Raw genomic sequence first — 55930 nt, forward strand, 5'->3', positions numbered from 1 at the left:
TGGTCATGCCGGGTCCGGCCCGTCGCCGTTCTTCATGCATTTCGATCATGCGGAGATCGAAGAAGGCCCCATGGGTTACATGGTCGAGGACCGGCATCTGCGGCGGGCGCTTCTCGGCGCTCTGGATGACGCACCGCTGGTGACGCGGATCAATGGCCGGACCGTGGTGGCGCAATCGACCGGGCCGGCTTCGGCCGGCGTCACGCTCTATGACGGGGTCGAGGTGACGGGCCGGCTCCTGATCGGATCGGATGGGCGCAAGAGCGGCACCGCAGCCCGCGCGGGCATCAAACGGACCGGATGGGACTATGGCCAGACGGCGCTTGTCTGCGCCATAGAACACGAAAAACCGCATGGCGGAATCGCGCATCAGTTCTTCATGCCGCCGGGTCCGCTGGCGATCCTGCCCCTGACCGGCAACCGCAGTTCCATCGTGTGGAGCGAGCGAACCGCCAACGCGCTTCGGATTCACGCGCTGGATGACGCCGGATACATCGCCGAACTGCGCCCGCGCTTCGGCGCCTTTCTTGGCGACATTGCGCTGGCGGGCCGGCGGTTCACCTATCCGCTGAACCTGACCGTCGCGAACAGCTTCATCGCGGACCGCCTTGCGCTGGTCGGAGACGCCGCCCATGGCATGCACCCGATTGCCGGGCAGGGGCTGAACGCCGGATTGCGCGACGTGGCGGCGCTCGCCGAAACGGTCGCGCTGGCAAGCCGGCGCGGCGAGGACTTCGGGTCGCGGCAGGTTCTGGAGCGATACCAGCAATGGCGGCGGTTCGACACCACCGCTCTTGTTCTCGCGACGGATGCGTTCAACAGACTGTTTTCAAATGACAACCCCGTTCTCCGGCTGGGGCGGGACCTGGGCATGGGTCTGGTCAATTCCCTGCCCGGCCTGCGCCGCGGCTTTATCCGCGAGGCAGCGGGGCTGACCGGAGACCTGCCCCGGCTCATGCTCGGGAAACGGATCTGATCGGGCGCGGCGTCAGTCCAGAACCCGGGCTTCGTCCACCAGCATGATGGGAATACCGTTGCGGATCGGAAACGCGAGATTGGCGGATTTCGACACCAGTTCCTGCCGGTCCGCGTCATAGTCCAGGGTCGCATGGGTCTGCGGACAGACCAGCGCCTCGAGCATGCGCCGGTCGAATTCGGGATGGCTTTCGGTCATTGCAGGATTTCCTCGTTGGTTCCGCCGCGCAGCGAGAATTCTATCAGCGTCACCAGGGTTTCGCGCCGCGTGCTCAGCGACGGCGCTTCGAGCAACGCCTGCTTGTCCTCGGGTTCGAAATCCAGGAGCATCGACAGGGAGTTGATCAACAGTTCGTCGTCGGCATCCTTGATGCTTTCCCAATCCGTGGACAGGTCGCGGGCGCAAAAGAAGCGGTCCAGCTGATTCAGAAACGCCGGGCGGTCAAATCCAGGGTCGGTTTCCGTGCGCCCGAGATCGCGCGAGAACCCCTCCCAGCTGATTTCGCAGCGGCGATAGGGCGCGAACCCGTCATTTTCCTTCAGGATCCGGAACCGCGACACACCGGCCAGGGTAATCATGTATCGGCCGTCTTCGGTTTCCGAGAACTGGGTAACACGACCGGCGCAGCCGATCCGGTGCAGCGCCCCCTCCTTTCCGGCCAGGGGATTGGGCTGCACCATCCCGATCAGTCGCTGAGAAGTCTTCAGCGCATCTTCCAGCATCTGCAGGTAACGCGGTTCGAACAGGTGCAGCGGCAGTCTCGACCGGGGCAGCAGCAGCGCGCCGGGCAGCGGAAAGACGGCAAGCGTGTCGGGAAGATCGGCCGGTTTGATCATGACCTTCAGTGTAGCCCCGAAACGCCGTTAGGCAAATATCATCGAACTCAGCTTTCGCCGCCCGTTCAGGACCACCGGGTCATTGGGTTTCAACGCATCGAAAATCGTGAACAGTTGCGTCTTGGCCGCGCCGTCGTTCCATTCCCGGTCCCGGCGGAACATATCCAGCAACTGATCGACGGCCTCCTGCACCTGCCCGGCGGCATGAAGCGCCAGCGCCAGATCGAACCTGGCCTGCAGATTGTCGGGGTCGGCCTCGACGGCGGCGGTCAGATCTGCAACCGGACCCGCGTTTTTCGCCTGCCGGGCGAGTTCCAACTGCGCATGGGCCGCCTCCAGTTCGGCGCTCTGGGAGATTTCGGCGGGCGCGCCGTTCAGGATCGCTTCGGCCTGATCCAGGTCTTCCATGGCAATATGGGCGCGCACCAGTCCACCATAGGCACCGGCGTGGTTGGGGTCTTCGGCCAGGATGGCGGCAAAGGTCTGTGCCGCATCCACAGCAGCGCCTTCGGCAAGCATCTCTTCGGCGGCTTCGACGGCATCGTTCAGCGTGTCGGTCGGGGATTCCCCGCCACCGGCCGCGATCACCCGGTCCACGAACGCCTTGATCTCGGACGCTGGCAACGCGCCCTGGAACCCGTCGACCGGCTGACCCTTGAAGAAGGCATAGACCGTCGGAATGGATTGAATCTGCAACTGCCCGGCAATGCGCTGAGCCTCGTCGACATTGACCTTGACCATCTTCACCGCCCCCTTGGCGGCGGTCACGGCCTGTTCCAGCATCGGGCCAAGCGTTTTGCAGGGACCGCACCACGGCGCCCAGAAGTCGACGATAACCGGCGTGGTCTGCGACGCTTCGACCACGTCGGTCATGAACGTGGCTTCTGTCGTGTCCTTGATCAGGTCTGCGGGGGCGGGCGTGCCGGTCGACAGTTCAATCATCTGAGTCTCTCCTTCGAGCTTGGCCCTCTATATGAAAGCTGTTGCCCCGGAAACCAAGGGGGCAGTTGGCCGAAGCCGGATCAAAGGCGCCGCCGGGGCGGGTCACAGGTCAAAGGTGGCGAAGACCGGCGCATGGTCGCTGGGCTTGTCCCACCCGCGCGCGTCGCGCAGCACACGGCTGGAATGGGCCGCGCCGGAAATATCGGGCGTCGCCCAGACATGATCGAGCCGGCGGCCCTTGTCGGCTGCCGACCAGTCCTTGGCCCTGTAGGACCACCAGCTGAAAAGCGGCCCCTCCGGGATATCCTGCCGGGTTATGTCGATCCAGCCGCCCGCGTCCTGTGTCTCGGCGAGGTGTTCGACTTCAACCGGTGTATGGCTGACGATCTTGAGAAGCTGCTTGTGGTTCCAGACGTCGTCCTCGCGCGGGGCGATGTTGAGATCGCCGACGAGGATGGACTTGCGCGGCCTGTCCCCATGGAACCAGTCGCGCATCCCGGTCAGGTAGTCGAGCTTCTGGCCGAACTTTTCGTTCACGTCCCGATCCGGCACGTCTCCGCCCGCAGGGACGTAGAAATTGTGGATCGTCACGCCGTTCTCAAGCTGCCCGGCAATGTGGCGGGCATGTCCCAGATCGGCGAAATCCTCGGACCCGACCTCGGAAATCGGCAGGCGCGACAGAATGGCGACGCCGTTATATCCCTTCTGCCCGCGCGCGAGCATGTGGGTGTATCCAAGGGCCGCGAATCCTTCGGTCGGAATCTTTTCGACCGGCGACTTGCATTCCTGAAGGCAAAGCACATCCGGCGCATGGTCCTGCAACAGCTTCAGCACGATGGGTTCGCGCAAGCGGACGGAATTGATGTTCCAGGTGGCGATGGAAAAGGTCATGGGAACGCTCCGGCAGATGGTCGCCAGACCCTACAGGCAGCGGCGGGCGGCCTCAACCCGCACTGCGCCATCACGTCCAATCAAGGCAAGGCCGCCGGAACTGACCGGCTGGGATCTTCCACGCCGGACGCGGCGACAGGATCGGCAAAAAAAGACCGGGCGCTTGGCCCGGTCCAGTCCAACAGGGAGGTGTATGTCATAACCCGGACATACACGGGTTGCCTTGTTTCTAATCATGCCAACAAAATGTTGCTTTGATCTGAATCAAGTGGCTCAACCGTAGGGTGTGCGACATGACAAGTAAAGCGGTCTCGTCATGCAACCAGCCGATAGCCTCCGGATTCGGTGACCAGCAGGCGCGCGTTCGACGGATCGGGTTCGATTTTCTGCCGCAGCCGGTAAATATGCGTTTCAAGCGTATGGGTCGTCACCCCGGCGTTATATCCCCAGACCTCGTGCAGCAGGACATCGCGCGCCACGACGCCATCGGCGGAGCGAAAGAGAAACTTCAGGATGTTGGTTTCCTTTTCCGTCAGGCGAATCTTGCGGTCGTCTTCGGTGATGAGCATCTTCATCGCCGGCTTGAAGGTATACGGCCCCAGGGCGAACACGGCATCTTCGGACTGTTCGTGCTGGCGGAACTGGGCACGGATACGCGCCAGCAGCACCGGGAACTTGAACGGCTTCGCTACGTAGTCATTGGCCCCTGCATCGAGTCCCAGAATCGTATCCGCGTCGCTGTCGTGCCCGGTCAGCATCACGATCGGAGCCTTGATTCCCTGCTTGCGCATCAGCCGGCACAACTCGCGCCCGTCGGTATCCGGCAGCCCCACATCGAGGATGACGAGATCGTACAGCGCCTCTTTCGCGCGTTCCATTGCGCGCTGTCCGTCGCTCGCCTCGAACACGTCGAAATCCTCGGTCATCACCAACTGTTCGCTCAGCGCCTCACGCAGATCGTCGTCATCATCCACCAGCAGAATTTTCTTCATTTGCGCCATTGGACATCCTCCTGTGCTGTCCTTCACAGATGTGCCGGGACGTGGGTCCGGGCAAGTCATGCGGTCCGGTTTCACGCTGTCGTGTCCAATTCGGGGGAAATGTTTCACATTCCGGGAAACTGCGCTTAGGTAGGGGTCGGAAAACCGAACGGACCCGCGCCATGAGCCTCCTGCCCGATACGAACGAACTGCTTGCGCGGGCGCGCGGCGACCTGCGGATGGGACTCCCGGTGATCCTGAAGAAGAATGACCGTGCGATACTCGTGGTCGCCGCGGAAACGCTGACCAAGGGCCGGTTGGACGATCTGCGCGCCCTTGCCGACCGGCCCATCGTGACGATCAGCGCCCGGCGCTCCGAAACGCTCAAGGCGCGCGCCTATGACGGCGATCTCGCGCGCATCGTGATGCCCAGGGATGCCGAAACGGCCTGGGTGCGGGCGGTCTCCGACCCGGCGGACGACCTGCGGATGCCGATGAAAGGCCCGCTGGTCTCGGAACGGGAAGGCCCCGCCGACCTGCACCGCACCGCGCTGGCGCTGGTGAAGACGGCCAGGCTGCTGCCGGCAACGGTCGCGGTTCCGCTGCCGGACGCCATGGCGTTCGCCCGGCGCCATGCCCTGACCGTGATCGACGGCGCCGAAGCGGATCTCCATCTTGCCGCCGCGAGCCCGCTGCATCCCGTGGTCAGCGCCCGCCTGCCGATGGAGGTGTCGGAGGCCGGACGCCTGCATGTGTTCCGGCCCGAAGACGGCGGCGAAGAACATTATGCCATCGAAATCGGGCGTCCGGACCGGACCGAACCTGTTCTCGCGCGCCTGCATTCTGCCTGTTTCACCGGCGATCTGATGGGCAGCCTGAAATGCGATTGCGGCCCGCAATTGCGGGCGGCGCTGGCGCAGATGGGGGCCGAGGGCGCGGGAATCCTCCTGTATCTCAACCAGGAAGGCCGGGGCATTGGCCTTGCCAACAAGATGCGCGCCTATTCCTTGCAGGATCAGGGGTTTGATACGGTTGAGGCCAATCACCGGCTTGGGTTCGAAGACGATGAACGGGACTTCCGGATCGGCGCCAGTATTCTGAATTCGCTTGGATTTTCGAAGGTCCGGTTGCTGACGAACAACCCCGCGAAGATCGCGATGATGGAAAGGAACGGGATCGCCGTGACCGAGCGCGTGCCGCTCCAGGTCGGGGAAACCTCGCATAACATGGCCTACCTGGCGACCAAGGCCGCAAAGTCCGGACATCTTCTGTGACGTCATCGCACATGGTCCTGCTGCCGCGCGGCCTGTGGTTCCGGGGCCGCTTCTGGCCCTGTTCGATCGGACGGGCCGGCGTGGCGAACCGCAAGCGCGAAGGCGACCGGGCGACGCCGGCAGGGTTTCACCGGATCACGGGGCTGCTGTTCCGCCCGGATCGCATCCCTTGCCCCGCGCCCTGGGCACGGCCGATCGGGCCGCGCGACCTTTGGTCCGATGACCCGGAGGATCCCGACTACAACAGACAGGTGCGCGCGCCGCACGGTTTCAGCCACGAACGGCTGCGCCGGGGCGATCCGCTATATGACCTGATCCTGCTGACCGACTGGAATGCAGCGGCTCCGACGCCCGGACGCGGTTCTGCCATCTTCATCCACCAATGGCGCCGTCCCGGCTTTCCCACCGAAGGCTGCATCGCGCTGTCGCGACCGGACCTGCATCGCATCGCCCGCCGCGCGCCGCCGGGCACGCCGCTGATCGTGCCGCCTGCCCCGCAGCAGTCCTGAACGCCCGCAGGTTCCGGGCGTCAATCGCCGCCGGGGGCGGTCCGCTCTCCGAAGATCGCCGACCCGATCCGGACATGGGTCGCGCCATGGGCAATTGCGGTTTCGAAATCGCCGCTCATGCCCATGGACAGGCCCGACAATTCGTTGCGCGCCGCGATGCGGGCCAGCAGCGCGAAATGCAGAGCCGGCTCCTCTTCCACCGGAGGAATGCACATCAATCCGCGGATCGGCAGGTCCAGCCCACGGCACTCGGCCACGAAGGCATCGGCGTCATCCGGCAGAACACCCGCTTTCTGCGGTTCCTCGCCGGTATTGACCTGGATGAACAGGTCCGGGCAGTCGCCGCGTTCCTGCGCCAGCCGCGCGAGGGTTGCCGCCAGTTTCGGCCGGGCCACCGTGTGAATCGCATTGCACAATTCGACCGCCTGGCGCGCCTTGTTGGTCTGCAAGGGACCGATCAGATGCAGGTCGATCCCGTCGAACCTGTCTCGGAACGCAGGCCATTTCCCGGCAGCTTCCTGCACCCGGTTTTCGCCGAAACACCGGTGCCCTTCATTCAAGACCGACTCGATCCGGTCATTGGGCTGAACCTTGGACACGGCGATCAGCACCGTCGATCCCTGCGGGCGTCCCGCGGCGGTTTCGGCGGCGGCGATACGGGATTTGATATCTTCCAGCGGCATCGGTTCCCCTCTCTGATCCTGGGGCAGAGAAACACCACCACGGGACAAAAGAAAAGGGCGGGCCCGAAAGCCCGCCCGAATTTCAGGTCAGATGACTGTCAGCTTAGAAGCTGAAGTACACGCCGGCCTGGAACTGCTTCTGGTCCTGACGGTGTGCCGCGGCCAGTTTGTTTTCGCTGTCGACATAACCGGCAACGAAGGTCGCGCCGCCACCCAGGTCATACTGGTAGTTGATGCCCCAGGAGGTGCCATCGGAACCCAGATCGGTCGGGGTGCCGCCAATGTCGATGGTCTTGTTCGACGACGCATCGGTGACCCAGACCAGGATGTTGCTGGCTGCGCCGATGTCCATGTTGCCTTCCAGCGACCAGGCTTTGGTCAGCGTGCTTTCACCATAGGCGATCTTCGCGCCGAACTGGCCGAAGTCGCCACCGGCTGCCAGGAAGTACAGGTCGTTCAGGTCATCGCCACCGATGACGATGCCGTCGCTGGAGTCCTGGTAGGCACCGGTCACATAGTAGTCACCGAAGCTGTAGGTCGCCATCAGGCCCAGGCGGGTTTCGCCGGGAACGGAGATACCGTTGACATCGTCAAAGCTGGCAACGTCATCGTTGTCTTCGCTGTAGGAGATGTGACCGGTGAAGCCGCCAACGGTGTAGAGTGCCTCGACGCCGTTCACGCCCTGACCGTCGGAGTCATATGCGTCCCAGCCCACGTTCTTCAGCACGAGGCTGTTGAAGCCCATGCCGTCGATGCCGGTGCCGGCGGAACGGGTGCCGGTGGTGTACAGACCCGGTGCGTTTTCAACCGCGCCGATGATGTTGCCGACGTTGACGATCAGGCCGCCGTAGGTCACGCCGAAACGCGCGCCGTTGAAGCCGTTGTCGTTCGGGCGGGTAACGACCGGAACGTCATTGCCCACGCCATCCGGGCGGGTGATGATTGCGCCGGTCGCGTCACGCAGCACCACGACGCCGCCGTTGCTCTGGGGGGCGTTGTCGCGGCTTTCCGCCTGCATCCGAACACGTGCGTTGAAGCCGACGCCACCGTCGGTTTCGGCCGACATGTCCACCTGCAGACGCAGACGCGACGTGATGGTCATATCAGACACACCGTTGTAGTTGTCGTCGTTGGCATCGGTGGAGTTCAGGTCGTTGTAGTCCAGGCCGAAACGGCCATAGCCGCTCAGGCGAACGTCTGCTGCTGCCATGCTACCCAGAGCAATCAGCGCAGTCGTTGCGAAGAGAACCTTTTTCATAGTTTTTCCCTCGGTTTTCAAATCATACGCCCAAACCGGGGAATCCGGCGTGGGTATGACAGGGGTTTCGCTCTTTCGGGTCGCTTTTGGCAAGCGTTCGCAGCGAGTTCGGTTCAAAGTCGTCAGGTATGGTGCAGCTTTGCCACAGTAACCGCGACGTTAACCGGAAGTGCCGCGCAACCGCGGCGGGTGCCGCGGAACCCGGCCCGTCCGGCCCGCCGGTTCCTGCGCGGTTTGCAGAGGAAAGCCTTGCTCCGCCTTGTTTGCTTGGGTAGGAACCTGTGCAACACTGGTTCGGGATTTGAAAATGAAGCTCCAGACGGCGCACAGGGTGACATGGGTGGTTTCGATCTGCCTGGCTTTGACCGCGTGCGGAAACCGACAGGCACCGCGGGAAAGCCCGCCCCTGTCCAGTTTCGAAAGCAACAACCGCGATACCGCCGGATTTGCGAAAGATACGGACCCGTCTTCGATCTGGGATGTCTTCGGTCCCAGCGAAACGGATCAGATCGTCAACGTGAACCGGTATCTGTGGGCGGCGTCGCTCGATGTGCTCAGCTTCCTTCCGGTCACGTCTGTCGATCCGTTCACCGGCGTGATCATCACCGGATACGGCACTCCGCCCGGCGGCGGCCGGTCCTATCGCGCAACGGTCCACATCAGCGACCCCGCTCTTGACGCGCGGTCGCTCAATCTCGCGCTTCAGACGCAGGGCGGACCGGTGAGCGCCGCGACCACCCGCGCGGTCGAGGACGCGATTCTGTCTCGGGCCCGGCAATTGCGGGTTCAGGACAGCAGGATCTAGCGCGCCGCCGCCATACACCCTATCAAGACGCCGGGTTTTTCCCGGCGTTTTCAGTCAAAGGACCGCTTCTATGTCGCGCTATTCGGCCGCAGAAATCGAACAGAAATGGCAGCAGGCCTGGGACAAGGCCGGGATCTTCACGGCGACCCGCACGGCGGACAAGCCCAAGTATTATGTGCTTGAAATGTTTCCCTATCCGTCCGGCCGCATCCACATGGGCCATGTGCGCAACTACACGATGGGCGACGTGATCGCGCGCTACAAGATCGCGACGGGGCACAACGTTCTGCACCCGATGGGCTGGGATGCGTTTGGCATGCCCGCCGAGAACGCCGCCATGGCCATCGGCGGCCATCCCAAGACCTGGACCTACGACAACATCGCCGACATGCGCGCGCAGATGAAACCGCTGGGCCTGTCGATCGACTGGTCGCGCGAATTCGCCACCTGCGATCCGGAATATTACGGCCAGCAACAGGCACTGTTCCTCGATTTCCTCGACGCGGGCCTCGTCTACCGCAAGAACGCCGTGGTCAACTGGGATCCGGTCGACATGACGGTTCTGGCCAACGAACAGGTGATCGACGGCAAGGGCTGGCGCTCGGGCGCAGACGTGGAACGGCGCGAGCTGACCCAGTGGTTCTTCAGGATCTCCGACATGGCCGAAGAGCTGCTCGAGGCGCTGGACCGGCTCGACAACTGGCCTGCCAAGGTGCGGCTGATGCAGGAGAACTGGATCGGCAAGTCGCGCGGGCTGGAATTCTCCTTCGACCGCACCGATGGCGGCGATCCGATCACCGTCTACACCACCCGCCCCGACACGCTGATGGGGGCGTCCTTCGTCGGCATCTCGCCGGATCACCCGATTGCCCGGCAACTGGAGGCCGAGAACCCGGAAATCGCCGAATTCGTGGCCCGGTGCCGCAAGGGCGGCACCACCGAAGAGGCGCTGGAAAAGGCCGAAAAACTGGGTCTCGACACCGGCATCACCGTCGTCCACCCGCTGAACCCGGACTGGAAACTGCCGGTCTGGATCGCCAATTTCATCCTGATGGATTACGGCACCGGCGCGATCTTCGCCTGCCCGGCGCATGACCAGCGCGACCTCGATTTCTGCCGCAAATACGACCTGCCGGTGATCGACACCTTCCTGTCGCTGGACGACCCCAGGCCGGTCGAAACCGAGGCCTTCGTGCCGCCGAAAACCGAAAAGGTGAAATGGATCGACCATTTCGCCGGGCTGGATGTCGCCACCGGGCAGGAAGCGGTCGATGCCACCATCGACCTTGCAGAGAAACAGGGCTGGGGCAGGGGCGTCACCAAGTTCCGCCTGCGCGACTGGGGCCTGTCGCGGCAACGCTACTGGGGCTGCCCGATCCCGGTGGTGCATTGCGAAAGCTGCGGCGTGGTGCCCGAGCGCAAGGAAAACCTGCCGGTCCGCCTGCCCGACGACGTGAGCTTCGACGTGCCCGGCAATCCGCTCGACCGGCACCCGACCTGGCGCGACTGCGCCTGCCCGGCCTGCGGCAAACCCGCCCGGCGCGAAACCGACACGATGGACACCTTCGTCGATTCGTCCTGGTATTTCGCCCGCTTCACCGCGCCCCGCGCCGAAACGCCCACCGACCTCGCCGAGGCCGAGTACTGGATGAATGTCGACCAGTATATCGGCGGCATCGAACACGCGATCCTGCACCTGCTCTACTCGCGCTTCTTCGCCCGCGCCATGCACATCACCGGCCACCTGCCCGAAAAGGCGATCGAACCCTTCGACGCGCTGTTCACGCAAGGCATGGTGACGCATGAAGCGTACTCTACTATGGATGGCGAAGAACTGACGCCGGAAGAGCGCGACCGAATCGGCCTACTGAACCTGCCACAAATCTCTGCTAGAAAAACAGAACCGCTATATCCTGAGCAAGTAGAGCGACGGGAAGATGGCTGGTTTGTGAGAGGGACCAATAAGCGAGCTCTAAATTGGCCCGCAACCAAAATGTCGAAATCCAAGAAGAACGTGGTCGACCCGGTCAGCATCATCGCGGCTTTCGGTGCAGACACCGCGCGCTGGTTCGTGCTCTCGGACAGCCCGCCCGAGCGCGACGTGGAATGGACCGCCGCCGGGGCCGAGGCGGCGCACAAGCATCTCAGCCGCGTCCACCGCCTCGCCGCCGAAATCGCCGCCTCCGATACCCCGGACCAGCAAGGTGACACCGACCTGCTGCGCGAGATGCACAAGACCATCCGCGACGTGACGCTGGGGGTCGAATCCTTCGGCTTCAACGCCGCCATCGCCCGGCTCTACGCCTTCACCAACACGCTGACGAAATCCGGCGCCGGCACCGCAGCGAAAACCAAGGCCATCAAGACCCTGGCACAGCTCATGTCCCCGATGACTCCGCATCTTTCCGAGGAGATCTGGACGCTGACCGGCGGCGAGGACCTGATCGCCACCAGCCCCTGGCCCATCGCGGAGGAGTCGATGCTGGTCGATGACACCGTCACCCTGCCGATCCAGATCAACGGCAAGCGCCGCGCCGAAATCACCGTCGCCCGCGATCTCGACAAGGACGCGGTGGAACGGGCCGCGCTGGCCGCGGACGCGGTGCAAAAGGCGCTGGATGGCGCCGCCCCCAAGAAGGTGATCGTGGTGCCGGGCCGCATCGTCAATGTCGTTGTTTGACCGCCGAACCCTGCTGCTGTTGCCGCTCGCGCTGGCCGCATGCGGGTTTGAGCCGGCCTACGGTCCGGGCGGGACCGCCGGCGCGTTGCGGGGCAAGGTGCGGGTGGACGCCCCCGAAGGCGTGAACACCTATCTCCTGGTGCGCCGGCTCGAAGAACAGCTTGGCCGCGCCACCGCGCCAACCTATCGGCTGTCCATGGTTCTTTCGACCGGCATCCAGGGGCAGGCCATCACAGCCGAGGGCGCGATCACATTCTTCAGCCTGGTCGGATCGGTCCAGTATGCGCTGCGGGATATCGCGACCGATGAGGTCGTGACCTCCGGGTCCGTGGACAATTTCACCGGCTATTCCGCCACCGGAACGACGGCGGAAACCCTGGCCGCGCAACGGGATGCGCTGGAACGGCTGATGGTCATCCTGGCCGACCAGATCGCGCGCGAACTCTACGTCAGCCCCGACATTCCGGCATGAAACTGACCGGCAGGGACGCAAACGCCTATTTCGCCAAACCGGACCCGGACCGGACAGGGTTGCTGATCTACGGCGCGGATGCGATGCGAGTCGCCATCAAGCGCCAGCAGGTGCTCAAGGCGCTTCTCGGCCCCACGGCGGAAGAGGAAATGCGGCTGACCCGGCTGCCCGGAGCCGATCTGCGCAAGGACCCGGCCCTTGTTCTGGACGGGATCAAGGCGGTTGGATTCTTTCCGGGCATCCGGGCCGTGTTCGTCGAAGATGCCGGGGAAGCCGCCCTGCCGGCGCTGGAAAACGCCCTGTCCCAGTGGCAGCAGGGGGACGCGCAGATCATCGTGACCGCAGGGGCGCTGAAACCCGCGTCAAAGCTGCGCAAGCTGTTCGAGACCCACCGCAACACCTATGCCGCCGGCCTCTACGACGATCCGCCGGACAGGGCCGAGATCGAACGGATGCTCGCCCAATCGGGCATCGCGGCCATCTCCAGCGACGGCATGGCGGCGCTGACCGACCTCGCCAACCGGCTGGGTCCGGGCGATTTCGCGCAAACCGTCGAGAAACTGGGCCTTTACAAGCTGGGCGACGGCACAGATCTCGGCGTTTCCGACATCGCCGCCTGCATGCCGCAATCGACCGAAGCCGGACTGGATGACGTGATGAACGCGGTCGCGGAGTCGCGCGAGTCCGAGATCGGACCGCTCATTCGCAGACTGCGGGCGCAAGGGACCAATGCGGTTACGCTCTGCATCGGGGCGATGCGCCACTTTCGGACGCTCTACGCCGTTGCATCCGCACCCGGCGGGCCGGCCGAAGGCATCGGCCGGCTGCGGCCCCCGGTGTTCGGCAAGCGCCGCGACCAGCTTGTCCGGCAGGCCCAGACCTGGGGGCCGGACAAGCTGCAAAGGGCGCTGACGCTTCTTACCGATACGGACTTGCAGTTGCGGTCCGCAGGCCAGACCGCCCCGTCGCTCGCCTTGGTCGAACGGGCGCTGATCCGTCTGGCGATGCTCGGAAAACCGCGCTGAACCGCTCTTGACGCGCGGCGCCGAATGATCACGGTTGCGGCGACACACACCGACGGAGGAACCGCATGTACAAAGTCTATGGAAGCGTCACCAGCCGGGCGTTCCGCGTCCTCTGGATGCTTGAGGAAATCGGCGAACCCTATGACTACATAAAAGCCGGGCCGCGCAGCGAGGCCGTGACCGCGCTGAACCCCTCGGGCAAGATCCCGGTTCTGACGGACGGCAACGTGGTGATCACCGATTCCACCGCCATCCTGACCTATCTTGCCGACAAGCACCGGAAACTGACCTTTCCGGCCGGAACGATTGAACGCGCCCATCAGGACGCCCTGACCCACGCGATTCTGGACGAACTGGATGCGGTTCTCTGGACCGCCGCGCGGCACGGGTTCGTCCTGCCGGAGGAACATCGCGTCCCGGACGTGAAACCCAGCCTGAAATGGGAATTCGCCCGCAACCTGGACAGGCTCGCGGATCGGATGGCGGGACCGTTCCTGCAAGGCGAGCAGATGACGATCGCGGACATCATCGCCACCCATTGCCTGAACTGGGCGATCGGCGCGAAGTTTCCGGTCGAGAACGAAAAGATGAATGCCTACGCCAAGGCGATGCGCAGTCGCGACGCGTTCAAGCGGGTGCGCGGCCTCGACGACGCCTAACGGGTCTGTGCATAGGCCGCGGCAGCGCGCCCGGCCCGTTTTCCGGTGGCGAGACAGGCGGTCAGCAGATAGCCGCCTGTCGGAGCTTCCCAGTCCAGCATCTCACCGGCGCAGAACACGCCCGGAAACGCGCGCAGCATCAGATCGTCGGTCAGGGCGGCGCGACGAACGCCCCCCGCCGTCGAGATCGCCTCGTCCATCGGGCGCAACCCGGCATGACGGATGGGCAATGCTTTCACAAGCGCCGCCAGCGCAACCGCATCGGTCGGGAGTGGCCGACCGAATTCCTGCAAAAGCGCGGTGTGCACCGGCCCAAGGTTCAGCGCCCGGCGCAGATGATTGGACCAGCTGGACTTGCCGCGGGGCCGCGCCAGACGCCGCGCGATCTCCGCAACCGGAAGGTCGGGCATGAGGTCGATCATCGGCACCGCCCCCTGCCGCACCGCCCGGCTGATCGCATAGATCCCACCGCCCTCCAGGCCACGGCGCGAGATCACCGCCTCGCCGCGGGACCGCAAGGACCCTGCCGAAAGCGCGACGCCTTTCAGGGGTTCGCCGAGAACGGCGGTCATGTGATCGGACCAGGCAATGTCGAGTGCCGCGTTTGCCGGCTGAAACGGGGCAATGTCGATGCCACGGGCCGCAAGCAGCCCGCTCCACGCGCCGTCCGATCCCAGCCGCGCCCAACTGGCCCCGCCCAGCGCCAGGACCGTCACATCGGCGGACAAGGATCGCTGCCCGTCCGGCGTGTCGAAAAGCAGTTCGCCCTGGCTGTCCCAGCCTGTCCAGCGCCAGCGGCTGCGGCGCGTCACCCCGAATCCGTCCAGCCGGGCCAGCCAGGCCCGCAACAGGGGCGACGCCTTCATGGCCACGGGAAAGACCCGGCCGGTGCTGCCGGTGAAAAGATTCTGCCCCAATCCACGCGCCCAGTCCTGAACCGCCTCGGCGGAGAATTCCGCCAGCATCGGCGCAAGCCAGGGCGCCGCGTCTTCGTAGGCGGCGAGAAAGCGCTCCTGCGGTTCCGCCTTGGTCAGGTTCAGCCCGGATTTCCCGGCCATCAGGAACTTGCGCCCGAACGACGGCTTTGCATCGGCCAGAAGAACGGAACAGCCCGCCCGACCCAGTTCTTCCGCCGCCATCAGCCCGGCGGGACCACCGCCAATGACGACCGCCCGGCTCATGCGACCGACCCCTTCGTCAGCTCCCGCAAACCGTTTTCCGGTTGAATTTTCAGATCAAACTGCATCACTCTTGCCCGCAAGACCGCATGACATTCTTGAATGGAACCCTTGCCCCAGCGGTTTTCGAGGATCAAGCGCCATGTCCGACCCCGGCCCATACCCGCTGTGCCCGCTTTGCCAAAGGCCGATCCCGCCGGGCGTTCCGCAAAGCCGGCACCACCTTGTGCCCAGGCTCAAGGGCGGAAAAGGCGGGCCGACCGTGTTGCTGCACCACATCTGCCACAAGGAAATCCATGCCAGCCTGTCCGAAGCGGAACTGGCCCGGAGCTACGACAGCATCGACGCGCTGCGCGCGCATCCAAGACTGGAAAAATTCGTCGCCTGGGTGCGAAAACGCCCGCCCGATTTCCAATCCAGGGTCCCCGGCACGCGGCGCAACGGATGATCAGCCCAACGGTTTGCCGCACAGGGCCGCGATCCCGCGCGCCACGTCGGGCGCCGCCGCCTGCGAATCCAGCGTCAGTTCCAGCGCCGTCTCCATCAGGTTCTCAGGCGGCACGATCCGGTCGACCAGTCCGAACCGGAATGCCTCCTCCGCCATCACCTTCTGGCCCCCCATCAATATCAGCTTGGTGCGCGCCGGACCAATCAGCGCGACCATGCGCGCCGGATCGGACGGTTGCGGCATAAAGCCGAGCTTCATCACCGGATAGAAGAATTTGGCCGACGGCACCGCCAGACGCAGATCGCAGGCCAGCGCCATCCCCATCGCGCCACCGGCGAGCGTTCCGTTCAGCGCCGCGACGGTCAGGCACGGCAGGCAGGCAATTGCGCCGGACAGCCGTTCCCAGACCGGCGAGGTCGCCAAACCGGCGCGGGCTTCGTCAAGGTCGGCGCCGGCGCTGAAGACCTTGCCCGCACCGGTGAGGATCAGGGCGCGTGCCTCCGTGGCCTCCTCGGCAATGGACACGAGATCGTCCAGCATCGCCGCGGTGAGAGAATTGGCCTTGTCCGGGCGGTTGATCGTGACCGTCCAGAGTCCTTCGTTCCGGGCCAGGTCGATCATGCCAGTCCGATCCTTCTGCGGATGGAGTCGTCGCGCAGGGAGATCTCGGTTCCGACGCAGTCATCCGCATCCGGAGAACACATCCACAGCAGGGCGCGCGCGGGCCAATCCGCCGGGATGTGGTCTTCCCAGGCCAACTGGCTGACCGGGTTGATGCCGCTGGACTTGATTTCGCGCTGCATCTGCGTTGCGACAGTGCCCGGCGACAGGCCGATGGCCCGTATACCTCTTGCGCGGGTTTCCTCGTGCAGGCAGGCCGTCAGCATCGCGGCCCCCGCCTTGGAGGCGCAATAATGGCTCCACGCTTCGATGGGATGATGCGCCGCCCCGGAACTGACGGTCAGGATGCTGCCGCCACCTGCCGCGATCATCACCGGCAACGCGGCCCGCATGCCGTGAAACACACCTTTCAGGTTCACGTCGATGGCCGCGCTCCAGCCTGCCGGATCGGCCCTGGCAAGATGCGCGATCGGTTCGATCACACCGGCATTGTTGATCAGCACATTCAGCCCACCAAATCTTTCGACGCAGTTGCGCACGGCGGCCTCGATCTGCGCGAAATCGCGAACGTCGCAGGCCATGCCGAAAGCGGCGGAGCCGAGATCGTCCGCAATCGCCGCGACCTTGTCTGCACTGCGGGCCAACAAGCCGACATTCGCGCCCGCCAGCGCGAAGACGCGCGCGGCTTCCGCGCCGATGCCGCGGCTCGCGCCGGTAATCAGAACCGTTCTGCCCGTCATATCCATGAAACCCGCTCCTTCACTTTGCTGTGCTCGCCCTTGGTACTGTTCCGATTTGAACGGGTCCAGCCCTTGACGCCCGAACCCCAAAAGCCGACCATGTGCGGCACGATTTTAAGGAAGGGTTCGTCATGTCTGTCTATTCTGCGCGCGGTCTTGCCGCCGCAATCGCCTACGTCGCCGCCAGTCAGGTTGCCCACGCCGACCTGACCGGCCAGGACGTCTGGTCCGACTGGAAGGCCTATATGTCTTCGGCCGGTTATACCATTTCCGGCGAAGAACGGACATCGGGCAATGTGCTGACAATCGACAACATGTCGGTGTCGATGCCGATGCCGGAAGAAAATGGCAGCTTCACCGTTACGATTGATGGCCTGACCTTCTCGGAAAACCCGGACGGGACGGTCACGGTCGGCATGCCGAACAAGGTGCCGATGACGTTCCGAAGCGCGTTGGAAGGCGAAGATCCGGTCGACGGCATTCTGACCTTTACGCAGACCGACCACAGAATGATGGCCTCGGGAACCCCCGACGATCTTCTGTATACCTACACCGCTGCCGCCGCCGACCTGAGAATGACGGCGCTGACCGTGGATGGCGCGCCTGTTTCCGAAACTGCGGGGCGGGTATCCGTCACGCTGAAAAACGTCGCCAGCAGCACGCGCATGCAGGTGCAGGACAAGCGCCGCTATACCCAAAGCATGAGCGCGGATAGCCTGAGCTATGATTTCGCCTTCGACGATCCGGAATCCGAAGACAAAGGTGCTCTGGCCGGTGCCCTGACCGGAGTCGGGTTCGAAGGGCGCGGGGCGATCCCTCTGGCCATGGACCCCACTGATTTCAACAAGATGCTGACTGACGGATTCGAGGTCGACGGTGTCTTCGCCTACGATTCGGGCCAGTCCGCCATAAACGGGGTGGGCGACGGCCAGAGCATTGCTTTCACCAGCGCCTCCCAGGGCGGCAAGGTCGCGGTCAGGATGGATGCGGCGCAGATCGCATACGATCTCAATCAGGAACAAACCTCGCTGTCCCTTGCCGGCAGTGAACTGCCGTTCCCGATTTCCATGCAGTCCGCTCTCTCCGCCTTCAAGATCGCCATTCCGGTTGCATCGTCGGACGCCGCGCAGGACTTTTCGGTCGGCCTGACCCTATCGGATTTCACCATGTCCGAAATGCTCTGGTCGATTTTCGACCCGGCGGCGCAACTGCCCCGCGACCCCGCCACGTTGGCCATCGACCTGACCGGCAAGGCACGGGTTCTGTTCGATTTCCTCGATCCGGCGGTCGCCGCGTCCCTGGAGCAGAGCGACGAAGCGCCGGTCGAACTGAATGCCCTGTCGATCAACAAGCTTCTGGTGTCTCTGGTCGGGGCAAGCCTGTCCGGGTCAGGGAATTTCACCTTCGACAACTCCGACCTGACGACCTTTGACGGCATCCCGAGGCCCGCCGGACAACTCGACTTGCAACTTGTTGGCGGCAACGGGCTTCTGGACAAGCTGATCGCCATGGGATTCGTCGGAGAGCAGGAAGCGATGGGGGCCCGGATGATGATGGGAATGCTCGCCGTTCCCGGTGAAACGCCCGATACCCTGAATTCGAAACTGGAGATCACCGAGCAGGGTCATGTCCTGGCCAATGGGCAGCGTATTAAGTAATCGTTGGTTCCGGTCCGTCGCCCTGCCGGAAGAGGCCTGCCGCGCGGTTTCAGTCGTGCGCCGTCTCTTGCAGCGCACGGCGGCCGGGCTTACCTGAGCGTCAGATTTCATCCGGATGATCAAAGGCCGAACCATGTCAGAAACACTTGAATCCCTGGGCGATGCGCTTCTGACTGCCGCCCGCAAGGCTGGCGCGGACGCCGCCGACGCCATGGTTCTACAGGGCACATCGGTGTCGATCGACGTGCGATCCGGTGTGCTGGAGCAGGCGGAGCGGGCGGAAGGCACCGATCTCGGATTGCGCGTGTTCATCGGCAGGAAACAGGCGATCGTATCTGCCTCCGACAGCAGCGCGGCCACCATCGCGGCGATGGCGGAGCGGGCGGTGGCCATGGCGCGCGAAGCGCCCGAAGATCCGTTCGTCGGCCTGGCCGATCCCGACCAGCTCGCCACTTCCTGGGATCTGGCCGCCCTCGAACTGGCCGACGCCACGCCGGAGCCGACACCCGCCGACCTGCAAGACGACGCGCTACGCGCCGAAGCCGCGGGACTTGCCGTGGCGGGGGTGTCGCAGGTGCAATCCGCCAGTGCCTCCTACGGGGCGCACAGGGTTCACCTGTCCGCCACCAACGGGTTTTCGGGCGGCTATGCACGCACCAGCCGGTCGGTGTCCTGCGTGGCGATTGCCGGAACCGGCACCGGGATGGAAAGAGATTACGACGGGGATTCGCGCACGTTCCAGGCTGATTTGCGATCCGCCGACGATATCGGCCGCATCGCCGGGGAACGGGCGGTCGAACGGCTGAATGCGCGCAAACCGTCGACCGGCACCTTTCCGGTCCTGTTCGATGAACGGATATCCGCGTCTCTCATCGGCCACCTGCTTGCAGCGAGCAACGGCAGCGCCATTGCCCGAGGTTCATCGTGGTTGCAGGACGCATTGGGACAAGAGGTTCTGCCCACGTCGCTGTCCCTGATTGAAGATCCGCACCGCCCGCGGGCATCCGGGTCGCGCCCGTTCGACGGCGAGGGGCTGCCCACGCAACGCCGCGCACTGGTGGAAAACGGCGTTCTGACCGGATGGACACTCGACCTGTCGAGCGCCCGAAAGCTGGGTATGTCTTCGACCGGCAATGCCGCGCGCGGGGCATCGTCGCCACCGGCGCCCGCGAACTGGAACCTGGCCTTGACACAGGGCGACAGGTCGCGCGCGGACCTGATACGCGACATGGGCGACGGATTGCTCGTCACCTCGATGATCGGCAGCACGATCAACCCGAACACCGGGGATTATTCGCGGGGCGCCGCAGGCTTCTGGATCGAGAACGGGGAAATTTCCCATCCGGTCAACGAATGCACGATCGCGGGAAACCTTCGCGACATGCTGCGCCGCATCATACCCGCGAATGACGCGCGCCCCTATCTTTCGCGGGTGGTTCCGTCGCTGCTCATCGAAGGCATGACCCTTGCCGGCAACTGACCTCGACGTTCTGATCGCTGCGGCGAAAGCGGCCGGCGAGATCGCGATGCGATACTCCGGTCCGGCAACGCGGCGCTGGGACAAACCCGGCGGCGCCGGGCCGGTGACAGAGGCGGATCTGGCGGTGAACGACATGCTGCATGCGACTCTGTGCGCCGCGCGTCCTGATTATGGCTGGCTGTCAGAGGAAACCGAAGACACCGCCGACCGCCTGTCGCACGACCGGGTCTTCATCGTCGACCCCATCGACGGCACGCGCAGCTTCGCCGACGGTTCCGGCACCTGGGCGCATGCGCTGGCCGTGGCGGAACAGGGTATCGTTACCGCCGGGGTCGTCTACCTGCCGCGGCGAAAACTGATCTACACCGCTGCCGCCGGGGCCGGAGCCTTCGTCAATGGCGAACCGATTTCGCCCAGCCGGCAGGATTCGCTGCGGGCCGCGGACATCCTGGCCACCAAACCCAACATGGAAGCCGTGCATTGGAAACCCGGACAGGTGCCGGATTTCACCCGTGCCTACCGCCCGTCGCTGGCCTACCGCATGGCGCTTGTCGCCGAAGGGCGGTTTGACGGCATGCTCACCCTGCGGCCCTGCTGGGAATGGGATATCGCGGCCGGCGATCTGATCCTGCGCGAAGCAGGTGCTGCATGCACCGACAGGCGCGGTGCGCCGCTAAGGTTCAACAACCCACATCCGACGCTGGACGGCGTGGTCGCCGCGGGACCGGTGGTGCATCGTCTGATCCGCGATGCGCTGCATCCGTCCTGAAACCCCGGCTTGACCCGCTGTCCCCATTGCTTAGGTTGCAACGATCCCCGGCCCCTGTTCGGAAAGGATGCCCGACATGGTTCAACAGCTTCACCCTGTCCCCGGTGGCGGCTTGACAGCCCCGGCCCTGTCCGGCTGACCCGGTGGCCCGCTCGCTGGGACTTGCCGCCTATCGCGCCCTCGCACGGCGTCAACCGCACGCGGCGCGCCCCTTCCGGAACGCGCCGCGCCCGAAGGGCGAGCTTCTCTGGGCGCACGCAACGACCCGCGCACGATATTCGGCGCTGTGCGACCTGAGCCTGAGACTGCGCATCTTCCGCCCGGAACTCCAGGTTCTGATCAGCATGGAGGCCAACCGTTTCGACCTGCCGCCGGTGCCGCTGGACGGTTGCGATCATATCGCCATTCTGCCGTCCGATCATCCTTCTACGGCGCAGGAGTTTCTGGCGCATTGGAGTCCGGATCTCTGTCTTTGGGCCGGAGCCGACCTGATGCCGAACCTGATCGGCACGGCGTCGGACTCCGGCATTCCGATGCTGCTGCTTGACATCGACGACACCGATTTTCCGTTCAGGACCCGCCGCTGGCTACCTGACCCCACACGCACCGGTCTCAACTGTTTCAACGCGATCCTCGCGAACAGCGATGCAGCCGCCGCCAAGTTGCGCAGGCTCGGCGTGTCGCAGCCGAAAATCTCGGTCAATGCGCCCTTGCGGGCGAGCGCGACGCCGCCCTCCTGTTCCGACGAGGAGCTGAACGATGTCACCCGCGACATTGCCAACCGCCCGGTCTGGCTTGCGGCGCATCTGCGAACCGAGGAATTCGACACCGTGCTGGCGGCCCATCGCGCCGCCCTGAGGCTCGTGCACCGGCTGCTTCTGATCGTCGTGATCGACGATTCCGCCGACGCCGAAGATCTGAAAACCAGGCTTGCGGATCTGGGCCTTTACAGTGTCGACTGGGACACCGGCGACGTGGTCGAAGACGTCACACAGGTCGTGTTCTCGCGGGATCAGGACAATCTCGGACTCTGGTTTCGCGTCGCCCCGCTGACCTTCATGGGCGGTTCGCTGACGCCGCACGCCACGGAAAGCAATCCTCTGGAACCGGCGGCGCTGGGGTCCGCCGTGCTTTACGGCCCGCATGTGCAGACGCATGCGGAATCCTATGCCCGTCTGGCCGCCGCCGGGGCCGCACGCAATGTGCGCGACGGCGACGGCATGGGCAGCGCAGTGCTTCAGCTGATCGCGCCGGATCACGCGGCCGCCATGGCCCTGGCCGGGTGGGATGTCGTCACCGAACATGCCCGGATGACCGACATACTGGTCGATACGATCCAGGACTTTCTGGACTTGCGGGGCGGATCGCATGCGCCCGCCTGACTTCTGGAACAGCCCGCCGGACCGACCCGACTGGCGCGCCCGCGTGCTGGCGCCGCTTGGCCGGCTCTATGCGGCGGCCACGGCGCGACGCATGGCCCAAGGCGGCGCAATCGACCCCGGCGTGCCGGTCATCTGCGTCGGGAACCTGAATGCCGGCGGGACGGGAAAGACTCCGACCGTCATCTGGGTTGTGGAACACCTGCGCGGCATGGGGCACGAGCCGCATGTGGTCACACGGGGCTATGGCGGTGCGCTGGACGGCCCCGTGCGGGTAGACCCCTCGCGGCATGGCGCGGATGAGACCGGCGACGAACCTTTGCTTCTGGCGGCATTCGGCGAGGTCTGGGTGGCAAAGGATCGCGCCGCCGGGGCGCGGGCCGCGGCAGAGGCCGGAGCCACGGCTATCGTCCTGGACGACGGTTTCCAGAATCCGGCGGTGAAGAAGAACCTTTCGATCATCGTGGTGGATGCGGCGCAGGGCTTTGGCAACGGCCTCTGCCTTCCCGCCGGCCCGCTGCGCGAACCCGTCGAAACCGGCCTGGCCCGCGCCGGGCTTGTCCTGTCGCTTGGCCCGGAAGCGGCCCAGAACGGCTTTGCCGATCGTTGGGGGGATCGCATCGCGCCGCCGCGCGCCACCGGCGAACTGACACCTTTGCAAACCGGAATGGACTGGGCCGGCACGCCTGTCCTGGCCTTTGCCGGGATCGGTCAGCCGCAGAAATTCTTTGACACGCTGCACGCGCTCGGGGCCGATCTGCGCCGGTGCGAACCGCTGGACGATCATCAGCCCCTGACATCCGCCCTGATGAGCCGGCTCGAGTCCGAAGCCCGGGCGCTGGGCGCACAGATGGTGACGACGGAAAAGGATGCCGTGCGCCTGCCCCGGACCTTTCGCAACAAGGTCATCACCCTTCCGGTGCGGTTGCGGATCGCCGAAGAAGACAAAGTCCGTTCCATGTTGGCCGGGGCGGCGCCCTCGCCATGACCCCAGCGCGATCGCCGACGGACATGGACCGCAACGTCGCGTTCTATCCGTGGTTCAAGTTCCTTCAGGGCATGCTGTTCTGGCAGGCCGTCTGGTTTCTATACTTCCAGTCGGAACTGTCCGCGGCCGAAGCGGTCCTGCTCTACGCGATCTACGACGTTGCAACCACGGCAATGGAAGTGCCGTCGGGCTATATGTCCGACCGTCTCGGGCGGCGTGTGACGCTCGTTGCTTCGGCGGTCGCTGGTCTGGCGGGCGCCGCCTTGCTGGGCCTGGGAACAGGATTCGCCGTCTTCGCTGCCGCGCAGATCCTGTTGGGGGCCGGTTCCGCCTTTGCATCCGGCACCGACAGCGCCCTGCTCTATGAATCCCTGGCCGCCCGCGGTCGCGTCGACGAGATCGAACGGCAGGAATTGCGGGCCTGGCGGTTCTCCTTCGTCGCCCTAGCCCTTTCCGCATTCCTGGGCGGTCTTATGACGATCTGGAACGCCAGCCTGCCCTTTCTGGCCAGCGCCGCCGCCTTTCTCGGCGTTCTTCTCATCACCATCAGGTTCAGCGAACCGGTCCGCACCGACACGGAACTGCCGCAGGGCGCCGAACTGATCCGGCTCGGGTCCTTGCGAACCGCCTTGACGGAACCCGTTCTGGTCTGGTTCTTCGCCCTGGCGGTGCTGATGTATGTATTCAGCCACATTCTCTTCGTGTTCGGGCAGCCTTTCATCCTGCAAGCCTTGCAGGCACGGGGCCTTGAACAGGACGCCCCGGCGATCAGCGGTATCGTATCCGCATTGATGATGCTGATTTCCGTCCTCGCGTCGATGTTCGCGCCCGTTCTGCGCCGGCGGTTGGGTCTTCCAATGATCCTGCTGCTGGCCTTCGGGCTTCAGATCGCACTCAGCGGAACGCTGGCCGCCACGGATGCCGCCCCAGCCATCGCGGTGCTTTTCCTGCGCATGGTTCCGAACTCGCTGGCAAGACCGTTCATCCTCGCGCGGGTGCAGCCGATGCTGCAAAATGACAGCCGCGCGACCTACCTGTCGCTCCAGAGCCTGGCCGGACGCCTGATTCTCGCCGCGAGCCTCTATCTCGCGTCCTTTGCGATGGGCGATCAGGCCCGGATGGATCACGCCGACATCCGTCTCATCCTGGGGTGGTATGCCGGCACGGGAATTGTCTGCCTGTGCCTGCTGGCGGTTCTGGCCGGGCGACTTCCGATCGACGGGAAACGGCGCTAGCCGTCGTCTTCGCCCAGCTTCGGCGCGGGCCTGTGCAGGGCGAGTTCGGCATCCGAAAACCGGAAGGGCGAGCGGATCCCCGGCACGCCGTCCAGTTCGATCTGCATGCCCCGCGCCACCACCTGCGGGTCGGCCATGACCTCGTCCAGCGCGTTGATCGGCCCGGCGGGAATGCCCTGCGCCTCGCAGCCCGCCAGCAGATCCGCCTTGGACCATCCGACCGTCGCGCCGTTCAGTCGCGCGATCATGACCCGCCGGTTGGCCAGACGATCCTTGTTGTGCAGGAAGTCCGGCGCCTCGGCCATGTCGTCCAGCCCCAGCAGGCGGCAGAGGCGCTGGTATTGTGCATCGTTGCCGGTTGCGATGATGATATGCCCGTCCGCGCAATCGAAGGCCTGGTAGGGCGTCAGGTTCACATGCCCGTTTCCCATGCGCTGCGGCGGAACCCCGGTGGTCAGGTAATTCAGCGCCTGGTTGGCGGTCACGGCCACCGCCACGTCCAGCAGCGCCATGTCGATATACTGCCCCTTGCCCGTGCTCTGGCGCTGATACAGCGCCGCCAGGATCGCGGCCACGGAATAGACGCCGGTGAAGATATCGGTGATCGCAACGCCGGACTTCTGCGGTTGCCCATCCGGTTCGCCGGTGATCGACATAAGGCCCGACATGCCCTGGATGATGAAATCATAGCCCGCGCGATGGGAATAGGGGCCGGTCTGCCCGAAGCCGGTGATCGAACAGTAGATCAGGCGCGGATTGATCGCCGACAGGCTCGCATAGTCGAGCCCGTATTTCGCCAGACCGCCAACCTTGAAATTCTCGATGAAGACATCCGCATCCGCCACCAGGTCGCGCAGCCGCGCCTGTCCGTCCTCGGTCGCGAAATCCACGATGACGGATGCCTTGCCTCGGTTCGTCGAATGGAAATACGCGGCGGAAACGTCTTCGTCGCGAGTGACGAAGGGCGGGCCCCAGGCGCGGGTGTCATCGCCCTGCGGAGATTCGACCTTCGTGACCTCGGCCCCGAGATCGGACAGCGTCTGGCCGGTCCAGGGACCGGCCAGGATACGGGCCATTTCGACGACCTTCAGTCCCGCCAGAGGCGACGCCATCAGTTGCCCAGTTCTGCGTCGATCAGCGCCGAGAACTCTTCATAAGGTATGTTGGCAACCTTCTTTCCGTTGACGATGAAACTGGGCGTTGCGGTCACTTCGTCGACCTCGGCGTTGTCCTGGAACCAGGCGACAAGCGCCTGCGCCTTGTCGCCATCCTGAAAACAGGCATCCAGGGTGTCGTTGTCCAGACCGGCCAGGCGTCCGATCTTGCGCAACTCCTCGACGATCGCATTCGCATCCCCGGCACGGGTCCATTCATTCTGGCCCTTGTAGATCATCTCACTGATCCCGAAGAATTTTTCCGGCCCGCCACAGCGCGCCACCATCGACGCCCAAAGCCCGTAGCGGTCGAAATAGACCTCGCGATAGATCAGCCTGACCTTGCCGGTGTCGATGTAGTTCTTCTTGATGTCCTGGTAGGCGCCCGTTTGGAAGGCGGCGCAATGGGGACAGGTGTAGGACGCATATTCGATGATCGTGACCGGCGCGTCCGGATCGCCCTGAACCATTTCGACGATCGACGACGTATCGATTTCCTTCGTTTCCTGCGCATTGGCCGCCCCGACCAGCAGATGACCGGATGACGGGTCGGCAGACAGGTAGCCGCCGACAGCCAAGGCGGCGACGCCGCCCGACAGGAACACTCTTCGTTTCATATTGATGCCTCTCTCAATGTTTGGGCCTGCTTAGGACGTTGCGGCCCAGACGTTCAAGGGCTGCCCGCAATTCGTCGTTGTCGATTGGCCGCACCGCCTGCGCGGCATGGCTGACGATCTTCGGATCTTCGGCCGGCGGCGGGTCCGCCTTTCTGGGTTCGAACACCGCCTGTCCTTCGGCAAACCCGGTCGGCGCCGTCTGGGTGATGCGCACCCGGCTGATCGCGTTGTAGCCGTAGACCGCATTGACCTTGGCGCGCAGCTGTTCCTTCCGCATTTCCAGCATCGGGGCCTGCGCGCCCGTGGTGAGCACGGTCAGGGTCGCGCCGAACCCGCCGCGGCCATAGCTGACATTCACCGGGCGGGCGATGGCCGCGATCTCGGGTCCGGCGATTTCCGCCCAATGCGTCAACAGCCGCGATACGGCGAACCCGCGGCTTTCGCCCGCCCGCCGAATCTGATCGCTCAGAACGCTTGCCGTGCGCTTGAAGCCGCGCGTCGATGTTTCCCGTCGTGCCATTGTGGATTCCGCCGTGTCCTGTCCTATTGTAAGGAGCGGCAAGGCAGGCGCCAGCGAAACCGGAGCGGAAGACCATAAAGAATGCGTGACGGCCAAAGCATAGAGACGGACATCGCGACCACCATGCTGGATTGGTACGATCGCCATGCACGCGACCTGCCCTGGCGGACCTCCGCGGCAGAGCTGAACTCCGGTGCCCGGCCGGACCCCTACCGGGTCTGGCTGTCGGAAATCATGCTGCAACAGACCACCGTCGCCGCTGTCAGGGATTATTTCCACCGGTTCACCACCCGATGGCCGACCGTCGACGACCTGGCCGCGGCACCCGATGGCGCGGTGATGGGGGAATGGGCCGGGCTGGGGTATTACGCCCGCGCCCGCAATCTGCTGAAATGCGCCCGCATCGTCGCGGAAGAGCATGGCGGGCGGTTTCCCGACCGGTATGACGACCTGATCGCCTTGCCCGGAATCGGCCCCTATACCGCAGCCGCGATCTCTGCCATCGCTTTTGACCGTCCGGAAACCGTGATGGATGGCAATGTCGAACGGGTGGCGGCCCGGCTCTATGATATCCATACGCCCCTTCCGGCGGCGAAATCCGAACTGAAAGCGCGAGCCGAACTGTTGACGCCCCGGCTGCGGCCCGGCGACTATGCGCAAGCCATGATGGACCTGGGCGCGACGATCTGCACGCCGAAATCCCCCGCCTGCGGCATCTGCCCATTGCAGTCTCCTTGCGCCGCCCGGCGGGCGGGAACAGCGCCCGAACTGCCGAGAAAGATGCCCAAGACGGCCAAACCGACGCGGCGCGGCATCGTCTATCTGGCCTGCCGCGCGGACGGGGCCTGGCTGATGGAGCGCCGACCGGACAAGGGGTTGCTGGGCGGCATGCTGGGCTGGCCGGGATCGGACTGGAAAGACGGGGCGGCGGGCGCGCCCCCGGTGTCAGCCGATTGGTCGACCCTGGCGGCAGAGGTGCGTCACACCTTCACCCATTTTCATCTGGTTCTGACCGTGAGAACCGCAACCGTGGACATGGGCTGCGCCCCCGAAACGGGGTTCTTCATCCCGAACCGCGATTTTCGCCCCTCCGAACTTCCGACCGTGATGCGCAAGGCGTTCGATTTGTGCCGCGAGCGATAAACCCGTGCTTGGGGCCTGCCGCAGCATTCCGGTATAGTGGGCCAAAGTCCCGGATCCGGAGAACCCGATGATTGCCCCCGATACCCTTGCCAGGTGGCAAAGCGCCCTGCCGTTCTGGATGTCGTTCCTGCTGGTGCCGCTCGCCTGGATCAGCGCCACACAGGGCGGGTGGACGGTGCTGTTGCTGCCAGTCGTGACCTGGTATCTTTTTTCAGCGCTGGACGGGCTGGTCGGCCTGAATACCGAGAACGCCGACCTGCAAGCAACCGAGGAAAACCTGTTCTGGTACAAGGCGTTGACGATTCTTTGGGTTCCGGTTCAGCTCGTCACGGTGTTTGCCCTGATCTGGTATGTTTCGGGTGCCTTGCACCTGACGGCGCTGGAAAAGCTGGCCGTGTTCTTCGGTGTTGGCGTGATCACCGGCACTGTCGGAATCAACTACAGCCATGAACTGATGCATCAGCAAAGCCGGCTGGAGCGCAATCTGGCCGACGTCCTTCTGGCCATGGTGCTCTATTCGCATTTCCGCAGCGAGCATCTGCTGGTGCACCACCGCTATGTCGGCACGCCGCGCGACCCGGTCACGGCACGGTTCAACGAAGGGTTCTATCACTTTTACCCGCGCGTGCTGAAGGCATGCCTGCTGTCCGCTTTCGCCGCCGAGAAAGCCAAGCTGGCGCGCAGGAACCTGCCCTGGACAAGCCTGAGCAATCCGTTCTTCCGCTACTGGACCTTGCAGGCCGGCATGCTGGCACTGGCGTTTCTACTGGGCGGATGGATCGGTGTCGGACTGTTTCTGATGCAGGCCGGGGTCGCGATCTGGCAACTGGAACTGGTGAATTACGTCGAACATTACGGCCTGACACGCAAATATCTGGGCGACGGAAAATACGAACGCGTCCGCCCGAAGCATTCGTGGAACGCCGCTCAGAAGGTGTCGAACTGGCTATTGATCAACCTGCAACGCCACTCCGATCATCATTACAAGCCGGATCGCCGGTTTCCGCTGTTGCAGAACCACACGCCGATGGACGCGCCGCAATTGCCCTTCGGTTATCCGGTGATGACCATCGCCGCCATGGTCCCGCCGCTATGGCGACGCGTGATGAACCCACGGGTCCGCAGGTGGCGCGCGATGTATAACCCGGAGATCACGGACTGGAAACCCTATAACAAGTTGACCCTGCCAATGCCCCGGTAACGGAACACGCAACCGGGACCGACCATTGCCCGGCCATGCAAAAAAAGCCCCGCCAGATTGGCGGGGCAAGTCGGGTGCGCCATGACAGGCCACAGGCACCAGCGGTAAACGTGAATTCGGATTGGGATCAGTTCTGCATTTCCGACCGGATCTGCTGGCGCAACACGTCGATCGGCACGGTCTTGCCGTCACGCTTGAAGCACCAGTAGGTCCAGCCGTTGCACGATGGCGCGCCTTCGAGCGCAGCGCCGACCTGGTGGATCGACCCCCGGACATCGTCGCCTATCAGGGTGCCATCCGCGCGCACCTTGGCCTTGTGGCGATTGTTCATCGAATAAAGGCTTTCGCCGGGACGGAGCATTCCACGTTCGACAAGCTGCCCGAATGGCACCCGCGGTTCCGCCCGTTTCGATGCGCTGACCTGCAGGGCTTCGCGATCGAACTTGCGGGTGTCGGCGATCCGTTTTTCGGCGACCTTCCGGTAGGCGGCCTCACGTTCGATCCCGATGAAGTCGCGCCCGAGCATCTTGGCCACCGCCCCGGTCGTGCCGGTTCCGAAGAACGGGTCCAGCACCACGTCGCCCGGATTGGTGGAGCCGACCAGCACCCGGTGCAGCAGGCTTTCGGGTTTCTGCGTCGGATGCGCCTTGTCGCCATTTTCGTCCTTCAGCCGTTCATGGCCGGTGCAGATCGGCAAGACCCAATCGCTGCGCATCTGGATGCCTTCGTTCAGCGACTTCAGCGCTTCGTAGTTGAACGTGTATTTCCCGCCTTCTTCCTTGGACGCCCAGATCATCGTCTCATGCGCATTGGTGAACCGTTTGCCCCGGAAATTCGGCATCGGGTTGGATTTGCGCCAGACCACGTCATTCAGGATCCAGAACCCGGCGTCCTGAAGCGCTGCGCCGACGCGGAAGATGTTGTGATAGCTGCCAATCACCCAGATGGCGCCATCAGGTTTCAGCAGCCGCCGGGCCGCCTTGAGCCAATCGCGCGTGAACTGGTCATAGGCCGCAAAAGATGAAAACTGATCCCAATGATCGTCGACCGCATCGACCTGGCTGTTGTCGGGGCGATGCAGGTCGCCCTTCAGTTGCAGGTTGTAAGGCGGATCGGCAAAAATGAGATCGACAGTGCCTTCCGGCAGGCCATTCATCACCTCGGTGCAGTCGCCATCCAGAATCGTGTTCAAGGGGAGCGCATCGGCGCCCTGTCGCATTGTCTTTTTCATTTTCTGCCTCTGTCCCGGACGCTTGCTGCGTTCTCGTGGTTGACTGGCAGAATGAGTCAAAGCCGAATCCCGGTCAAATTCTTTTTTGAATCAGCGGTTTACAGATTTATCTTGATACAAGATATTGTGGACCGGCTTGAATGAACGCCTATGGTGTGGGGTTGCTCCCAGATTTTGGAGCGCCAACCTGTGACTTTTTGTTGGATAGCCGGCGTTGGTTTCCCAGCCATATCCGGGGTGTTGTTGCGCCAAGTCCACCATGATCCGATCACGTGCGATTTTTGCCACAATCGACGCCGCCGCGATCGAAACCGATCGGGTGTCACCCTTGATCACCGCCTCTGCCGGAATGGTCAGTCCCCGCAGCACGAGATTTCCATCGATCAACAGAAAATCCGGCAGCGGGTCCAGCATCGCCACGGCGCGCTCCATCGCCAGATGGCTCGCGCGAAGAATATTGATCGAGTCGATCTCGGCGACCGTGGCATGGGCGATGCCGACTTCGGCGCTTTCCCGGATCAAGGCGCTCAGGGCGTTGCGCGCAGGCGCAGACAGTTTCTTGGAATCGTTCAGGCCTTGCGGAATCCTGGCCATGTCCAGGATCACGGCCGCGGCGGTGACAGGACCGGCCAGAGGACCGCGCCCCACTTCGTCGATTCCGGCGACGCGCGAATAGCCCCGCCGTCTCGCGGCCCGTTCCAATGTTTCGTCAGGTCCGGTCGATCGCATTTCGGACCTACGCCCGCACCTTGCGAACCATTCCGCGCGCAGGATCGTAGCCGATCAGACTGCCGGCCATGAAAACGGCAAAGGCGACGATCACCCAGAGCAACGCCCAGCCGTTGAATTGCGCATAGAGCGAGAAACGGATCAATTCAACAGCGTGGGTGAAAGGATTGAAGGCGCAGATAGTCCTCAGAAGCGGCGAACTTTCCGCCATTTTCCACAAGGGATAGAGCGCCGTCGACATGAAGAACATCGGGAAGATCACGAAGTTCATGACTCCCGCGAAGTTTTCCAGCTGCCGGATGGTCGAGGAAATGAACAGGCCCAGCGCGCCCAGCATCAGCCCGCTGAGCACGAGCGCCGGAAACAGATACACGTATCCGATCGTCGGCATCACGATCCCGAAACCCGCGGCGATGGCCAGGAACACATAGACCTGCAGGATCGAGACCGTCACCCCCGCGAGAAGCTTGCAGAACAGCAGCCACCACCGCGGCAGGGGGCTGGTCAACAAAAGACGCATCGACCCCATTTCCCGGTCATAGACCAGCGACAGCGAAGACTGCATTCCATTGAACAACTGGATCATGCCGCAAAGCCCCGGCACGATGTAGACTTCATAGGTGATGTAGGTCTGATACGGCGGAATGATCGACAATCCCAGTGCCGCCCTGAACCCGGCTGCGAAGACCACCAGCCAGACCAGCGGCCGGACCAAGGCCGCCAGAAACCGGCTGCGCTGGTTGATGAACCGCATCGCTTCGCGGAAAACGATGGCGCGGAGGGCGACGAAATAGGCCGTCATTGCTCTGACTGGCCGGAGGTCATGGCGATGAACGCATCGACCAGAGGCTTTCCCGCTGCAATGTTTCGGGCTCGGTCGTGCGCCAGAACCTTGCCCTGATGCAGCACCACCACATCATCGGTATCGCGAATTTCATCGACCAGATGGGTCGCCCAAAAGACAAGAAGTCCCGTATCTGCCAGATCATGCACATGGGCCGTGATGGCCTGCCGGCTGCCGGTGTCCAACCCGACGGTCGGTTCGTCCAGCAAAAGGACGGTCGGGTCATGAATCAGCGCCCGAGCAATCTCCATCCGCCGGCGGTGCCCGCCGTTCAGCGCCCTGGCCTTTTCACCGGACCTTTCGCGCATTTCCAACCGATCCAGCGCCGCATCGATGCTCTTCTGCGCCCGTTTTCCGGACAGCCCCTGCAGGGCCGCAAAGTACCGCAGGTTCTGCGTAACCGTCATGTCCAGATCCAGCGTCTGCTGCTGAAACACCACCCCCATCCGTGCCAGCGCCGCGCGCGGTTCCCGTTCCAGATCGAACCCTGCGATCGAGATCGCGCCCTGGTCGGTCACAAGCAGCCTGGTCATGAGCGAGAAAAGCGTCGATTTGCCCGCTCCGTTCGGGCCGAGTAGCGCGCAGAACCTGCCTGAATCCAGGTCGAACGAAACCCCGTCCAACGCCGTCCTGACGCCATAGCGATAGGTCACATCGTGGACTCCAAGCGTGGTCACCACGGTCTACTCGATCGTGATATCGACTTTCTGGCTGTCGCCCTCCGATCCCGGTTGCTTCAGGACGTATCGGCCCGGCTTGATCGCGACGAATTCGATCTCCATTGTTCCGGCCTCGTCGAATTCCACGCTGTCGATGCCGTATGGGCGGATTTCCAACCCGTTTATGACGATTTCGTTGATCCAGATGGCCCGAAAGAAACCGGGCCCTTCCAGCGCCAGTTCGCCGGTTCCGTCCGAGGTGATCTCGATCTCATAGGCTGTGCCCGATTTCAGGACCAATGGGGCCTCAGCAATCGGCTTGCCGACGGAAAGCGTGAGTTCCGGCAGGTCTTCCTTGTTGGAGCTGGAAAGAATGCCGGCAAATCCGAAGTCATGCGCTGCGGCAGCATTCGTCAGCGCGGTTGCAAGGATCACGATCGGCAAAAAATGTTTCATGGCGGGAATTCTTCCTTGATCAGCTACGGCATGTTTGAACGTCAGATCTCGCATCATTGCACACAAGGCCGCATCGTCAAGCGCAACCAAAGGCGTATTCCAGGCCAGTCTTTTTCGTTCCGGCTCGTTACGCCGGCCGCCACGATCTGCCTGAAAACAATATCAACGAACCTGGCGACTGGGTGAGTGGCGCAGACCTTGTCGGGCGGACCCAGGCAGAGGATGCGAGCACCAGATCGACAAGAATCAGATCACATCCCACGTCGGACTTCGAGGGAATTGACGCCAGGAAACGTATGTTGCATGTAGCCGGATGCCCGCTCTGATGGTCAGCGCCCCGAGGCACGTAACAGGGTCAAAGCATTCGCCCCAGGCGAACCGGACGCACCCAGGTTCGCGATCTGGGACCTCGCCAGGAACAAGTTGGTCAGTTTTTTCACAGCGTCAGCATCGGAAAACTGCGAGACAGTGCCTTCGCCTGTCGCGTTACGGGTCTTGTCCCGAAAGACTTCGAGCTGCTGATCGATATCGATCTGCCCAAATGCCTGGGGAAGACCCAAGGCCGTTTCGAACATGGAGCGCAACGGCGGTAGCCCCATCAAGGAATACCACTTGGTTTCTTCGCTGACATCTTTCCCGGCCAACTCCGCCAATTCCCTTTGAGCGTAAAGCGCGATTCTCATTGCATCGTCCTGCTGTCCGACGGAAACTTCGAACTCCTGAACCCGGTACTGCGACACGATCTCGGCCATTTTTGCCTTGTCCGTGGTCGTCGCTGTTTCTCCCGGTCCGAAGCCAAAGGCCTTGCTGAGCTTCTTGTAGCGTTCGTCCGTCAGTTTGTTGGCGAGGGCATCGTCGCTGCCGGTCCCGTCCTGAAGGATCTTCTGAATGAAGTAGCGGTTATTGATGTCATCCTGCAATCCAAAGGCGCCCAGAGCGACAGACAGCAGCCTTCGGTCTTTTACCAGATCTTCGGCGCTCTGGATTTCACCGACTTTCTCGCGAAAATAGTCGGTGTCCCGTTGCAGTTGCGCCGATGCGTTGAACGCCTTGAACTGGGCGTCATAGGTGCGCTGGAGAAAGTTCCAGCCTGCCAGACCCGCGCTCGGTATGACGGGCTGGTAACTCATGCCGGACGCGATGCGATCAGTCTGTCTTCACGCGGCAACAGGCTGCGCAGCGCCTTGAGACACTTGTAATACTGATGTCCGATCAGGGATTCGGTCGCCTCTGCAAGACAGGCCCGGCTATCCGGGTCGGTGAACACCTGGCTCAACTCCTCTATGCGACGCAGAAGTGAAAACCGGGCGGTTTCGGGATCGCTGTCCCCGGTGAGGATCAACTGCGCCGAATAGCAGACCCGCCGCACCGGCGTCGTGGCTTCGTCGGGGTGGATTGCATCCCTGAGCCGCAGGATGTTGGCGTCTGGCGTTACGATCGACAGCCTGCTTCTGCGGTCTCCGTTCTCGATCACGGCCCCGTTGATCAGAACGCGCTCCTTCGGAGAAAGCTTCAATACCAGTCCACTCATCTCATTTCGCTCCAGTTCGCAGGCCTCGAAGGATGGCCGTGTTGATATCAATCAGGGGTTCGACCGACTCCTGTCTCGCCAGAACCTTGCTCGTGTGCTGGTTCGTGAACTCGGCCAGATAGAACAAGCGCGCCTTCAGGTCTTTGGGCAAGGGATTGCCCGCATCTGCGACATCCGTCGCAAATATGCCCCAAAGCTTTCTGTTGTCATGCAGGGCCTCGGCCAAAGCGACGAACCCGTCAGGACCCTTGTCATATGCCGCCCGGATTCGCATCGTAATGCGAGCAACGGCTTCGTATTCCGTGCCACGAGCGGTGCGCGTAGGCGCCGATGCGGCAGAGTAGGCGCGGTGAGCCTGGGAAAGCGCGTTCAAATCATGTCCTCACATACTTGAAACTGTGATCGGGTAGGCCGGGGCGTTCAACGCCCCGGCCGATGATTTAGCGGAACAGGGACAGGATGGTCTGCGGTGCCTGGTTCGCAATCGAAAGCGCCTGAACGCCGAGCTGTTGCTGCGTCTGGAGCGCCTGCAGACGGGCAGAAGCCGCTTCCATGTCGGCATCCACCAATGCACCGATCCCCGACTTCATCGCATCCGTCAGTTTGCTGACGAAATCGCTCTGATCATTGATCCGCTTCCCGGATGCACCGAGATTGGCGGCGCCTTCAATGGCGACCTGCAGAAACCCTTCGATCTCATCCATGGCGGTTTGAGCCGAAGCAGCGTCAGTGATCGCCGTGCGGCCAGCAACGTCAAGATCCGTTTCGAAATCCGCCGAAGCGACATCGATTGTGGCGATCGTCGGCGGGTTGCCATTGGACGCATCGTTTGCGCCGGCCCGATCCAGCGAAGACAGGACCGTCAGCTGCGTGCCGCCGTTTCCATCCACATCCGCCTTGAGCAGATTGACGCCGTTGAACTGCGACGCTTCGATGATGGACGTGATCTGCGCTTCCTTCTCGGCCATTTCGGCTTCGATCTTCGTGAAGTCTGCGGTTTCGCTCGCGCCGGCGACGGCAAGTTCCTTCATTTCCTTCAGAACCTTGACGATCTGTTCCGCGCCGGCCGACGCCACCGCGACCGTCGATTCGCCAATCGCGAGGCTGTCGGAAACGGCGTTGAATCCCGCGACGTCGGATTCCATCACCTTGGAGATAGCCCAGACCGCGGAACCATCCTTCGCGCTGGCGATATCCTTGCCGGTTGCGATCTGGTCCTGGGTCTTGGCCAGATTGGAGTTGATCCCTTTCAGGGTCTGCAACGCGACCATTGCACTGTTGTTTGTCAGAATACTGGACATAGCTTGTTTTCCTGTAGCTAAAGGGCCATTCCGCCCGATTTCCTGTCGCCCTTCGGAGGCGAACCAAATGTCTTTCTGACCAATGCGACCACCGGCTATCCGGTTCCGCGCCACCTCTTTCCAGAAGTGCAGGGCCACCATGTGGCGCGATATGCTAATGGAGTCCTAAACCGCGACCGAGGAATACTTCAGATTATTCTAAATCTGGACGTTATGCGCGTTTCTCCACTTTGGTCGCCGCCTGCAAACCATAGTTGGTCTTGCGACCGCTCCTGTCATAGGTTTCCAATCCGGCTCTGACCCGGCGCAGGTCGGCCATACGGTTCGCAACCGCGCGAATGCCTTCCAGCGCACTACCGAGAAGGGCCTGGTTTCGCGTCACCTTTTCATGCACATCCGTCAAACTGCCGTGCGCGACGGTGTGCAATCCGTTGATCTTTTCGATCAGCGTTTCCTTTGCAGTCATCAGGGCATTGATCTTTTCCAGATCGCCCTGCACGAGAGCTTTCCGCTCTTCATCCAGAACCTTGTCCAGCGAATCGATGAGCTGCTGCGGTGTTTCGTCAGTCATGTTTTGCCTCCTTGAGAGCTTTGAAAATAGTTTCAGCCAGACCGATTCCTCCGCCCTGGGCGATCTGGTCCGCCTGCGCACGCACGAGGAGAGAACCGAACTGGTCTTCGCCGGCGCCTCCACCCATCGATTCGCGGCTCTTCCCCAAACCTGCGGACTTGAGCATTTCAGCCAGAAACGCAGATTCCAGTTCGATAGCGGCTTTGCGAAGGGGTGCATGCGATGCCTTCGGACCCGGAGGAGGAGTTCCAATGCTCGCGCGAATGATATCGGTCATGAATTGCCTCGAATTGGACGGTTTTTCCAAACATGTGTGCAAGCCGGTTAAAAAAACCGTAACCGAAATGTCGGAAGGATCGCTGATCGAGATAGAACATCCGGGGCGTCATGCTGAACAATTCGACGCAGTTGCAGACTGCGATTCTTCCAAAGAAACCAAAGCCCGGCGCGGAGCCCTTCGACCATGTTCCGCAGAATTCGCCGGTCGGCCGGAACGGATTCGCGGCGATGTTCGCCAGCCTTGCGGAACGGTCCGAAGCGCCAGACACGCAGGTTCCGTCTACCGTTGAGTCGCCCGAAGACGTGGCGCTCAATCGCGGCGAGAGCGAGGATACCGAAATCGAAACAGGCCGGAACGACAGTCGTGAAGACGCGGCGTTGCGCCCAAAACCAGCCGAGGAAGATCTTGGTTCAGAGATCGCACCCGACCATGCGGAGTTGCCGCAAGACACCGAGTTTTTTCAGGAGTCTTCTCCTGGCGAACGGCGTGAGGCTCGGTCAGGCCAATCGCAGTCAGATCCCGGAACAATGATCGGCGTGACGTCCGACAGCCGGGCGCAACGGGATCCGGTTCGTGGCAGCGGAGGACCGCCTGCCGCCGAAACGGGGGTGGCTGCGCATCCTGGGGCAACGGCCCTGTCCGGTCCTTCCGGTTCGGGCGAGACCAGTGAAACGATCTCGCCTTCCTCCTCCGGGGCAGGGCCCATGATCGCCGAGCAAACCGGCTCCACGGGCAACGCAGCAAGTGAGTGGATCACCGGGGCGCGAAAACAAGATGGAAGCCTGAATCAACCTAGTCATGGGCTGCCGCCAAACGCGGCATCCATACCCGCAGATGGCCAGGAATTCCTGGACAAGAACTCGATGCGACAATCCGGAGGGTCGGGGGCGGAAACGAACCTTTCCACATTGGAAATCGGCCGACAGCTATTGGCACCGAACATGCCTGCGGGTTCATCGCGGTCCGGAGAAGCCAGGCTGGAAATACCTACTGGGTCCCTGGAACCGACGGCGTCTGAGACAAACGGGAACAAGCCATCTGCCGACCCGAAGGGGACCATCAAACTGGCAACGGTTCCCGACGCGATAGCCGCACCTTTCGCCAAAGATGCGACTGCACTTTTTTCTGAGATGTCTTCGGAGCCCTCCGCCAACGGCGGCAAGGACCCCGCAAATGTCTTGCCGTCCCGGCTCGAGCCGGGGCTGACATCATTCTCGATATCCGGCCTCGACCATGGAACCATACGCGCGGATTCGGTCAGAAATGCCGCAGCGCAAGCGGTGGAAGTCATTGTCCGTCAGGCCGGAAAGCCTGTCGAAATCTCGTTAAACCCGGAAGAACTTGGGCGGGTGCGGATGGCCCTCACCACAACAGAGACAGGCGTTACCGTCGTGATCACTTCCGAGCGGCCTGAGACGCTCGACCTCATGCGCCGCCACATCGACCAGCTTGCACAGGAGTTTCTTCGCCTCGGGTATGAAAACACCGCCTTCGAGTTCGGCAGCGACTCTGGAAACGACAACCCGGCGTCCGGGGATTTGCCGAACGCACCCGAATCCGAGAGGGATTTTCCGAACGGAGACAAAACCCTCCTCTCCGCCACTCCCCGCCTGGTTTCGACCGGGCTGGACCTGAGATTGTGACCCATGATTGATACGAATTCTTCGCTGGCGGCTGCGACTGCCACATCCGCAAAATCTCCCACCCTGACATCGTCGAAGCCGGAAGGCCTGGCATCGGATTTCGAAACCTTTCTCAAGATGCTGACCGCCCAGGCCCGATATCAGGATCCGCTTGAGCCGATCGATTCGACCGAATACGCAGCCCAGCTCGCGCAATTCTCCATGGTGGAACAGCAGGTTCAGACCAATGACACGCTGACGGCCTTGTTCTCGCAAATGGGCATTTCGAACATGGCGTCCCTCGCCGGATGGGTTGGAATGGAAGTTCGGGCGGATACTCCGGTCTATTTTGACGGAGCGCCGATTACGATCACGCCGAATCCGGACGCTGCGGCAGAACAGGCTTACCTTGTCGTCACCGATGCTTCCGGGCAAGAAGTGCAAAGGAAGGCAATCCCGGTTTCCTCGGACCGGATCCAATGGGCGGGCGTGGACAGCACCGGCGCGCCCTTCGAGAAAGGTGTCTATACTTTCACGGTCGAAAGCATGGTGGGCGACGACATCATCGCTTCAGGACCCACAGAGGTTTACGGACGCATCACCGAGGCACAGATCAAGGACGGTTCCGTGGTCCTTGTGCTCGCCGGCGGTCAAACCCTCCCCGCGACCTCGGTATCAGCCTTGCGCCAGCCCGAATAGGCCGGGAGCGAATACCGGTTGCAAGGAAAGACGCAACCGGCCACGCGAAAAGCGTTGGATTCCGCCGGTTGTTCCGCCTGGAAAGAGCTTGTCCCAAATCCATGAATCGGGCTGTCGCCAAAGGCCGGAAAAAAGAGAACCCGGTTGCTCGGCTACGGTTGAAGTTGCGCAGTGCGCACGCCTTGTCCGTCCGTTTCCGCACAGGCGGATCGCGCAAGGCGAGGTCCACGCGGCAAGGATGCACCGCCAGCAGGCCGCCTTGGGATTTCGTTCCGAATGTTGGTTCCCGGTTCGGTCCGAGAGAGGTTTCCGTTGCCTGCGGGACCAATCTGGACCTGTTCAGTCCGCACCCCTGAAGTCCGCCCGCCCCACTGACACGTATCTCAGGAATCCGGCGCGTTCCGCATCCTTGGCCGAATATATGTTCCGAAGATCGGCGAGCGCCGGAAAGGACATCTTGTCTCTCAGCCTTTCCAGGTCCAAGGCGCGGAATTCGTTCCATTCCGTGAGGATAACGACCGCGTCGGCATTCTCCGCAGCCTTGTAAACATCGTCGAACCACTGGACTCCCGGCAGCCGTTCGGCACCTTCGCGGCGCCCCTGGGGATCGACCACCCGCAGTTTGGCTCCGGCGCCGATCAGGGCCGGCACGATGGTCAGCGACGGCGCTTCGCGCATGTCGTCCGTATTGGGTTTGAAGGTGACGCCGAGCACCGTGATCGTTTTTCCGGCGACATGTCCGCCCATCATGTCGATGATCTTTCCAATCATCCTGCGCCGCAGTTCGTCATTGACCTTGATGACCGTTTCGGTGATCTGCATCGGCGATCCGTTTTCCTGGCCGATACGCGCAAGCGCTTGCGTATCCTTGGGAAAACACGACCCACCATATCCCGGCCCGGCGTGCAGGAACTTGTTGCCGATCCGACCGTCAAGCCCCATTCCCTTGCTGACCAGCTTGACGTCCGCGCCGGTGCGTTCGCAAAGGGCCGCGATTTCATTGATGAAGGTGATCTTGGTTGCCAGGAAAGCATTCGCCGCATACTTGATCATTTCCGCGCTTTCGAGATCCGTGGTCAGGATCGGAAAGTCGCGCAGATACAGCGGGCGATAGATCTCGGTCATGACTTCCGCCGCGCGGTCCTGCTGGACCCCGACGACAATTCTGTCCGGGCGCATGAAATCGTCGATCGCCGCGCCTTCACGCAGGAACTCGGGGTTCGAGGCCACGTCGAAATCCGCTTGCGGGTTCGCCTCTGCGATCACCTGCTTCAATTGTCGGTTGGTGCCGACCGGGACGGTCGATTTCGTGACCACCACGGTATAACCGGACAGCGCCGCCGCGATTTCACGGGCGGCCGCCATCACATAGGTCAGGTCCGCATGCCCATCGCCCCGGCGGGTCGGCGTCCCGACGGCAATAAAGACGGCTGCCGCATCGGAAACCGCCGAAACCAGATCGTCGGAAAAGGTCAGGCGGCCGGCTTCGACATTCCGGGCCATCAGAATGTCGAGACCCGGTTCGTAGATCGGCACCTTGCCCTGGCGCAGCATGTCGATCTTTTCCGGATTCTTGTCGACACACACCACTTCATGCCCGAAATCCGAAAAACACACGCCGGACACCAATCCGACATATCCGGTTCCGATCATCGCGATTTTCATTTGCCTGTCCTTCGGTGCATTTTTCGACGATCCATGGGCGATGCGTCGGGCTCTGTCAACATTCTGGCCGGATCTGGTTAACGATCCAAAAGGCCGTAATAGAGATATGCGAAGGGCATCACCAGGCGGCGCGCCGAACCGAGCGGGAACCGCGCCATCGGGGCCGAAAGAACGGCCGGCAAGGCAACATCCGTCGACCGGGAAAGGGCCAGGTCGGCCAGCATCTTTCCCGCGTAGCTACCCATCGCAACGCCGTTTCCATGATAGGCTAAACCGGCGAACATGCCGGGGCGTCCGGGAATCGGGCCGGCGAATGGCACCAGCCGCCGCGACAGGCAGACCATGCCGGACCATTGGTTCGCGGACGGAACGTGTCGCCAGGCCGGGAACATCCGTTCGAAATCCTTGCGGGTCCGTTCGCGGCTCCCGCGTTCGGATGCCGGAGACGCATGCAGTCCGCCCCGCATCCCGAAGAGAAACCGCCGATCCGGCATCAGCCGAAAATAATGCAGCAGGTTGCGTGTGTCATAGGCCATCTGGGCGGTGCTCCAGCCCTGATCCGCAATCTCCGTGTCGGTCAGCGGCCGCGTGACAAGGACATTGGATTGGCTCGGAATGTAGCGCCCTGCCAGCCAGTCGGGCATGTCTTCGCTGGAGTAGCCGTTCGTCGCAATCAGAACGGTTTGCGCGACAATCTGCCCCTTTTCGGTATGAACCCGGTTTCCCCCATCGGATTTTTCAATCCGCGCCGCTGCGCTCTTCTGAAAAAAGGCGGCGCCTTTGGACCGCGCCGCGCGGGCCAGACCGAAAAGATACTTGCGCGGGTTCAATGCAAACCCGACCGGAGTGGTCAGGGCCCCGAAGAACGGACCGTTCATCCCGTTTCGCGCCAGATCCTCCTTTTCGATGAGGATGGGTTCCGGATCGCTGCCCCGGACAATGCCATCGGCAGCCCTGCGCAACCTGTCCATGTCGCGCAATCGGTGCGCCAGTTGGGTTTCCCCTTGGGAATGCCTGTCAGCCTGAATCCGATGGCGGGCCAGAAGGTCGGCGACGAGGTTCACCGCATCTCTCTCGGCCTGCCTGTAGCTCCGCGCCGCCGCTGCGCCATAGGTTTCGACAAGCGCTTTTTCGCTGATCTTGGCTCCCCCGAGACAGCAGAACCCGCCGTTTCTCCCGGATGCGCCCCATCCGGGCGTCTCTGCTTCGAGCACTGCGACCGAACTGCCCGCCTCGGCCAGATGCAAAGCCGCCGAAACGCCCGTGAACCCGGCGCCGATCACCGCGACATCGACGCGCAAACTGTCCTGCAAGACAGGCCAGTCCGGGGCCGCGATGGTTTCGTCCCACCAGCACCCGGTCCTGGGGCCGTCCCCATAGGCAAAGTCGGGAAAGATGCGTTTCATTGGGCGCGAACAGCCTGCCGTTCTTCTTTCCTCTGACGGATCAGGTTCTGTTTCGAAATGAGCGAAGCGCTGATCACGCCCACCGTGACGATACCGATCATCAGGGTCGACAGGGCGTTGATTTCAGGACTGACCCCAAGACGCACGGCCGAAAATATCTTGATCGGCAGGGTCGTCGCAGAAGGTCCGGTCGTGAAGGACGCGATAACGAGATCATCCAGCGACAGGGTGAACGCCAGCAACCACCCGGAAATCACCGCCGGCGCGATGATGGGCAGAGTCACAAGCCGGAACGCATCCAGGGGCGAACAGCCCAGATCGAGCGCCGCCTCTTCCAGCGAGCGGTCGAAGGTGACCAGCCGCGACGACACCACCACGGACACATAGCACATCGAAAAGGTCGTATGCGCGAGCACGACCGTCATCACGCCGCGGTCCAGCCCGATCCCGATGAACAGCAGGAGCAGCGACAGGCCAGTGATCACCTCGGGCATCACCAGCGGCGCGTAGATCATGCCGGAAAACAGCGTTCGCCCCATGAACCGCCCGCCGCGCACCAGAACATGGGCCGCCATCGTGCCGAGAACCGTGGCCAGCGTCGACGACATCACCGCGACCTTCAGCGTCACCCAGGCCGCGCTCAGGAACGCTTCGTTCTGGAGCAGTTCGCCATACCACTTGGTGGAAAATCCGGCCCAGACCGTCACCAGTTTGCTTTCGTTGAAGCTGAAGATCACCAGAATGATCATCGGGATGTAGAGAAAGGCAAAACCCAGTGTCAGCGACACCACGTTGAACCAGCTGAGGCGCATCATTGTTCAGCCTCCGCCTGTTTCTGCTGGTTGCGCTGGAACAGGACAATCGGAATGACGAGGATAAGCAGCAGAACAACGGCCACCGCGGAAGCCACCGGCCAGTCCCGGTTGGAGAAGAATTCTTCCCACAGGACCTTGCCGATCATCAGCGTGCCCGATCCGCCAAGCAGCGACGGAATGACGAATTCCCCCAGCGCCGGGATGAAGACCAGGAACGACCCGGCGATGATACCGTTCCGGCTGAGCGGGACGGTCACGAGCCAGAAGGCCAGCAGACGCGAACAGCCCAGATCCTCGGCGGCTTCGATCAGCGATCCGTCCATCCTGTCAAGCGCGGAATAGATCGGCAGGATCATGAACGGCAGGTAAGTGTAGACGATGCCGATGTAGACCGCGGTATTGGTGTTCAGAATCGTCAGCGGTTCGCTGATGATGCCGGTCCAGAGCAGGAACTGGTTCAGAAAGCCTTCGCTGCTGAGGATGCCCATCCACGCGTAGACCCGGATCAGGAAGCTGGTCCAGAACGGCAGGATCACCAGCATCATCAGGGTCGGGCGCCATTCTTCCGGCGCCCGGGCCATGCCGTAGGCGATCGGATACCCGATCAGCAGCGTGAAAAACGTGGAAATCACCGCAATCTTGAGGCTGCTCAGATAGGCTTTCCAGTAGAGATCGTCTTCGGTCAGGAACAGGAAATTCTCGAAATCGAGCGCGCGGAAAAATGCGCCCATGTCCGACCAGTCGAATGTCGGCGTGTAGGGCGGGATCGACAGCGCCGTGTCCGACAGCGAAATCTTCAGGACGATGACGAACGGCACCAGAAACAGGATGAGAAGCCAGAAATACGGCACCGATATGAGCAGGAAACGGCGCATCATTCCGCCAACAAGACGCCTGCCGTCGCTGTCCAGGACAGCCAGACAGAGTCTTCCCAGGAGATGTTGCGCCGCGATATCCGCCGCGTGTTGGCGGTTTGCGCCTTGACGATCGTGCCGCCCGGTAGTTCGACGTGATAGGTGGACAGGTTGCCGAGATAGGCGATATCCAGCACCTTGCCCTCGACGGCATTGTCCGCTTCCGCCGGCCTTTCGGTCGAGATCGAAACCTTTTCCGGACGAATGGCGAGGTGGCATCCCTGACCGTCGGAAAACGGCGTTGCCGAGGTCGCCGTCAGCGGTGGCAGCGAATCCGACCAGTCGATGCGGTAGCGTTCCGGTCCGACGGAGGTGGCACGGCCTTCGATGATGTTCACGTCGCCGATGAAATCCGCGACATAAACACAGTTCGGCGTTTCATAGATCCGGTCGGGGGTCGCCACCTGGATCAGTCTGCCCTCGTCCATCACCGCGATACGGCTTGCCACGGTCATGGCTTCTTCCTGGTCGTGGGTGACGATCACGAAGGTGGTGCCGGTCTTTTCCTGAATGTCCATCAGTTCGAACTGCGTGTCCTGCCGCAGTTTCTTGTCAAGAGCGCCCAGCGGTTCGTCCAGCAGCAAAAGCTTCGGCGCCTTGGCGAGAGAGCGCGCCAGGGCCACCCGCTGACGCTGACCGCCCGAAATCTGATGCGGTTTCCGGCGTGCGAATTTTTCCAGCCGGGTCAGCTTCAGCATTTCCTCGACGCGGTCGACGATGTCGTTCTTTGGCATGTCCGAACGGCGCAGACCGAAGGCGATGTTGTCCCAGATCGACAGGTGGGGAAACAGCGCATAGGACTGAAACATCATGTTCACAGCGCGTTTGTTGGGCGGCACTGGAACGATGTCTTGCCCGGAAAGTTCGATCCTGCCCTGGGTCGGGTTTTCGAATCCGGCCAGCATTCGCATCATCGTGGTCTTGCCGCATCCCGACGGGCCGAGCAGAGCGAAGAATTCCTTTTCGTAAATGTCGAGAGACAGATCGCCGATCGCGGTAAAATCACCAAATTTCTTGGTAACATTCTGAAACCGGATCAAAGGTTTCTCGTTGGGATCATTCCAAGGCGCAAAAGTGACAGTCTGCAAGTTCCGGCCCCCAGCTGTTCGGAAAAACAAAAGGCGGGCCGTTTGGCCCGCCTTTTCGGATGTGTCAGGTGCCTGACTTGATCTTGGTCCAGAGACGCGTGACAGTACGCTGAACCTTGGCCGGGTAGGGGCGCGTCGTGAACAGGTTGTCCAGCGTTTCCTGATCCGGATAGATGGCTGTATCGCCGATCACATCCTCGACCAGGAACTCCTGCGACGCCTTGTTGCCGTTGGCGTAGTAGACATAGTTCGATGCCGCAGCCATGTTCTGCGCGTCCATGATGAAATTCAGGAACACATGCGCGGCCTTGGGATTGGGCGCATCGACCGGGATTGCCATCTGGTCGAACCACATCTGCGCGCCTTCCTTGGCAGCGTGATAGGCGATTTCGACGCCGTTGTCGGCCTCTGCGGCGCGGTCCCGCGCCTGGAGGATGTCGCCGGACCAGCCGACCGCGACGCAGATGTCGCCGTTGGCCAGGGCATTGATGTATTCCGAGCTGTGAAATTTCTGGATATAGGGGCGCACCGGCACGAACACTTCCTCGGCGCGCGCGATCACATCCGGGTCCTGGCTGTCCGGGTCTTCGCCAAGGAACTTGAGCGCCATCGGGATCATTTCCGCCGGTGCGTCAAGGAAATGCACGCCGCACTGTGCAAGCTTTTCCATGTTCTCGGGCTTGAAGACGAGATCCAGCGAATCGATCGGGGCGTCTTCGCCCAGCAATTCCGTCACCTTGCCGACATTGACGCCGATTCCGGTGGTTCCCCACATGTAGTTGATCGAATAGGCGTTTTCGGGATCGTATTGTTCCGTCCGTTTTTCGACCACATCCCACATGTTGGCCAAGTTCGGCAACTGGGCCGGATCCAGCTTCTGGAACGCGCCCGCCACGATCTGACGCTGTAGAAATGTGCCGGACGGCACGACGACGTCATATCCCGATCCGCCTGCGAGCATCTTGGTTTCCAGAACCTCGTTGCTGTCGAAAACGTCATAGATCAGGTCGATGCCGGTTTCTTCCTCGAACTTGGTCAGCAATTCTTCGTCGATGTAGTCGGACCAGTTGTAGACGCGAACTTCTTCGGCGATGGCAGCCGCGCCGCCGAGTGCCAAAGCCGCCGTGAGCGTCAGCGTGTAAGTCTTCATGAGTAACTCCCCTTTGAATGCCGGTTTTGCATCGGCTGACCATATTTGATCAAGTTTTGCCTTCTTTGGCAATCCAAGATATGATTTCATGCGCAAGAACGTGACGCAAGCGACCTGGACGCAAAAGGGATTTGGGCAGATGAACATGGTCAAGAAAACGGCAGATCCGGCCGGCGGAAACACCGTTCCGGTTCCCGCGCATGAACAGGTTTATCAGAAGCTGAAAGCGCAGATCCTGTTCGGCGAAATGGCCCCCGGACAGGCGGTGACGATTCAGGGGCTGACGGCCGCACTGGATGCGGGCATGACGCCGGTGCGCGAAGCGATCCGGCGGCTGATTTCCGATGGCGCACTGGTCTTTCAGGGCAATCGCAGGGTCAGTGTGCCGCTGCTGACAAATCAGGATATCGAGCAGATTATTTATCTCAGAAAAACAATTGAATATGAACTCACGAAGCGTGCCGTCGAACGGATGAAACCAGCGGTTTCGGAAGAGCTTTCACGGATCGACGCGGCATTGGATGGCGCCATTTCGACCGGAAATGTCGGACTCTATCTGGAGCGGAACTACCAGTTTCATGCGGTTCTCTACGCCCAGGCCGAAGCGCCGATCATGGCCGGTGTCGTGGACCGTCTGTGGCTGCGGTTCGGCCCGTCCCTGCGGGTGGTCTGCGGACGCTTCGGAACCCAGAGCCTGCCGGATCGTCACAAGGATCTGCTGGCGGCGCTCGGCGGCCGCGATTCCGAAGCCGCCGCGCGCGCCATCGTCCTGGACATCGAACAGGGCATGGATCAGATCGCGGCCGTGATTGACGCTGAAAACTGATTCGATTGACACTGAAGAATTTGATCATATTCTAGCCAGATACCCATATCGGAGTCTCCCGCCATGTCCGCGATCACAAATCACATGCCCACCGCCGAATTGCAGGCCCTGGATGCCGCGCATCACATGCACCCTTTCACGACCAACAAGGAACTGGCCGAAAAGGGCGCGCGTATCATCACCCGCGCGCAGGGGGTGACGCTCACCGACAGCGAAGGCAACCAGATCCTCGACGCAATGGCCGGTCTCTGGTGTGTCAACATCGGGTATGGCCGCCCGGAACTGGCCGAGGTGGCGTCTCGCCAGATGCGTGAACTGCCCTTCTACAACACCTTTTTCCAGACCACCCACGTTCCGGCGATCGCCCTTTCGAGCAAGCTGGCGGAACTGGCGCCGGGCGATCTGAACCACGTGTTCTTCGCCGGATCGGGTTCGGAAGCCAACGACACGAACATTCGCATGGTGCGCACCTACTGGGCGCTGAAGGGAAAGCCGTCCAAGTCGATCATCATCAGCCGCAAGAACGCCTATCACGGCTCTTCGGTCGGCAGCGGCAGCCTCGGCGGCATGACCTACATGCACGAACAGGGCGGCCTGCCCATTCCGGACGTCCATCATATCAACCAGCCGCACTGGTGGGCCGAAGGGGGAGAAATGTCGCCAGAAGACTTCGGTCTCGCGCGGGCGCAGGAACTGGAACAGGCGATCCTGGATCTGGGCGAGGATCGTGTCGCTGCTTTCATCGCGGAACCGATCCAGGGTGCAGGCGGCGTCATCATCCCGCCCGCGACCTACTGGCCGGAGATCCAGCGGATCTGCGACAAGTATGAAATCCTCCTGATCGCGGACGAGGTGATCTGCGGATTTGGCCGGACAGGGAACTGGTTTGGCAGCATCACGGTCGGAATCCGCCCCGACATCATGACCATCGCCAAGGGCCTGAGTTCCGGCTACCAGCCCATCGGCGGCTCGATCGTCAGCGACGAAGTCGCCGCTGTCATGGACAGCGCGGAATTCAATCACGGTTATACATATTCCGGGCATCCCGTGGCCGCGGCCGTGGCACTGGAAAACCTGCGGATCATTGAAGAGGAAAACGTCATCGGCCATGTGCGCGATGTTGCGGGCCCCTATATGAAGAAGAAATGGGAAGCCCTGGCAGACCATCCGCTGGTCGGCGAAGCCAGGATCGTCGGCCTCATGGGGTCGATTGCGCTGACGCCTCACAAGGACAGCCGCGCCAAGTTCGCCAGCGAAGCGGGAACCGTCGGGTTCATCTGCCGCGAACGCTGCTTTGCCAACAACCTTGTGATGCGCCATGTGGGCGACCGGATGATCATCTCTCCGCCGCTGGTGATCAGCACGGAAGAGATCGACACCTTGGTCGAACGTGCCACAAAGGCGCTCGACGAATGCTACGCGGAACTGAAAAAGCGCGACCTGCTCAAGGCGGCATCCTAGGCGGCATCCTCGACAAGGACCGGCGACCGGCACAGCCGGTCCAGCATGTCGAGGCAGGAACGCATCTGATCAAGGCTCACGAACTCGTCGGGTTTGTGAGCCTGTTCGATCGATCCCGGACCGCAGACGGCAACGGACATGCCCATCTGCTGAAACAACCCGGCCTCGGTTCCGAAGGACACAACATCCGCGCCATTTGCGCCGACAAGACCCGCGACCAGATCGCGGGCCGCATTTTCCGGCAACACTTCCAGCCCGACGACTTCTCCGATCACGTCGGTCACGATATCCGCCTGCGGATGGACGGCCCGCATCATCGGCAAAAGCCGTTCGTCGACAACACGTGCCATTTCCGCTTTCACGAAGGCGAAATCGCTGTCCTGAACCGGGCGCATTTCCCAATCCACCTCGGCCTTGCCGGCGATCACGTTATGCGCGACCCCGCCGGAAACCCGCCCGACGTTCAGCGTTGTCCAGGGCGGCTCATAGCGGCTTCCCTGCGGCGCGCGCAGCATCAGCTCACCGCGCAACCGCATCAGTTCGGTGACATATTGCACGGCGTATTCGGCCGCATTCACGCCCCGATGCGGAGACGACCCGTGCCCTTCCAGCCCGGAGAACCGGACCGTATATTCGCAACACCCCTTGTGCCCTTCGATGACCCGCATCCGGGTCGGTTCGCCGATGATCGCCATGGACGGGCGCAGACCCCGCCGCTGCAGATCGAGCACCAGCGACCGCGCACCAAGGCATCCGACCTCCTCGTCATAGGTGAAGGCGAAATGAACCGGCCGCCGGAGGTCGAGATTGGCCAGGTCGCGTGCCTTGACGGTCGCGGCGGCGATGAATCCCTTCATGTCGCAGGATCCGCGCCCGTAAAGCCGCCCGCCGCTTTCATGCAGCATGAAGGGATCGCTGTTCCAGTCCTGATCGGCGACCGGCACCACGTCGGTATGTCCCGACAGGACCAGACCGCCGGGGGCATCCGGCCCGAGAGTCGCGAACAGGTTGGCCTTGCCGCCATCCGGGGTTTCGAAAAGATCAACCCGAGCGCCGCTATCTTCCAGTCTCGACGCCAGTTCGGCGATCATCGCCAGATTGCCATCCGACGACACGGTGGGATAGCCGATCAGGCGCGCCAGAAATTCGACCGTTTCCTCAAGCCGGCCGCTCATGGTTTCACGAACAGTTGACGCGGCCGGTTGCAGAATGTCTCCGCCGGTCCGGAGTCGCGGATCAGAATGCTTTCGGTGATTTCAAGCCCCCAGTCCTGCATCCAGAGTCCGGGCATGAAATGAAAGGTCATCCCCGGCTGCAATATCGTTTCGTCCTCGCTGCGCAGCGAAATCGTGCGTTCGCCCCAATCCGGCGGATAGCTGAGACCGATCGGATAGCCGCACCGCGCGCCCCGCTCGATGCCGGCCCGTTCCAGCGGGGCCGCCAGGGCATTGGCGATGTCGCAGGCCCGGTTTCCGGGCCGCGCGGCGCTCAGCCCCGCCTCCAGCCCTTCGATCAGCGCCGCTTCGGCGCGGCGCAGGAAATCCGGCACCTTGCCCAGAAACAGCGTCCGGCAGAACGGCGCATGATAGCGGCGATAGCAGCCGGAAATCTCAAAGAACGTGGCCTCGCCGGTCGCGAACGGCCGCCCGTCCCAGGTCAGATGCGGGGCCGCGGCGTCGCTGCCCGACGGCAGTAGCGGCACGATCGCAGGGTAGTCGCCCCAGGCTCCGTCCACGCCGCGCACCGCGTCGCGGTAGATTTCGGCGACGATCTCGTTCTTCGGAACCCCCGCTTCGACACGGTCCAGCAACCCGTCCACGATCTTTTCCGAGATGCGCGCCGCCTTGCGCATGAACCCGATCTCGGCCTCCGATTTCACCGCCCGTTGCCAATTGACCAGCCCGGTCGCATCCACCCAGCGCACCTGAGGAAGCGTTTCGGAGAGAACAGACATCGCCTTCGCGGAAAAATAGTAATTGTCCATCTCGACCCCGATCCGCGCGATTGCAAACCCCAGATCGGACAGCAAGGCTGCAAGGTCTTGCATCGGGTGGCGTTCCGTGGACTGCACGAAACCATCCGCGTATCCCATGATCCGGTCCTGCGCCATCCAGACCGTGCGGACGGCGCCATTGGTATCCTGGCTGCGCCCCCACCAGATCGGATCGGTGTCCGGCAGCACGATGACCCCCTGATGCACATAGAAGGACCAGCCATCATAGGCGGTCAGCCATGCCTGGTTGGATGGGTCCGTAACGAACAACGCATCCAGTCCCTGTTCGGCCATCGCCGCACGGGTCCGGAACAACCTTGCGCCATATTCGGCCATATCAAAGGGCAGATCCGTTGCACCCATCGCGATACTCCAATTGTGGCGCGGCATTCAGACAGCATCGACATTGCTGGGAAGTCTTCCCTCTGTCCAACCAAATGCTTGGGCATAGTTTCTTTTTGTTCGATTTAGTATCGGAACGGTTGCAAGTTTTTCGATGCAGGTCGGAAATCGAACCGACTCGGTTGCATGTTCACCATCCGATGTGCTTACATTTGTTTATCAAAACGCAGGAAAAACTGCGAAAAGTCCAAGGGGAGCCGTTTTGGCTGATACGCAAACGTCCGATGCGTTCGTGGAATTCGAGCGCGTCCAAAAGAGCTACGATGGCGAGAACCTCGTCGTCAAAGACCTCAACCTGATCATGCCGAAGGGCGAGTTTCTGACGATGCTCGGCCCTTCCGGTTCCGGCAAGACCACCTGCCTGATGATGCTGGCGGGGTTCGAAACCGCGACCCACGGCGATATCCGGCTGGACGGGGTGTCCATCAACAACATCCCGCCGCACAAGCGCGGCATCGGGATGGTGTTTCAGAACTACGCCCTCTTTCCGCATATGACGGTGGCCGAGAACCTGTCTTTCCCGCTGGAAGTGCGCAAGCTGGGCAAGGCCGAACGCGAGACAAAGGTCAAACGGGCGTTGGACATGGTTCAGATGGGTGCCTTCGGCGGCCGTCGTCCGGCACAGTTGTCGGGTGGCCAACAGCAGCGGATCGCCCTGGCCAGGGCGCTGGTTTTCGAGGCCGAGCTCGTTCTGATGGATGAACCGCTCGGCGCGCTCGACAAACAACTGCGCGAACACATGCAGTTCGAAATCAAACGGATCGCGGATGATCTGGGAATTACCGTGGTCTACGTGACCCACGACCAGACCGAGGCATTGACCATGTCCGACCGCGTGGCGGTTTTCGACGATGGCCGCATTCAGCAGCTGGCCCCTCCGGACAAGCTTTACGAGGAACCGGAAAACAGCTTCGTTGCTCAGTTCATCGGCGAAAACAACACGCTGGAAGGCGTGGTCAAGGAAATCAAGGGCGACACCGCGCTGGTCCGGCTGGACGACGGCGAACTGATCGACTGCAAGCCGGTCAATGTCAGCGAGCCCGGTGAACGCACCCGCGTGTCGATCCGTCCGGAACGGGTGGAATACAACAAGGACCGGCTGCGCGAGGGTGTGCATACGCTGAAGGCCGAAGTCCTCGAATTCATCTACATGGGCGATATTTTCCGCACCCGCCTGCGCGTCGCGGGGAACGAGGATTTCATCATCAAGACCCGCAACGCTCCAGATCAGGATCGTCTGCAACCGGGGACCCAGATCGAGATCGGCTGGCTGCCCGAGGATTGCCGCGCGCTGGATGCGTAGCGGCCCGCCACGTCGCCCTGTCATCCGACGGGCGATGAACAAGGGGGCCGGACGATTGCCCGTTGCTCCACCCCCAAGAACCCTGAAACGGGCGACGACAGGGAGAATACCCAATATGAGACCGACAAGAATCCTTCTGGCTACCACTTCGCTGACCTTGGCGGCTGGACTGGCCAGCGCCCAGGACATGACCAACGACATGACCCTCGTGTCCTGGGGCGGAGCCTACCAGGCCAGCCAGCAGAACGCCTATGTCGAACCCTATCTGGCCATGCACCCCGAGGTGACGGCGGTCTGGGACGAAAGCTCCAACGAAGCCGTGGCCAAGCTGCGCGCGATGAACGAAGCCGGGAACATCACCTGGGACCTGGTCGACGTCGTGGCATCGGATGCGATCCGTCTCTGCGACGAAGGCCTGGCGATGGAATACGATCCGGATGAATTGCTCGCCCCCGGCGATGACGGCACCCCGGCATCCGAAGACTTTGGCGATCTGATCGTGTCGGAATGCTTCATTCCGCAGATCGTGTATTCCACGACATTCGGCTACCGGACCGACCTTGTCGGCGATACGCCCCCGACCAAGATCTGCGACGTGTTCGACCTCGACGCCTATCCCGGCAAGCGGGCGCTGGAAAAGCGGCCGATCAACAACATGGAATGGGCGCTGCTCTGCGACGGCGTGGCCAAGGAAGAAGTCTATGACGTTCTGGCGACCCCGGAAGGACAGGAAAAGGCGCTGGCCAAGCTCGACACCATCAAGGACAGCGTGATCTGGTGGTCCGCCGGCGCCGATACGCCGCAGCTGCTGGCCGATGGCGAAGTCGTGATGGGCTCGACCTACAACGGGCGTCTGTTCAGCGTCATCGAGGAACAGAAGCAACCGGTGGCAATGCTCTGGGATGCACAGGTGTTCGATCTTGACGGTTGGATCATTCCCGCCGGCCTGCCGGAGGACCGCCTGGCGCGGGTCAAGGATTTCGTCCGCTTCGCAACCGACACCCAGCGCCTGGCGGATCAGGCGAAATTCATCTCCTACGGTCCGGGACGTGCATCTTCGGCACCGCTGGTCGGCCAGCATGCGGAACTCGGCATCGAAATGGCGCCGCATATGCCGACCGATCCCAACAACGCGCAGAACACGTTCCTCTACAATTACGAGTTCTGGGCGGACTATCGCGACGACATCGACGCGAAGTTCCAGGCATGGCTGGCGAAATAAGCCCGGCCTGAACCTGTCCGGAGGCGGGCCTCCCGCCTCCGGACCTGACACCGGAACCGCTGGAAAAGCGCAGGCCAGCCATCCGAAGGAACAGAACCATGAGCGATCAAACTACGTCTGGACCCGTTCTTGCGGCTGACGGCACGCCGTTGAAACGCAGCCTGTCCCGCGCCCTGCGGCGCCAGAAGATGCGGGCGCTTCTGCTGATCGCTCCGCTTCTGCTGTTCGTTCTCATCACTTTCATCGCTCCGATCGCGGACATGCTGTTCAGATCGGTCGAGAACCAGATCGTTCAGGAAACGCTTCCCAAGACGGTAGAGGCGCTGGCCGACTGGGACCCGAATTCGGGACAAGCGCCCGACGAACCCGTATTTGCCGCCCTCGCAGCCGATCTCAAGATCGCGGTCCAGGAAAAGACCCACACCCGCCTCGGATCACGCCTGAACTACGAACTGACAGGAGCCTCGTCCCTGTTCCGCAAGTCGGGCCGCGCCGTCAACAGGATGGATCTGGAAACGGATGCTCCGTTCAAGGAGAAGTTCGCCGATATCGACAAGAATTGGGTCGAGCCGGATATCTGGCGCACCATCCAGACCTATTCGCCGCGCTACACCAGCGGCTACTTTCTGAACGCAATCGACATGCAGAAGGGCCCGGACGGCGCCGAAGCGCGCCCGGAAAACCAGCAGATCTACATCATGCTGTTCAAGCGCACCCTGTTCATGTCCCTGGTGATCACCGGCTCCTGCATCCTGTTGGGATATCCAGTCGCCTGGATCCTGGCAAACCTGCCGATGCGCACCGCGAACCTGCTGATGATACTGGTTCTCCTTCCGTTCTGGACATCGCTGCTTGTGCGCACCTCGGCCTGGAAAGTGATGCTGCAACAACAAGGCGTCATCAACGATGTTCTGGTCTGGCTGGGCCTCGTGGCAGATGACGCGCGGCTCGTGATGATCAACAACCAGTTCGGCACGATCGTGGCCATGACCCATATCCTGCTGCCGTTCATGATCCTGCCGATGTATTCGGTGATGCAGACCATTCCACCCAGCTATCTGCGCGCGGCGAAATCGCTGGGCGCGACCAACTGGACCGCCTTCTGGCGGGTCTATTTCCCGCAATCCGTGCCGGGCATCGGCGCCGGGTCGATCCTCGTCTTCATCCTGTCGATCGGCTACTATATTACCCCCGAGATCGTCGGCGGCACGACCGGGACGTTCATTTCGAACCGGATCGCATATCACATTTCCAGTTCGCTGAACTGGGGTCTGGGCGCGGCGCTGGGAGCGATCCTGCTCGCGGTGGTTCTGCTGCTTTACTATGCCTACGACAAGATCGTCGGCATCGACAACGTCAAGCTGGGAGGTTAAGGACATGGTCGCGCTCACGCCCATTTCACGCACTCCGATGTCCTTCTACCTGCCCGTCGTCGCGGCGGCTGGCGCCTTTGCCGGGCTACTGGTCGGAACCGCGCAGGACAGTTCCGCCCTTGGCGTTTTGGCCGGGGCGGTGGTGATGGCCGGCGTCGCCTTCGTCGTCACGACGATGGTCGACAACGAGAAACTGTCCCGCTGGGGGCTGGTCATCGCCCTGCTCGCCGGCGGGTTTCTCATGGGCGGCCTGCCCGGCGCCGTCATCGGCGGACTCTTCGGCTGGTTCTTCGGCTGGTTCATCTTCTGGCTCTACGAGGGGCGATACCGGGCCAAGCTGGCGCCCTATCTGACCCCCGGCCAGGTGCTGTGGCATTTCGCCTTCCGCGTGATCTGCGGGGCGATCTTCATCTTCCTGATCACCCCGATCCTTGTCGTGATGCCGCTCAGCTTCAACGCCGAAAACTTCTTTACCTTCACGCCCGAAATGCTGCGGTTCGATCCCGCCGGTTATTCACTGAAACACTACCGGGATTTCTTCACGAATTCGGACTGGCAACAGGCCCTACGCAATTCGGTCCTGATCGCACCGGTTGCGACGCTGCTGTCGGTGGGCTTCGGCACATTGGCCGCGATCGGGCTGAGCCAGCCGCACGTGCCGTTCCGGCGCGCGATCATGGCGATCCTGATCTCTCCGATGATCGTGCCGCTGATCATTTCCGCCGCGGGCATGTATTTCTTCTATTCCCGGATCGGGTTGCAGGGCACCTATTTCGGCGTCGTTCTGGCGCATGCGGCCCTGGGCATTCCGTTCGTCATCATCACCGTCACGGCGACGCTGGTCGGGTTCGACCGTTCGCTGACCCGCGCGGCGGCGAACATGGGGGCCAACCCCGTTACCACCTTCTTCCGCGTGCAGATGCCCCTGATCCTGCCGGGCGTGATCTCCGGCGCGCTCTTCGCGTTCATCACCTCTTTTGACGAGGTGGTCGTCGTCCTGTTCGTCGGTTCCGCCGGCCAGAAAACGCTGCCCTGGCAGATGTTCACGGGCCTGCGCGAACAGATCAGCCCGACCATTCTGGCGGTTGCGACCATCTTGGTGGTGGTGTCCATCTGCCTGCTGACGGTCGTGGAACTGCTGCGTCGGCGGTCCGAACGTCTTCGGGGGATGAGTCCGGGCTGAGGCGTCCCCCGCCCGAGAATCGGGCGGGCGCTCCGGGTCAGCGCAGGCGGTTCAGAAGCCCGAGCGAAGCATAGCCGTCGGGAGT

Annotated in this window: 59 protein-coding genes (2 of these 59 only partly in view); 25 read left to right on the forward strand and 34 right to left on the reverse strand. The window is 62.4% G+C overall.

Going from position 1 to position 55930, the window contains the following annotated elements:
* Window positions 1–976, forward strand: partial view of an FAD-dependent monooxygenase gene (locus QO034_RS00480; protein WP_407696699.1) — the 3' portion only. The gene continues 287 nt to the left of window position 1, outside the view; 976 of the gene's 1263 nt are visible here — the last part of the coding sequence; its start codon lies off the left edge, out of view; its stop codon occupies window positions 974–976.
* 12 nt (window positions 977–988) lie between these two features.
* Here QO034_RS00480 and QO034_RS00485 read toward each other — a convergent pair whose 3' ends face one another.
* From QO034_RS00485 to QO034_RS00505, 5 genes are all read right to left on the reverse strand, one after another.
* Window positions 989–1174, reverse strand: a complete 186-nt coding sequence (locus tag QO034_RS00485; RefSeq protein ID WP_284483529.1) for a Trm112 family protein — start codon at window positions 1172–1174, stop codon at window positions 989–991.
* A complete protein-coding gene (locus QO034_RS00490; RefSeq protein ID WP_284483530.1) occupies window positions 1171–1812 on the reverse strand; it encodes an LON peptidase substrate-binding domain-containing protein in 642 nt (213 codons plus the stop codon). The genes QO034_RS00485 and QO034_RS00490 overlap by 4 nt, the downstream gene beginning before the upstream one ends.
* Window positions 1813–1839: 27 nt before the next feature.
* Window positions 1840–2754 carry a thioredoxin gene (gene trxA, locus QO034_RS00495; protein ID WP_284483531.1) on the reverse strand — a complete coding sequence of 305 codons (915 nt, stop codon included), beginning with the start codon at window positions 2752–2754 and terminating at the stop codon, window positions 1840–1842.
* 102 nt (window positions 2755–2856) lie between these two features.
* On the reverse strand, window positions 2857–3645 hold the full coding sequence (locus tag QO034_RS00500) for an exodeoxyribonuclease III (protein ID WP_284483532.1): 789 nt from the start codon (window positions 3643–3645) through the stop codon (window positions 2857–2859).
* Between the two features lie 314 nt (window positions 3646–3959).
* The gene (locus QO034_RS00505; protein ID WP_284483533.1) at window positions 3960–4646 is read right to left on the reverse strand and encodes a response regulator transcription factor; all 687 of its coding nucleotides are present in this window, start codon (window positions 4644–4646) and stop codon (window positions 3960–3962) included.
* A gap of 161 nt (window positions 4647–4807) precedes the next feature.
* Here QO034_RS00505 and ribA point away from each other — a divergent pair, with 161 nt between their 5' ends.
* Together ribA and QO034_RS00515 are read left to right on the forward strand one after the other, a co-directional pair.
* Window positions 4808–5899 (forward strand): GTP cyclohydrolase II, encoded by a 1092-nt coding sequence (ribA, locus tag QO034_RS00510; protein WP_284483534.1) that lies wholly within the window; start codon window positions 4808–4810, stop codon window positions 5897–5899.
* Window positions 5900–5910: 11 nt separating this feature from the next.
* Window positions 5911–6408 carry a L,D-transpeptidase family protein gene (locus QO034_RS00515; protein ID WP_407696707.1) on the forward strand — a complete coding sequence of 166 codons (498 nt, stop codon included), beginning with the start codon at window positions 5911–5913 and terminating at the stop codon, window positions 6406–6408.
* A gap of 20 nt (window positions 6409–6428) precedes the next feature.
* Here QO034_RS00515 and QO034_RS00520 read toward each other — a convergent pair whose 3' ends face one another.
* On the reverse strand, window positions 6429–7091 hold the full coding sequence (locus QO034_RS00520; protein ID WP_284483536.1) for a YggS family pyridoxal phosphate-dependent enzyme: 663 nt from the start codon (window positions 7089–7091) through the stop codon (window positions 6429–6431).
* A gap of 103 nt (window positions 7092–7194) precedes the next feature.
* Window positions 7195–8349: a porin gene (locus tag QO034_RS00525; protein WP_284483537.1), complete on the reverse strand. Its 1155-nt coding sequence runs from the start codon at window positions 8347–8349 to the stop codon at window positions 7195–7197.
* 307 nt (window positions 8350–8656) lie between these two features.
* On the opposite strand from QO034_RS00525, the gene QO034_RS00530 reads away from it, so the two are divergent.
* From QO034_RS00530 to QO034_RS00550, 5 genes are all read left to right on the forward strand, one after another.
* Complete coding sequence (locus QO034_RS00530) at window positions 8657–9154, forward strand: DUF3576 domain-containing protein (RefSeq protein WP_284483538.1); 498 nt, start codon at window positions 8657–8659, stop codon at window positions 9152–9154.
* Window positions 9155–9224: 70 nt separating this feature from the next.
* On the forward strand, window positions 9225–11834 hold the full coding sequence (gene leuS / locus QO034_RS00535) for a leucine--tRNA ligase (RefSeq protein ID WP_284483539.1): 2610 nt from the start codon (window positions 9225–9227) through the stop codon (window positions 11832–11834).
* On the forward strand, window positions 11821–12306 hold the full coding sequence (lptE, locus tag QO034_RS00540; RefSeq protein ID WP_284483540.1) for an LPS assembly lipoprotein LptE: 486 nt from the start codon (window positions 11821–11823) through the stop codon (window positions 12304–12306). Before leuS ends, lptE begins: the two co-directional genes overlap by 14 nt.
* On the forward strand, window positions 12303–13331 hold the full coding sequence (gene holA / locus QO034_RS00545) for a DNA polymerase III subunit delta (protein ID WP_284483541.1): 1029 nt from the start codon (window positions 12303–12305) through the stop codon (window positions 13329–13331). The genes lptE and holA overlap by 4 nt, the downstream gene beginning before the upstream one ends.
* Before the next feature lie 65 nt (window positions 13332–13396).
* Window positions 13397–13990: a glutathione S-transferase family protein gene (locus QO034_RS00550; protein ID WP_284483542.1), complete on the forward strand. Its 594-nt coding sequence runs from the start codon at window positions 13397–13399 to the stop codon at window positions 13988–13990.
* On the opposite strand, the gene QO034_RS00555 is transcribed toward QO034_RS00550, so the two are convergent.
* Both QO034_RS00555 and QO034_RS00560 read right to left on the reverse strand, forming a co-directional pair.
* Window positions 13987–15171, reverse strand: coding sequence for a TIGR03862 family flavoprotein (locus QO034_RS00555; RefSeq protein WP_284483543.1), 1185 nt, complete (start codon window positions 15169–15171; stop codon window positions 13987–13989). The two genes, QO034_RS00550 and QO034_RS00555, sit on opposite strands and share 4 nt — an antisense overlap.
* Window positions 15168–15305 (reverse strand): hypothetical protein, encoded by a 138-nt coding sequence (locus tag QO034_RS00560; RefSeq protein ID WP_284483544.1) that lies wholly within the window; start codon window positions 15303–15305, stop codon window positions 15168–15170. The genes QO034_RS00555 and QO034_RS00560 overlap by 4 nt, the downstream gene beginning before the upstream one ends.
* Window positions 15306–15310: 5 nt before the next feature.
* Here QO034_RS00560 and QO034_RS00565 point away from each other — a divergent pair, with 5 nt between their 5' ends.
* Window positions 15311–15616: an HNH endonuclease gene (locus QO034_RS00565; RefSeq protein ID WP_284483545.1), complete on the forward strand. Its 306-nt coding sequence runs from the start codon at window positions 15311–15313 to the stop codon at window positions 15614–15616.
* Here the strand turns inward: QO034_RS00565 and QO034_RS00570 are convergent, their stop codons facing one another.
* Window positions 15617–16237 (reverse strand): enoyl-CoA hydratase/isomerase family protein, encoded by a 621-nt coding sequence (locus tag QO034_RS00570; RefSeq protein WP_284483546.1) that lies wholly within the window; start codon window positions 16235–16237, stop codon window positions 15617–15619.
* On the reverse strand, window positions 16234–16983 hold the full coding sequence (locus QO034_RS00575) for an SDR family oxidoreductase (protein ID WP_284483547.1): 750 nt from the start codon (window positions 16981–16983) through the stop codon (window positions 16234–16236). Before QO034_RS00575 ends, QO034_RS00570 begins: the two co-directional genes overlap by 4 nt.
* Before the next feature lie 125 nt (window positions 16984–17108).
* Here QO034_RS00575 and QO034_RS00580 point away from each other — a divergent pair, with 125 nt between their 5' ends.
* The 6 genes from QO034_RS00580 (at window position 17109) to QO034_RS00605 (ending at window position 24486) form a co-directional block, all read left to right on the forward strand.
* Window positions 17109–18635: a DUF2125 domain-containing protein gene (locus QO034_RS00580; RefSeq protein ID WP_284483548.1), complete on the forward strand. Its 1527-nt coding sequence runs from the start codon at window positions 17109–17111 to the stop codon at window positions 18633–18635.
* 133 nt (window positions 18636–18768) lie between these two features.
* Window positions 18769–20115: a TldD/PmbA family protein gene (locus QO034_RS00585; RefSeq protein WP_284483549.1), complete on the forward strand. Its 1347-nt coding sequence runs from the start codon at window positions 18769–18771 to the stop codon at window positions 20113–20115.
* Complete coding sequence (locus QO034_RS00590; RefSeq protein WP_284483550.1) at window positions 20102–20884, forward strand: 3'(2'),5'-bisphosphate nucleotidase CysQ; 783 nt, start codon at window positions 20102–20104, stop codon at window positions 20882–20884. The genes QO034_RS00585 and QO034_RS00590 overlap by 14 nt, the downstream gene beginning before the upstream one ends.
* 143 nt (window positions 20885–21027) lie before the next feature.
* Window positions 21028–22266, forward strand: coding sequence for a 3-deoxy-D-manno-octulosonic acid transferase (locus tag QO034_RS00595; RefSeq protein WP_284483551.1), 1239 nt, complete (start codon window positions 21028–21030; stop codon window positions 22264–22266).
* Window positions 22253–23251, forward strand: coding sequence for a tetraacyldisaccharide 4'-kinase (lpxK, locus tag QO034_RS00600; RefSeq protein WP_284483552.1), 999 nt, complete (start codon window positions 22253–22255; stop codon window positions 23249–23251). The genes QO034_RS00595 and lpxK overlap by 14 nt, the downstream gene beginning before the upstream one ends.
* Complete coding sequence (locus tag QO034_RS00605) at window positions 23248–24486, forward strand: MFS transporter (RefSeq protein WP_284483553.1); 1239 nt, start codon at window positions 23248–23250, stop codon at window positions 24484–24486. Before lpxK ends, QO034_RS00605 begins: the two co-directional genes overlap by 4 nt.
* Here QO034_RS00605 and QO034_RS00610 read toward each other — a convergent pair.
* Genes QO034_RS00610 through QO034_RS00620 form a run of 3 tightly spaced genes read right to left on the reverse strand, consistent with a single transcriptional unit; the run spans window position 24483 to window position 26777 of the window.
* Complete coding sequence (locus tag QO034_RS00610) at window positions 24483–25598, reverse strand: CaiB/BaiF CoA transferase family protein (RefSeq protein WP_284483554.1); 1116 nt, start codon at window positions 25596–25598, stop codon at window positions 24483–24485. The two genes, QO034_RS00605 and QO034_RS00610, sit on opposite strands and share 4 nt — an antisense overlap.
* On the reverse strand, window positions 25598–26257 hold the full coding sequence (locus QO034_RS00615) for a DsbA family protein (RefSeq protein ID WP_284483555.1): 660 nt from the start codon (window positions 26255–26257) through the stop codon (window positions 25598–25600). Before QO034_RS00615 ends, QO034_RS00610 begins: the two co-directional genes overlap by 1 nt.
* A 13-nt stretch (window positions 26258–26270) precedes the next feature.
* Window positions 26271–26777, reverse strand: a complete 507-nt coding sequence (locus QO034_RS00620) for a DUF721 domain-containing protein (RefSeq protein WP_284483556.1) — start codon at window positions 26775–26777, stop codon at window positions 26271–26273.
* Between the two features lie 81 nt (window positions 26778–26858).
* Here QO034_RS00620 and mutY point away from each other — a divergent pair, with 81 nt between their 5' ends.
* The gene (mutY, locus tag QO034_RS00625) at window positions 26859–27920 is read left to right on the forward strand and encodes an A/G-specific adenine glycosylase (protein ID WP_284483557.1); all 1062 of its coding nucleotides are present in this window, start codon (window positions 26859–26861) and stop codon (window positions 27918–27920) included.
* Between the two features lie 67 nt (window positions 27921–27987).
* Entirely contained in the window at window positions 27988–29121 is a 1134-nt protein-coding gene (locus QO034_RS00630; protein WP_284483558.1) for an alkane 1-monooxygenase, read from the forward strand.
* Window positions 29122–29248: 127 nt separating this feature from the next.
* Here the strand turns inward: QO034_RS00630 and QO034_RS00635 are convergent, their stop codons facing one another.
* The 11 genes from QO034_RS00635 to QO034_RS00685 form a co-directional block, all read right to left on the reverse strand.
* Entirely contained in the window at window positions 29249–30352 is a 1104-nt protein-coding gene (locus QO034_RS00635; protein WP_284483559.1) for a site-specific DNA-methyltransferase, read from the reverse strand.
* Window positions 30353–30442: 90 nt separating this feature from the next.
* On the reverse strand, window positions 30443–31081 hold the full coding sequence (locus tag QO034_RS00640; RefSeq protein ID WP_284483560.1) for a ribonuclease HII: 639 nt from the start codon (window positions 31079–31081) through the stop codon (window positions 30443–30445).
* A 7-nt stretch (window positions 31082–31088) separates the two neighbouring features.
* On the reverse strand, window positions 31089–31883 hold the full coding sequence (locus QO034_RS00645) for an ABC transporter permease (protein ID WP_284483561.1): 795 nt from the start codon (window positions 31881–31883) through the stop codon (window positions 31089–31091).
* On the reverse strand, window positions 31880–32602 hold the full coding sequence (locus tag QO034_RS00650) for an ABC transporter ATP-binding protein (protein WP_284483562.1): 723 nt from the start codon (window positions 32600–32602) through the stop codon (window positions 31880–31882). The genes QO034_RS00645 and QO034_RS00650 overlap by 4 nt, the downstream gene beginning before the upstream one ends.
* A 6-nt stretch (window positions 32603–32608) precedes the next feature.
* A complete protein-coding gene (locus QO034_RS00655; protein WP_284483563.1) occupies window positions 32609–33040 on the reverse strand; it encodes a hypothetical protein in 432 nt (143 codons plus the stop codon).
* Between the two features lie 329 nt (window positions 33041–33369).
* Window positions 33370–34170: a DUF1217 domain-containing protein gene (locus QO034_RS00660; protein ID WP_284483564.1), complete on the reverse strand. Its 801-nt coding sequence runs from the start codon at window positions 34168–34170 to the stop codon at window positions 33370–33372.
* Window positions 34167–34571, reverse strand: coding sequence for a flagellar biosynthesis repressor FlbT (flbT, locus tag QO034_RS00665; RefSeq protein ID WP_284483565.1), 405 nt, complete (start codon window positions 34569–34571; stop codon window positions 34167–34169). The genes QO034_RS00660 and flbT overlap by 4 nt, the downstream gene beginning before the upstream one ends.
* A gap of 1 nt (window position 34572) precedes the next feature.
* Window positions 34573–34944: a flagellar biosynthesis regulator FlaF gene (gene flaF, locus QO034_RS00670; RefSeq protein ID WP_284483566.1), complete on the reverse strand. Its 372-nt coding sequence runs from the start codon at window positions 34942–34944 to the stop codon at window positions 34573–34575.
* Window positions 34945–35011: 67 nt separating this feature from the next.
* A complete protein-coding gene (locus QO034_RS00675) occupies window positions 35012–35872 on the reverse strand; it encodes a flagellin N-terminal helical domain-containing protein (protein ID WP_284483567.1) in 861 nt (286 codons plus the stop codon).
* A gap of 211 nt (window positions 35873–36083) precedes the next feature.
* Complete coding sequence (locus QO034_RS00680; protein ID WP_284483568.1) at window positions 36084–36443, reverse strand: flagellar biosynthesis protein FlgN; 360 nt, start codon at window positions 36441–36443, stop codon at window positions 36084–36086.
* The gene (locus QO034_RS00685) at window positions 36436–36720 is read right to left on the reverse strand and encodes a rod-binding protein (protein WP_284483569.1); all 285 of its coding nucleotides are present in this window, start codon (window positions 36718–36720) and stop codon (window positions 36436–36438) included. Before QO034_RS00685 ends, QO034_RS00680 begins: the two co-directional genes overlap by 8 nt.
* 110 nt (window positions 36721–36830) lie before the next feature.
* Here QO034_RS00685 and fliK point away from each other — a divergent pair, with 110 nt between their 5' ends.
* Both fliK and QO034_RS00695 read left to right on the forward strand, forming a co-directional pair.
* Window positions 36831–38366, forward strand: coding sequence for a flagellar hook-length control protein FliK (gene fliK, locus QO034_RS00690; RefSeq protein ID WP_284483570.1), 1536 nt, complete (start codon window positions 36831–36833; stop codon window positions 38364–38366).
* Window positions 38367–38369: 3 nt separating this feature from the next.
* On the forward strand, window positions 38370–39044 hold the full coding sequence (locus QO034_RS00695; protein WP_284483571.1) for a flagellar hook capping FlgD N-terminal domain-containing protein: 675 nt from the start codon (window positions 38370–38372) through the stop codon (window positions 39042–39044).
* 339 nt (window positions 39045–39383) lie between these two features.
* On the opposite strand, the gene QO034_RS00700 is transcribed toward QO034_RS00695, so the two are convergent.
* From QO034_RS00700 to QO034_RS00725, 6 genes are all read right to left on the reverse strand, one after another.
* The gene (locus tag QO034_RS00700) at window positions 39384–40709 is read right to left on the reverse strand and encodes a UDP-glucose dehydrogenase family protein (protein WP_284483572.1); all 1326 of its coding nucleotides are present in this window, start codon (window positions 40707–40709) and stop codon (window positions 39384–39386) included.
* 77 nt (window positions 40710–40786) lie between these two features.
* Entirely contained in the window at window positions 40787–42115 is a 1329-nt protein-coding gene (locus QO034_RS00705; RefSeq protein WP_284483573.1) for an NAD(P)/FAD-dependent oxidoreductase, read from the reverse strand.
* Window positions 42112–42930, reverse strand: a complete 819-nt coding sequence (locus QO034_RS00710; protein ID WP_284483574.1) for an ABC transporter permease — start codon at window positions 42928–42930, stop codon at window positions 42112–42114. The genes QO034_RS00705 and QO034_RS00710 overlap by 4 nt, the downstream gene beginning before the upstream one ends.
* Entirely contained in the window at window positions 42927–43805 is an 879-nt protein-coding gene (locus QO034_RS00715) for an ABC transporter permease subunit (RefSeq protein WP_284483794.1), read from the reverse strand. The genes QO034_RS00710 and QO034_RS00715 overlap by 4 nt, the downstream gene beginning before the upstream one ends.
* Complete coding sequence (locus tag QO034_RS00720; RefSeq protein ID WP_284483575.1) at window positions 43805–44932, reverse strand: ABC transporter ATP-binding protein; 1128 nt, start codon at window positions 44930–44932, stop codon at window positions 43805–43807. The genes QO034_RS00715 and QO034_RS00720 overlap by 1 nt, the downstream gene beginning before the upstream one ends.
* A gap of 64 nt (window positions 44933–44996) precedes the next feature.
* Window positions 44997–46082, reverse strand: coding sequence for a polyamine ABC transporter substrate-binding protein (locus QO034_RS00725; protein WP_284483576.1), 1086 nt, complete (start codon window positions 46080–46082; stop codon window positions 44997–44999).
* A 139-nt stretch (window positions 46083–46221) separates the two neighbouring features.
* Here QO034_RS00725 and QO034_RS00730 point away from each other — a divergent pair, with 139 nt between their 5' ends.
* Both QO034_RS00730 and QO034_RS00735 read left to right on the forward strand, forming a co-directional pair.
* On the forward strand, window positions 46222–46908 hold the full coding sequence (locus tag QO034_RS00730; protein WP_284483795.1) for a GntR family transcriptional regulator: 687 nt from the start codon (window positions 46222–46224) through the stop codon (window positions 46906–46908).
* Window positions 46909–46971: 63 nt separating this feature from the next.
* Window positions 46972–48369, forward strand: a complete 1398-nt coding sequence (locus QO034_RS00735; RefSeq protein WP_284483577.1) for an aspartate aminotransferase family protein — start codon at window positions 46972–46974, stop codon at window positions 48367–48369.
* Here QO034_RS00735 and argE read toward each other — a convergent pair.
* Together argE and QO034_RS00745 are read right to left on the reverse strand one after the other, a co-directional pair.
* On the reverse strand, window positions 48366–49544 hold the full coding sequence (gene argE / locus QO034_RS00740) for an acetylornithine deacetylase (RefSeq protein ID WP_284483578.1): 1179 nt from the start codon (window positions 49542–49544) through the stop codon (window positions 48366–48368). The genes QO034_RS00735 and argE overlap by 4 nt on opposite strands.
* Window positions 49541–50725 carry a M24 family metallopeptidase gene (locus QO034_RS00745; protein WP_284483579.1) on the reverse strand — a complete coding sequence of 395 codons (1185 nt, stop codon included), beginning with the start codon at window positions 50723–50725 and terminating at the stop codon, window positions 49541–49543. The genes argE and QO034_RS00745 overlap by 4 nt, the downstream gene beginning before the upstream one ends.
* 241 nt (window positions 50726–50966) lie before the next feature.
* Here QO034_RS00745 and QO034_RS00750 point away from each other — a divergent pair, with 241 nt between their 5' ends.
* The 4 genes from QO034_RS00750 to QO034_RS00765 all read left to right on the forward strand — a co-directional run bounded on the left by QO034_RS00750 (window position 50967) and on the right by QO034_RS00765 (window position 55845).
* A complete protein-coding gene (locus QO034_RS00750) occupies window positions 50967–52067 on the forward strand; it encodes an ABC transporter ATP-binding protein (protein ID WP_284483580.1) in 1101 nt (366 codons plus the stop codon).
* A gap of 115 nt (window positions 52068–52182) precedes the next feature.
* Window positions 52183–53289, forward strand: coding sequence for an extracellular solute-binding protein (locus tag QO034_RS00755; protein WP_284483581.1), 1107 nt, complete (start codon window positions 52183–52185; stop codon window positions 53287–53289).
* Between the two features lie 98 nt (window positions 53290–53387).
* A complete protein-coding gene (locus QO034_RS00760; RefSeq protein ID WP_284483582.1) occupies window positions 53388–54662 on the forward strand; it encodes an ABC transporter permease in 1275 nt (424 codons plus the stop codon).
* A gap of 4 nt (window positions 54663–54666) precedes the next feature.
* Window positions 54667–55845, forward strand: a complete 1179-nt coding sequence (locus QO034_RS00765) for an ABC transporter permease (protein WP_284483583.1) — start codon at window positions 54667–54669, stop codon at window positions 55843–55845.
* A gap of 37 nt (window positions 55846–55882) precedes the next feature.
* Here QO034_RS00765 and QO034_RS00770 read toward each other — a convergent pair whose 3' ends face one another.
* On the reverse strand, window positions 55883–55930 hold the 3' end of the coding sequence (locus tag QO034_RS00770; protein WP_284483584.1) for a lytic murein transglycosylase. The gene runs 1287 nt beyond the window's last position; only the last 48 of its 1335 coding nucleotides appear in the window; the start codon falls outside the window, past its right edge; its stop codon occupies window positions 55883–55885.

Source organism: Sedimentitalea xiamensis (genome assembly GCF_030164465.1).
GTDB lineage: Bacteria > Pseudomonadota > Alphaproteobacteria > Rhodobacterales > Rhodobacteraceae > Sedimentitalea > Sedimentitalea xiamensis.

Bases quoted from the DNA above. Each gene is read 5' to 3' on its own strand.
- QO034_RS00485 (WP_284483529.1), bottom strand. From the start codon at position 1,174: ATGACCGAAAGCCATCCCGAATTCGACCGGCGCATGCTCGAGGCGCTG.
- QO034_RS00490 (WP_284483530.1), bottom strand. From the start codon at position 1,812: ATGATCAAACCGGCCGATCTTCCCGACACGCTTGCCGTCTTTCCGCTG.
- trxA (WP_284483531.1), bottom strand. From the start codon at position 2,754: ATGATTGAACTGTCGACCGGCACGCCCGCCCCCGCAGACCTGATCAAG.
- QO034_RS00500 (WP_284483532.1), bottom strand. From the start codon at position 3,645: ATGACCTTTTCCATCGCCACCTGGAACATCAATTCCGTCCGCTTGCGC.
- QO034_RS00505 (WP_284483533.1), bottom strand. From the start codon at position 4,646: ATGGCGCAAATGAAGAAAATTCTGCTGGTGGATGATGACGACGATCTG.
- ribA (WP_284483534.1), top strand. From the start codon at position 4,808: ATGAGCCTCCTGCCCGATACGAACGAACTGCTTGCGCGGGCGCGCGGC.
- QO034_RS00515 (WP_407696707.1), top strand. From the start codon at position 5,911: ATGGTCCTGCTGCCGCGCGGCCTGTGGTTCCGGGGCCGCTTCTGGCCC.
- QO034_RS00520 (WP_284483536.1), bottom strand. From the start codon at position 7,091: ATGCCGCTGGAAGATATCAAATCCCGTATCGCCGCCGCCGAAACCGCC.
- QO034_RS00525 (WP_284483537.1), bottom strand. From the start codon at position 8,349: ATGAAAAAGGTTCTCTTCGCAACGACTGCGCTGATTGCTCTGGGTAGC.
- QO034_RS00530 (WP_284483538.1), top strand. From the start codon at position 8,657: ATGAAGCTCCAGACGGCGCACAGGGTGACATGGGTGGTTTCGATCTGC.
- leuS (WP_284483539.1), top strand. From the start codon at position 9,225: ATGTCGCGCTATTCGGCCGCAGAAATCGAACAGAAATGGCAGCAGGCC.
- lptE (WP_284483540.1), top strand. From the start codon at position 11,821: ATGTCGTTGTTTGACCGCCGAACCCTGCTGCTGTTGCCGCTCGCGCTG.
- holA (WP_284483541.1), top strand. From the start codon at position 12,303: ATGAAACTGACCGGCAGGGACGCAAACGCCTATTTCGCCAAACCGGAC.
- QO034_RS00550 (WP_284483542.1), top strand. From the start codon at position 13,397: ATGTACAAAGTCTATGGAAGCGTCACCAGCCGGGCGTTCCGCGTCCTC.
- QO034_RS00555 (WP_284483543.1), bottom strand. From the start codon at position 15,171: ATGAGCCGGGCGGTCGTCATTGGCGGTGGTCCCGCCGGGCTGATGGCG.
- QO034_RS00565 (WP_284483545.1), top strand. From the start codon at position 15,311: ATGTCCGACCCCGGCCCATACCCGCTGTGCCCGCTTTGCCAAAGGCCG.
- QO034_RS00570 (WP_284483546.1), bottom strand. From the start codon at position 16,237: ATGATCGACCTGGCCCGGAACGAAGGACTCTGGACGGTCACGATCAAC.
- QO034_RS00575 (WP_284483547.1), bottom strand. From the start codon at position 16,983: ATGGATATGACGGGCAGAACGGTTCTGATTACCGGCGCGAGCCGCGGC.
- QO034_RS00580 (WP_284483548.1), top strand. From the start codon at position 17,109: ATGTCTGTCTATTCTGCGCGCGGTCTTGCCGCCGCAATCGCCTACGTC.
- QO034_RS00585 (WP_284483549.1), top strand. From the start codon at position 18,769: ATGTCAGAAACACTTGAATCCCTGGGCGATGCGCTTCTGACTGCCGCC.
- lpxK (WP_284483552.1), top strand. From the start codon at position 22,253: ATGCGCCCGCCTGACTTCTGGAACAGCCCGCCGGACCGACCCGACTGG.
- QO034_RS00605 (WP_284483553.1), top strand. From the start codon at position 23,248: ATGACCCCAGCGCGATCGCCGACGGACATGGACCGCAACGTCGCGTTC.
- QO034_RS00610 (WP_284483554.1), bottom strand. From the start codon at position 25,598: ATGGCGTCGCCTCTGGCGGGACTGAAGGTCGTCGAAATGGCCCGTATC.
- QO034_RS00615 (WP_284483555.1), bottom strand. From the start codon at position 26,257: ATGAAACGAAGAGTGTTCCTGTCGGGCGGCGTCGCCGCCTTGGCTGTC.
- QO034_RS00620 (WP_284483556.1), bottom strand. From the start codon at position 26,777: ATGGCACGACGGGAAACATCGACGCGCGGCTTCAAGCGCACGGCAAGC.
- mutY (WP_284483557.1), top strand. From the start codon at position 26,859: ATGCGTGACGGCCAAAGCATAGAGACGGACATCGCGACCACCATGCTG.
- QO034_RS00630 (WP_284483558.1), top strand. From the start codon at position 27,988: ATGATTGCCCCCGATACCCTTGCCAGGTGGCAAAGCGCCCTGCCGTTC.
- QO034_RS00635 (WP_284483559.1), bottom strand. From the start codon at position 30,352: ATGAAAAAGACAATGCGACAGGGCGCCGATGCGCTCCCCTTGAACACG.
- QO034_RS00640 (WP_284483560.1), bottom strand. From the start codon at position 31,081: ATGCGATCGACCGGACCTGACGAAACATTGGAACGGGCCGCGAGACGG.
- QO034_RS00645 (WP_284483561.1), bottom strand. From the start codon at position 31,883: ATGACGGCCTATTTCGTCGCCCTCCGCGCCATCGTTTTCCGCGAAGCG.
- QO034_RS00655 (WP_284483563.1), bottom strand. From the start codon at position 33,040: ATGAAACATTTTTTGCCGATCGTGATCCTTGCAACCGCGCTGACGAAT.
- QO034_RS00660 (WP_284483564.1), bottom strand. From the start codon at position 34,170: ATGAGTTACCAGCCCGTCATACCGAGCGCGGGTCTGGCAGGCTGGAAC.
- flbT (WP_284483565.1), bottom strand. From the start codon at position 34,571: ATGAGTGGACTGGTATTGAAGCTTTCTCCGAAGGAGCGCGTTCTGATC.
- QO034_RS00675 (WP_284483567.1), bottom strand. From the start codon at position 35,872: ATGTCCAGTATTCTGACAAACAACAGTGCAATGGTCGCGTTGCAGACC.
- QO034_RS00680 (WP_284483568.1), bottom strand. From the start codon at position 36,443: ATGACTGACGAAACACCGCAGCAGCTCATCGATTCGCTGGACAAGGTT.
- QO034_RS00685 (WP_284483569.1), bottom strand. From the start codon at position 36,720: ATGACCGATATCATTCGCGCGAGCATTGGAACTCCTCCTCCGGGTCCG.
- fliK (WP_284483570.1), top strand. From the start codon at position 36,831: ATGCTGAACAATTCGACGCAGTTGCAGACTGCGATTCTTCCAAAGAAA.
- QO034_RS00695 (WP_284483571.1), top strand. From the start codon at position 38,370: ATGATTGATACGAATTCTTCGCTGGCGGCTGCGACTGCCACATCCGCA.
- QO034_RS00700 (WP_284483572.1), bottom strand. From the start codon at position 40,709: ATGAAAATCGCGATGATCGGAACCGGATATGTCGGATTGGTGTCCGGC.
- QO034_RS00705 (WP_284483573.1), bottom strand. From the start codon at position 42,115: ATGAAACGCATCTTTCCCGACTTTGCCTATGGGGACGGCCCCAGGACC.
- QO034_RS00710 (WP_284483574.1), bottom strand. From the start codon at position 42,930: ATGATGCGCCTCAGCTGGTTCAACGTGGTGTCGCTGACACTGGGTTTT.
- QO034_RS00715 (WP_284483794.1), bottom strand. From the start codon at position 43,805: ATGCGCCGTTTCCTGCTCATATCGGTGCCGTATTTCTGGCTTCTCATC.
- QO034_RS00725 (WP_284483576.1), bottom strand. From the start codon at position 46,082: ATGAAGACTTACACGCTGACGCTCACGGCGGCTTTGGCACTCGGCGGC.
- QO034_RS00730 (WP_284483795.1), top strand. From the start codon at position 46,222: ATGAACATGGTCAAGAAAACGGCAGATCCGGCCGGCGGAAACACCGTT.
- QO034_RS00735 (WP_284483577.1), top strand. From the start codon at position 46,972: ATGTCCGCGATCACAAATCACATGCCCACCGCCGAATTGCAGGCCCTG.
- argE (WP_284483578.1), bottom strand. From the start codon at position 49,544: ATGAGCGGCCGGCTTGAGGAAACGGTCGAATTTCTGGCGCGCCTGATC.
- QO034_RS00745 (WP_284483579.1), bottom strand. From the start codon at position 50,725: ATGGGTGCAACGGATCTGCCCTTTGATATGGCCGAATATGGCGCAAGG.
- QO034_RS00755 (WP_284483581.1), top strand. From the start codon at position 52,183: ATGAGACCGACAAGAATCCTTCTGGCTACCACTTCGCTGACCTTGGCG.
- QO034_RS00760 (WP_284483582.1), top strand. From the start codon at position 53,388: ATGAGCGATCAAACTACGTCTGGACCCGTTCTTGCGGCTGACGGCACG.
- QO034_RS00765 (WP_284483583.1), top strand. From the start codon at position 54,667: ATGGTCGCGCTCACGCCCATTTCACGCACTCCGATGTCCTTCTACCTG.